At 33.6% G+C, this 57,671-nt stretch carries 58 protein-coding genes and 3 pseudogenes (2 of these 61 running past the window's edge); 37 read left to right on the top strand and 24 right to left on the bottom strand.

Annotated features, from left to right (window positions below):
- Positions 1-765, bottom strand: partial view of an FAD-dependent monooxygenase gene (locus tag SB717_RS00890; protein WP_074684438.1) — the start only. 861 nt of this gene lie to the left of the window's left edge; the window shows 765 of its 1,626 coding nt (coding positions 1-765); it begins with the start codon at positions 763-765; its stop codon lies beyond the left edge, outside the window.
- A 951-nt stretch (positions 766-1,716) separates the two neighbouring features.
- Complete coding sequence (locus tag SB717_RS00885; RefSeq protein WP_098622272.1) at positions 1,717-1,995, bottom strand: hypothetical protein; 279 nt, start codon at positions 1,993-1,995, stop codon at positions 1,717-1,719.
- An 854-nt stretch (positions 1,996-2,849) separates the two neighbouring features.
- On the opposite strand from SB717_RS00885, the gene SB717_RS00880 reads away from it, so the two are divergent.
- Complete coding sequence (locus SB717_RS00880; RefSeq protein ID WP_098622273.1) at positions 2,850-3,323, top strand: hypothetical protein; 474 nt, start codon at positions 2,850-2,852, stop codon at positions 3,321-3,323.
- A 411-nt stretch (positions 3,324-3,734) separates the two neighbouring features.
- Here the strand turns inward: SB717_RS00880 and SB717_RS00875 are convergent, their stop codons facing one another.
- Together SB717_RS00875 and SB717_RS00870 are read right to left on the bottom strand one after the other, a co-directional pair.
- A complete protein-coding gene (locus tag SB717_RS00875; protein WP_410903003.1) occupies positions 3,735-4,379 on the bottom strand; it encodes a DUF7010 family protein in 645 nt (214 codons plus the stop codon).
- Between the two features lie 481 nt (positions 4,380-4,860).
- A complete protein-coding gene (locus SB717_RS00870; protein WP_410903002.1) occupies positions 4,861-5,754 on the bottom strand; it encodes a sigma-70 family RNA polymerase sigma factor in 894 nt (297 codons plus the stop codon).
- 774 nt (positions 5,755-6,528) lie between these two features.
- Here SB717_RS00870 and SB717_RS00865 point away from each other — a divergent pair.
- Positions 6,529-7,278: a formylglycine-generating enzyme family protein gene (locus tag SB717_RS00865; protein WP_410903001.1), complete on the top strand. Its 750-nt coding sequence runs from the start codon at positions 6,529-6,531 to the stop codon at positions 7,276-7,278.
- Positions 7,279-7,341: 63 nt separating this feature from the next.
- On the opposite strand, the gene SB717_RS00860 is transcribed toward SB717_RS00865, so the two are convergent.
- Together SB717_RS00860 and SB717_RS00855 are read right to left on the bottom strand one after the other, a co-directional pair.
- Positions 7,342-7,614, bottom strand: a complete 273-nt coding sequence (locus tag SB717_RS00860) for a hypothetical protein (RefSeq protein WP_410903000.1) — start codon at positions 7,612-7,614, stop codon at positions 7,342-7,344.
- Between the two features lie 44 nt (positions 7,615-7,658).
- A complete protein-coding gene (locus tag SB717_RS00855) occupies positions 7,659-8,060 on the bottom strand; it encodes a DUF1878 domain-containing protein (protein WP_098622275.1) in 402 nt (133 codons plus the stop codon).
- A gap of 1,301 nt (positions 8,061-9,361) precedes the next feature.
- Here SB717_RS00855 and SB717_RS00850 point away from each other — a divergent pair.
- The 6 genes and pseudogenes from SB717_RS00850 to SB717_RS00825 form a co-directional block, all read left to right on the top strand.
- Positions 9,362-10,543, top strand: coding sequence for an MFS transporter (locus SB717_RS00850; protein WP_098622276.1), 1,182 nt, complete (start codon positions 9,362-9,364; stop codon positions 10,541-10,543).
- A gap of 50 nt (positions 10,544-10,593) precedes the next feature.
- A complete protein-coding gene (aroE, locus tag SB717_RS00845) occupies positions 10,594-11,496 on the top strand; it encodes a shikimate dehydrogenase (protein ID WP_410902998.1) in 903 nt (300 codons plus the stop codon).
- Positions 11,497-11,552: 56 nt separating this feature from the next.
- Positions 11,553-11,996: a type II 3-dehydroquinate dehydratase gene (gene aroQ, locus SB717_RS00840; protein ID WP_410902997.1), complete on the top strand. Its 444-nt coding sequence runs from the start codon at positions 11,553-11,555 to the stop codon at positions 11,994-11,996.
- Positions 11,997-12,303: 307 nt separating this feature from the next.
- A complete protein-coding gene (locus SB717_RS00835; RefSeq protein WP_410902996.1) occupies positions 12,304-13,500 on the top strand; it encodes an MFS transporter in 1,197 nt (398 codons plus the stop codon).
- Between the two features lie 424 nt (positions 13,501-13,924).
- Positions 13,925-14,269, top strand: a pseudogene (locus tag SB717_RS00830) (DDE-type integrase/transposase/recombinase); the annotation flags it as partial.
- A 64-nt stretch (positions 14,270-14,333) separates the two neighbouring features.
- Positions 14,334-14,597, top strand: a pseudogene (locus tag SB717_RS00825) (shikimate kinase); the annotation flags it as partial.
- On the opposite strand, the gene SB717_RS00820 reads toward SB717_RS00825, so the two are convergent.
- The gene (locus tag SB717_RS00820; RefSeq protein ID WP_410902995.1) at positions 14,594-15,625 is read right to left on the bottom strand and encodes a LacI family DNA-binding transcriptional regulator; all 1,032 of its coding nucleotides are present in this window, start codon (positions 15,623-15,625) and stop codon (positions 14,594-14,596) included. The pseudogene SB717_RS00825 and the gene SB717_RS00820 sit on opposite strands and share 4 nt — an antisense overlap.
- 334 nt (positions 15,626-15,959) lie before the next feature.
- Complete coding sequence (locus SB717_RS00815; protein ID WP_144646429.1) at positions 15,960-16,322, bottom strand: hypothetical protein; 363 nt, start codon at positions 16,320-16,322, stop codon at positions 15,960-15,962.
- Positions 16,323-16,627: 305 nt separating this feature from the next.
- On the opposite strand from SB717_RS00815, the gene SB717_RS00810 reads away from it, so the two are divergent.
- From SB717_RS00810 to SB717_RS00775, 8 genes are all read left to right on the top strand, one after another.
- Positions 16,628-17,107, top strand: a complete 480-nt coding sequence (locus tag SB717_RS00810; RefSeq protein ID WP_410902994.1) for a DMT family transporter — start codon at positions 16,628-16,630, stop codon at positions 17,105-17,107.
- Positions 17,107-17,556, top strand: a complete 450-nt coding sequence (locus SB717_RS00805) for a DMT family transporter (RefSeq protein WP_410902993.1) — start codon at positions 17,107-17,109, stop codon at positions 17,554-17,556. The genes SB717_RS00810 and SB717_RS00805 overlap by 1 nt, the downstream gene beginning before the upstream one ends.
- Positions 17,557-17,606: 50 nt before the next feature.
- Positions 17,607-18,167 (top strand): cysteine dioxygenase, encoded by a 561-nt coding sequence (locus SB717_RS00800; protein ID WP_410902992.1) that lies wholly within the window; start codon positions 17,607-17,609, stop codon positions 18,165-18,167.
- Positions 18,168-18,809: 642 nt separating this feature from the next.
- Positions 18,810-19,160, top strand: a complete 351-nt coding sequence (locus SB717_RS00795; RefSeq protein WP_074683073.1) for a hypothetical protein — start codon at positions 18,810-18,812, stop codon at positions 19,158-19,160.
- Positions 19,161-19,482: 322 nt separating this feature from the next.
- The gene (locus tag SB717_RS00790) at positions 19,483-20,367 is read left to right on the top strand and encodes a carbon-nitrogen hydrolase family protein (RefSeq protein WP_098622299.1); all 885 of its coding nucleotides are present in this window, start codon (positions 19,483-19,485) and stop codon (positions 20,365-20,367) included.
- Positions 20,368-20,379: 12 nt separating this feature from the next.
- A complete protein-coding gene (locus tag SB717_RS00785; protein WP_410902991.1) occupies positions 20,380-21,045 on the top strand; it encodes a GNAT family N-acetyltransferase in 666 nt (221 codons plus the stop codon).
- 288 nt (positions 21,046-21,333) lie between these two features.
- Positions 21,334-21,591 carry a hypothetical protein gene (locus SB717_RS00780; RefSeq protein ID WP_074683070.1) on the top strand — a complete coding sequence of 86 codons (258 nt, stop codon included), beginning with the start codon at positions 21,334-21,336 and terminating at the stop codon, positions 21,589-21,591.
- Positions 21,592-21,806: 215 nt separating this feature from the next.
- A complete protein-coding gene (locus tag SB717_RS00775) occupies positions 21,807-22,595 on the top strand; it encodes a MerR family transcriptional regulator (protein WP_410902990.1) in 789 nt (262 codons plus the stop codon).
- 374 nt (positions 22,596-22,969) lie between these two features.
- Here SB717_RS00775 and SB717_RS00770 read toward each other — a convergent pair whose 3' ends face one another.
- Positions 22,970-23,131: a gamma-type small acid-soluble spore protein gene (locus SB717_RS00770; protein ID WP_074683068.1), complete on the bottom strand. Its 162-nt coding sequence runs from the start codon at positions 23,129-23,131 to the stop codon at positions 22,970-22,972.
- 869 nt (positions 23,132-24,000) lie between these two features.
- Between SB717_RS00770 and SB717_RS00765 the strand changes: the two genes are divergently transcribed.
- The gene (locus tag SB717_RS00765) at positions 24,001-24,837 is read left to right on the top strand and encodes an STAS domain-containing protein (RefSeq protein WP_098622303.1); all 837 of its coding nucleotides are present in this window, start codon (positions 24,001-24,003) and stop codon (positions 24,835-24,837) included.
- Between the two features lie 298 nt (positions 24,838-25,135).
- On the opposite strand, the gene SB717_RS00760 is transcribed toward SB717_RS00765, so the two are convergent.
- Together SB717_RS00760 and SB717_RS00755 are read right to left on the bottom strand one after the other, a co-directional pair.
- Positions 25,136-25,969: an STAS domain-containing protein gene (locus SB717_RS00760; RefSeq protein ID WP_410902989.1), complete on the bottom strand. Its 834-nt coding sequence runs from the start codon at positions 25,967-25,969 to the stop codon at positions 25,136-25,138.
- Between the two features lie 357 nt (positions 25,970-26,326).
- Complete coding sequence (locus SB717_RS00755; RefSeq protein WP_410902988.1) at positions 26,327-26,821, bottom strand: hypothetical protein; 495 nt, start codon at positions 26,819-26,821, stop codon at positions 26,327-26,329.
- 1,165 nt (positions 26,822-27,986) lie between these two features.
- On the opposite strand from SB717_RS00755, the gene sigH reads away from it, so the two are divergent.
- Complete coding sequence (sigH, locus tag SB717_RS00750) at positions 27,987-28,634, top strand: RNA polymerase sporulation sigma factor SigH (protein WP_074683064.1); 648 nt, start codon at positions 27,987-27,989, stop codon at positions 28,632-28,634.
- A gap of 264 nt (positions 28,635-28,898) precedes the next feature.
- Positions 28,899-29,285 (top strand): VOC family protein, encoded by a 387-nt coding sequence (locus tag SB717_RS00745; RefSeq protein ID WP_074683063.1) that lies wholly within the window; start codon positions 28,899-28,901, stop codon positions 29,283-29,285.
- 291 nt (positions 29,286-29,576) lie between these two features.
- On the opposite strand, the gene SB717_RS00740 is transcribed toward SB717_RS00745, so the two are convergent.
- From SB717_RS00740 to SB717_RS00730, 3 genes are all read right to left on the bottom strand, one after another.
- On the bottom strand, positions 29,577-29,822 hold the full coding sequence (locus SB717_RS00740; RefSeq protein WP_074683062.1) for a hypothetical protein: 246 nt from the start codon (positions 29,820-29,822) through the stop codon (positions 29,577-29,579).
- Positions 29,823-29,896: 74 nt separating this feature from the next.
- Positions 29,897-30,121: a hypothetical protein gene (locus tag SB717_RS00735; protein WP_074683061.1), complete on the bottom strand. Its 225-nt coding sequence runs from the start codon at positions 30,119-30,121 to the stop codon at positions 29,897-29,899.
- Between the two features lie 487 nt (positions 30,122-30,608).
- Positions 30,609-31,121: a Ger(x)C family spore germination C-terminal domain-containing protein gene (locus SB717_RS00730; RefSeq protein ID WP_410902987.1), complete on the bottom strand. Its 513-nt coding sequence runs from the start codon at positions 31,119-31,121 to the stop codon at positions 30,609-30,611.
- A 145-nt stretch (positions 31,122-31,266) separates the two neighbouring features.
- Between SB717_RS00730 and SB717_RS00725 the strand changes: the two genes are divergently transcribed.
- The gene (locus tag SB717_RS00725; protein ID WP_098622315.1) at positions 31,267-31,770 is read left to right on the top strand and encodes a DinB family protein; all 504 of its coding nucleotides are present in this window, start codon (positions 31,267-31,269) and stop codon (positions 31,768-31,770) included.
- 96 nt (positions 31,771-31,866) lie between these two features.
- Here SB717_RS00725 and SB717_RS00720 read toward each other — a convergent pair whose 3' ends face one another.
- On the bottom strand, positions 31,867-32,403 hold the full coding sequence (locus tag SB717_RS00720) for a GNAT family N-acetyltransferase (RefSeq protein WP_410902986.1): 537 nt from the start codon (positions 32,401-32,403) through the stop codon (positions 31,867-31,869).
- Between the two features lie 264 nt (positions 32,404-32,667).
- Between SB717_RS00720 and SB717_RS00715 the strand changes: the two genes are divergently transcribed.
- The 9 genes from SB717_RS00715 (at position 32,668) to SB717_RS00675 (ending at position 39,477) form a co-directional block, all read left to right on the top strand.
- Positions 32,668-32,973, top strand: coding sequence for a hypothetical protein (locus tag SB717_RS00715; RefSeq protein ID WP_098622317.1), 306 nt, complete (start codon positions 32,668-32,670; stop codon positions 32,971-32,973).
- 211 nt (positions 32,974-33,184) lie between these two features.
- Positions 33,185-33,415 carry a DUF3923 family protein gene (locus tag SB717_RS00710; RefSeq protein WP_410902985.1) on the top strand — a complete coding sequence of 77 codons (231 nt, stop codon included), beginning with the start codon at positions 33,185-33,187 and terminating at the stop codon, positions 33,413-33,415.
- Positions 33,416-33,455: 40 nt separating this feature from the next.
- Entirely contained in the window at positions 33,456-33,656 is a 201-nt protein-coding gene (locus tag SB717_RS00705; protein WP_074683055.1) for a hypothetical protein, read from the top strand.
- Between the two features lie 532 nt (positions 33,657-34,188).
- A complete protein-coding gene (locus SB717_RS00700; RefSeq protein ID WP_410902984.1) occupies positions 34,189-35,370 on the top strand; it encodes an Alp7A family actin-like protein in 1,182 nt (393 codons plus the stop codon).
- 17 nt (positions 35,371-35,387) lie between these two features.
- Positions 35,388-35,765, top strand: a complete 378-nt coding sequence (locus SB717_RS00695) for a hypothetical protein (protein WP_074683053.1) — start codon at positions 35,388-35,390, stop codon at positions 35,763-35,765.
- Between the two features lie 498 nt (positions 35,766-36,263).
- On the top strand, positions 36,264-36,839 hold the full coding sequence (locus SB717_RS00690; RefSeq protein WP_410902983.1) for a hypothetical protein: 576 nt from the start codon (positions 36,264-36,266) through the stop codon (positions 36,837-36,839).
- A gap of 391 nt (positions 36,840-37,230) precedes the next feature.
- Positions 37,231-38,154: a LysR family transcriptional regulator gene (locus tag SB717_RS00685; RefSeq protein ID WP_410903431.1), complete on the top strand. Its 924-nt coding sequence runs from the start codon at positions 37,231-37,233 to the stop codon at positions 38,152-38,154.
- 165 nt (positions 38,155-38,319) lie between these two features.
- On the top strand, positions 38,320-39,009 hold the full coding sequence (locus SB717_RS00680; protein ID WP_081350991.1) for an alpha/beta fold hydrolase: 690 nt from the start codon (positions 38,320-38,322) through the stop codon (positions 39,007-39,009).
- 237 nt (positions 39,010-39,246) lie between these two features.
- Complete coding sequence (locus SB717_RS00675) at positions 39,247-39,477, top strand: hypothetical protein (RefSeq protein ID WP_410902982.1); 231 nt, start codon at positions 39,247-39,249, stop codon at positions 39,475-39,477.
- A 164-nt stretch (positions 39,478-39,641) separates the two neighbouring features.
- Here SB717_RS00675 and SB717_RS00670 read toward each other — a convergent pair whose 3' ends face one another.
- Both SB717_RS00670 and mle read right to left on the bottom strand, forming a co-directional pair.
- On the bottom strand, positions 39,642-40,229 hold the full coding sequence (locus SB717_RS00670) for a DUF4825 domain-containing protein (RefSeq protein WP_410902981.1): 588 nt from the start codon (positions 40,227-40,229) through the stop codon (positions 39,642-39,644).
- 234 nt (positions 40,230-40,463) lie between these two features.
- A complete protein-coding gene (gene mle, locus SB717_RS00665) occupies positions 40,464-41,303 on the bottom strand; it encodes an alpha/beta fold macrolide esterase (protein ID WP_098622325.1) in 840 nt (279 codons plus the stop codon).
- A gap of 434 nt (positions 41,304-41,737) precedes the next feature.
- Between mle and SB717_RS00660 the strand changes: the two genes are divergently transcribed.
- From SB717_RS00660 to SB717_RS00650, 3 genes and pseudogenes are all read left to right on the top strand, one after another.
- The gene (locus tag SB717_RS00660) at positions 41,738-42,514 is read left to right on the top strand and encodes an SDR family oxidoreductase (RefSeq protein ID WP_328108139.1); all 777 of its coding nucleotides are present in this window, start codon (positions 41,738-41,740) and stop codon (positions 42,512-42,514) included.
- 282 nt (positions 42,515-42,796) lie between these two features.
- A pseudogene (locus tag SB717_RS00655) lies at positions 42,797-42,907 on the top strand (aminoglycoside phosphotransferase family protein); the annotation flags it as partial.
- Between the two features lie 708 nt (positions 42,908-43,615).
- Positions 43,616-43,849 (top strand): hypothetical protein, encoded by a 234-nt coding sequence (locus SB717_RS00650; RefSeq protein WP_410902980.1) that lies wholly within the window; start codon positions 43,616-43,618, stop codon positions 43,847-43,849.
- A 219-nt stretch (positions 43,850-44,068) separates the two neighbouring features.
- Here the strand turns inward: SB717_RS00650 and SB717_RS00645 are convergent, their stop codons facing one another.
- The 3 genes from SB717_RS00645 to SB717_RS00635 form a co-directional block, all read right to left on the bottom strand.
- Entirely contained in the window at positions 44,069-44,956 is an 888-nt protein-coding gene (locus SB717_RS00645; RefSeq protein ID WP_410902979.1) for a sensor histidine kinase, read from the bottom strand.
- Positions 44,957-45,373: 417 nt separating this feature from the next.
- Positions 45,374-46,093, bottom strand: coding sequence for a response regulator transcription factor (locus SB717_RS00640; RefSeq protein WP_410902978.1), 720 nt, complete (start codon positions 46,091-46,093; stop codon positions 45,374-45,376).
- A gap of 93 nt (positions 46,094-46,186) precedes the next feature.
- Entirely contained in the window at positions 46,187-47,479 is a 1,293-nt protein-coding gene (locus SB717_RS00635; RefSeq protein ID WP_410902977.1) for a VTT domain-containing protein, read from the bottom strand.
- A 473-nt stretch (positions 47,480-47,952) separates the two neighbouring features.
- On the opposite strand from SB717_RS00635, the gene SB717_RS00630 reads away from it, so the two are divergent.
- From SB717_RS00630 to SB717_RS00615, 4 genes are all read left to right on the top strand, one after another.
- Complete coding sequence (locus SB717_RS00630; protein WP_410902976.1) at positions 47,953-49,155, top strand: MGDG synthase family glycosyltransferase; 1,203 nt, start codon at positions 47,953-47,955, stop codon at positions 49,153-49,155.
- 1 nt (position 49,156) lies between these two features.
- Entirely contained in the window at positions 49,157-49,855 is a 699-nt protein-coding gene (locus SB717_RS00625; RefSeq protein ID WP_410902975.1) for a polysaccharide deacetylase family protein, read from the top strand.
- Between the two features lie 308 nt (positions 49,856-50,163).
- Entirely contained in the window at positions 50,164-50,286 is a 123-nt protein-coding gene (locus SB717_RS00620; RefSeq protein ID WP_312036221.1) for a hypothetical protein, read from the top strand.
- Between the two features lie 690 nt (positions 50,287-50,976).
- Positions 50,977-51,144: a hypothetical protein gene (locus tag SB717_RS00615; RefSeq protein ID WP_312036220.1), complete on the top strand. Its 168-nt coding sequence runs from the start codon at positions 50,977-50,979 to the stop codon at positions 51,142-51,144.
- A gap of 256 nt (positions 51,145-51,400) precedes the next feature.
- Here the strand turns inward: SB717_RS00615 and SB717_RS00610 are convergent, their stop codons facing one another.
- Both SB717_RS00610 and cax read right to left on the bottom strand, forming a co-directional pair.
- On the bottom strand, positions 51,401-51,658 hold the full coding sequence (locus tag SB717_RS00610) for a hypothetical protein (RefSeq protein WP_410902974.1): 258 nt from the start codon (positions 51,656-51,658) through the stop codon (positions 51,401-51,403).
- 396 nt (positions 51,659-52,054) lie between these two features.
- A complete protein-coding gene (gene cax, locus SB717_RS00605; protein WP_074683039.1) occupies positions 52,055-53,098 on the bottom strand; it encodes a calcium/proton exchanger in 1,044 nt (347 codons plus the stop codon).
- 439 nt (positions 53,099-53,537) lie between these two features.
- Here cax and SB717_RS00600 point away from each other — a divergent pair, with 439 nt between their 5' ends.
- Complete coding sequence (locus SB717_RS00600; protein WP_410902973.1) at positions 53,538-55,034, top strand: class I adenylate-forming enzyme family protein; 1,497 nt, start codon at positions 53,538-53,540, stop codon at positions 55,032-55,034.
- Positions 55,035-55,106: 72 nt separating this feature from the next.
- Here the strand turns inward: SB717_RS00600 and SB717_RS00595 are convergent, their stop codons facing one another.
- A complete protein-coding gene (locus SB717_RS00595) occupies positions 55,107-55,328 on the bottom strand; it encodes a hypothetical protein (protein ID WP_074683037.1) in 222 nt (73 codons plus the stop codon).
- Positions 55,329-55,560: 232 nt separating this feature from the next.
- Positions 55,561-57,671, bottom strand: partial view of an MMPL family transporter gene (locus SB717_RS00590; RefSeq protein ID WP_410902972.1) — the 3' portion only. The gene runs 112 nt beyond the window's last position; 2,111 of the gene's 2,223 nt are visible here — the last part of the coding sequence; its start codon lies beyond the right edge, outside the window — the gene reads right to left on this strand; it ends in the stop codon at positions 55,561-55,563.

Here is a 57,671-nt window from a genome sequence, read left to right as displayed (position 1 = left end):
GGGATTATAGGCCACGTGGTAAATCCATTCATCGCAATTGTTAACGGTGATGAGCGCACCAAATACTTCTGGATTTAGAATTTGAATCCAGCCAAACTGGCTAGCTTTTAGAAAGCGACTTAGATCAGCCTGAAAATAGATGTTAATGTAATGTCCGCCGATGACTCCTCTTCCTGTAGTTGGAATTTTTGTATGTTGACGAATTGTGCTTTTAGCACCATCTGCCGCAACTAAATAATCACTTCGAATCTTTTCTTTCTTTCCTGTCTCTCGATTTATTATAGTGGCTGTTACTCCTAAATCGTCTTGGTGATACTCTATAAGTTCGGTATTATAGCGTATATGCCCTTTTCCCTCTTTAGTAGCTTGCAGAAGGATAGGTTCTAGTTCGATTTGATAGCATGATGCTGGCTTTGAAGGGCTCACCTTTTCAAAATTTTCTATTCTCTCTTTCTCAAGAGCTTTTTGGGAGTTCTCCGCCGTTTCTAATTTCTCAGGGTCTATGCTTTTGATTGTCTCTACAGCAATCCTTCCGCGAATATTATCTAATGGTTCGCTAGCAGTACGGATAGCTGCCTCCAATCCAAGTTGTCGAAATAGTTCCATCGTACGAAACGTAATCCCTCCGGCTTTTGGATGGATAGCTGTACCAGTGTGTTTTTCAATGAGTAAATAATCAACGTTATGACGTGCCAAAAAGAGAGCAGAGGTAAGTCCACTAAGACCGCCACCTACTATTAAAACAGGAACATGTTTGTGTATCATAGAAATTTTCCTTTCAATTTTAAATGTACCCATGGGCCTTACTGAATTCAATAATCAAACTATAATATAAAAAAAAATGAAATTGTAGACTGTTTTTAGGTTATGTTTTATAATGATAATAGAGTACGCACCAAATAAGGGGCGTTTTTTTTTGCTATAACTTCTTAAAAGAACACTTACCAACATTAATGGAAATAAGAGATACTTCCTCACTTTATACATGTATTCCATTCTGTATTATCTTACTGTCTGTGTTCGTATATTTTATACATGTTAAGTTCTCATAACGAATTTTATCGGTATGAAATAGAAAAGACACCTTTTAGTTTCAATATCTAGTAACCGTTTTCATTTTCTGCTTTCTCAAAATGATTTGATAGGTTATAATAAATATCTACAAAAATATTAAATGATATGTAAGTAACAAGCAATTACACCCTTAATATTTAGCTAAAAGAAAAACCCACCTCTGACAAATCAGGTGGGTTTTTCTTTTTTAGATGTATATGATACACATCCTCAGTCAACATAAAACCAATTACCGTAATCAAAAAAAGACGTTCAATTAAGACGTCTTTTTTGTTGGATATAAGAAATTATCCAACTAGTAACAAAAGTAACAGGAAAGATAAGGAGAATACGAATAGTACTTCCTTGAAGCCATTCTATATCAAACAAATCTGCAATAATAAAGATTATTAAAATAACAATTAAACTGGAAATTACTCTGGTTATATAGGTTTTCAAATTAAATTCTCCTAATAAAGTTTGTCTTAATAATTATATCACCGTTTCTTTACTGATTTACATAAAATTAGATATGAGTATCGTATACAAAGTTAGTTAACGTAATCCACATTCTCGGAAAAAATATAAGGATAAATAATATGACAATATGAGTTTTTTTTAACTCTCAGTTGGAGCCATTTTGCAAAAGTACAATGAGTTTTTTTACACTTGTTGACTTTTTCTCTTAAAAACGGAGAGAAACAAAAAGTAAATAACAAGGCCCGCAGTAAAGGCTGACAATGCACCAAACACTGTTCCTTCTGAAACAAAATGATTTCCCTCTACTTGAATATTAAATAATTCCTGGCCGAAGACTATTGGTTTTGAAGTCACTTGAGTGTAATCAAAGATTACGAAAATAATGGATAACAAGAAAAGTGTACAAAAGTAAAAAAGTAAAAAACGAATACCATTTGAAAAATACTTTAAAAGTATTTGCATAAAACCACGCTCCTTTTTCCTTATAATTACATTTTACCATATTAGAAAGTGAGAGAAATCAATGAATACCATATACAAAGCCAGTTAACATAATGCTTTTTACTGGAAAATAAGTGTCAGTATGTGTCGAACGGGTAATATAAAAGAAATAACATCAGGAGGGGAGGACATGCTGGATAATTATGAACGGTATCTATTCTATAGAGAGATGAAAGGTTTAATTGCAGATTACAATAGGTGTAAAGATTTAGCTATTAAAAATGAATTATATCATCAGATAGTACTTCTCAAAAAAGCACTTAAATATAAACGAAATAAGATCTTGAGATAAAATAGGCTATCTATTTATTAGGGAAAACGGTTTATCTCTCAAATTAAATTGTTTTTCTCTTTTTTTATGTAAATAGACTTTTAATCTTTAAAATGAAATAAAGAAATAATAAATATGGGAATAAAAAACTCTACCTAAGGTACCTAGCCAGATGGCAATTGACTTCTTTTTAGTTTATATAAAAGATATTGGGAAATTGATCACATGAATGTTAGTATTAGAGGAAACATTCATGTGATCATTTATTTAACCTCATCACTACGTGGTGAAATTTTATTAAAAGTTTCTCCTAACCGAGGGGAACACTCTTACATAAGAAAAGGCAGACTTAGTTTCTTTCCTTAGAGCCGTAAAGCCAAGTAAATCTTTTAATAAAGAAATGATTTTTCATATAAATATTGTGAATGTTAATTTTTTGCAGAATTGATCGGTAGATTGCTGAGTTGATTATAGGGAATGATGTTCCCTTTTTAGTTTGTTATAATAAAGTTATATATAATACGGAGGGACAGAGGATTTAAATATGATACTTATTAAAAATAGGGAAGAAGTAATAAGAGAAGCAAAGTATCAACTTCACCTGACTATGGATGATTATCAAACTAAAATTATCTCTATTTTTGATAAACAACGTATTCTTGTGAATCAACGAATTAGATTGATGATTCTATTATCGGATATAAAAGAACAGGCTGTATTAATTGGAAAACACTCTGCAGCCAAAGGGAGATTAGAATATGAAGGACAGGATCAACTAATTACAGAAGTTGTAGATGAAGTTCCTTTCCAATACAGTAGAGAGACAGTAACCGATTTGGAAAATAACATACAAATTAGTAAAGGCGAAATTGAAGGGCTAGCAAAAGAGTGCGGATTAGATACTGAAGAAACAATCAACCTCAAGGCTCTTTTACTTAATTTAAAAGTATCTAGTTACATAAACGGGCATTATGAAATGTATGTAAAAGATAACACTTTATCTTGCAAAAGAACCTAGAATGTTAGGATAAAAAGGGGCTCTAGATTCATGTATATCCTATACAATTCTAGTTACCATAATGGATTTTCTAGGAAACGAAATATATTTTATAAAAAATATTTATATTTCATGTTTCATTTTTGATCAAAAGGGTAAAGTATAATGATGGATTGGAATTTTACAAGAGACAGTCTTTTTAGATCTGTTTCTTTTTTTTATATAAGATTATAAAACGAATAATAAATAGCAACATGAGCAAACTACTCCAGAAGTCTTTTAAGACTTCACTCACACCTTATTTTCATCTATCAGTAGAAAAAACCTACCTCTTTTGACTGGGAAGAGGTAGGTTTTTTCTGCTTTTTTAGATGACTACGATATATACACCCTTAGTTAACATAATGTAGTTTGCCGGTAGCAAAAAGCACATTATAATCGTGTAGATACCTTACTATTTTCATCTCTATGCTGGGCCATGCTAAGTAGCCTAAATCCTTTAAGGCAAACGATTACTCCAGTTACCCATAATATTAAAGCTGATCCAAAACCTACCGATACCCACCATGCCATAATTTGATAATCATTTATTATTATTTTCACAGGAAAGGTTAGCATTACAATAGTTGCAAGTAAGCACAGAAGTGTCCCCGTAACATAATAAATTGGAACCTGAAACAGGGATGCTAGAGGAAAAAAATGAGCACCGACAATAAGAGCCATAACAGGAACAAACAAATTTAAGTGATTAGTAGATACGCAAATAAAAGCAGCAATAGCAATCAAGAGACCTTCTAAACTAAAAAAAATACCGAACCATCTATTCTTTTTTCTCCAACGATCTCTATCCTCTTTAATTACTTCATTAGATAATTGACTAGAACTCTTTATTAATGCAAATGCACTGATAAATAATACGACTCCAATCAATAAAGATAGGGTGATAAATACAGGGAATTCCCACCCTTGCATTCCTCTAATTCCAATTCCTGCCCAAAGAGTACCGAAAAATGCCATGAAGATAACTCCAGAAGCTGTACCACGCACAGCAGCTCTAGGAATAGTAGCTTGAGACAAATATTATAACCTCCTTTTTTATTTCCATCTAAGTCGTCCTATACTTATAATTTATAAACCAATTGTATAACTTATTCTATTGAAACTATCTATAATGAATAAAAATTTGTTTATTGAGCAAACTACTCAGGATGCAATAGAGCATCAGCGTAACATCTATATTTCAACGACTAGGGAAACTACTGTGCAGGAGCAGTAGTTTTTCCCTTTTTTATGTTGTATAGAATATACAAAGTTAGTTAACGTAATTACTCTTGCAGGAACTAAAAAGCCCTTTTATCAAGGGCTCTTTGCATCTTATAAATTACGATTTCCTGAATAGTCATAAAATAACGGATTTGTAGAGAAAAATTTGTTTATTAAAAAATGAAATGACAAATATCTTTTTAAATTCATGCAGAAAAATTCTTTTTGCTTGTAAGATTTATTTTAATATCGAATGAATATATCTATTGTTTAAAATAAGTAAAGGATACAGCCTTTAAGTGGTCAATTTCTTTTTTCGCAATCGGTTTAACCTTCGTTGAACCCCATACCTTGATCGTCCTATAAGTTGACCGATTTCTTGTTGAGTACGACCTTCCTCGTAGAACATATACCATAGACGAGCATCTTCTTCTTCCGTCCACTGTTTTTTTTCATATTTTGGACGATTATAATAATCATATTTCCGTTGTTTCCTTACCCAATCCGGCTCTGGCAAAAGAGTATTTGTAGGTATTTTAGAAAAATTAAGGAGCTTTTTATTCTGCTCAGCCCATTTCCAAAAGGCTGATACTTCAATTCCTACAAATTTTCGTGTTTTTGCCCTCGTGATTTTATGAGGCAATTCCTTTTTTTGAATCCATTTATAGATAGTATGAACATCAATTTGAAGACAACTTGCTAGTTCATATACTGTCATATTTCCGGTATGGGCTTTTGCTCCATATAAACCTAAGCGATTTAATCTAGACTCTAACGCTGGTATACTTCGCTGCAGTTGTATAGATATGTGTTTAAGAGATTTGGATCCATAATGCTTTAGTAGGTATTTATCCTCTTGTTCCGTCCATCTACGCAGTGTTTCTCGTCGTGTTAGTTTTAATATTTTAATACGAGTAGCAATAGAAGAAGGACTCCTACCTAAATGATTTCCTATTTCCCTATTATTCATGATAGCAATGTTTTCATTTAAGAAAGTATCTTGCTCTGTTGTCCATTTTTTATGTAAGCAATTCTCCTCATTACGAAGGTTTAATCGTATAATCCGTTTATTAACGGATTCTTTGCTACGGTTTAAGTATTCACCCATTCCTTGGAACGTCATCTGTCCATAATGTTTTTTAAGGAATGAATCCTCCTCTATGGTCCATAGCTTTTGATTTTTACTCAATGTTATCTGCCTCCAGTGCGTGCAGAAATCTTAAAGTGAAGAAGACAGTAAAAAGGACGTTAGTAATCTGTACTAACGCCTTTAAGGATATTTATATTTATGGATTAGTAGTGCTTTTATTTGTGGTTACCTAGATTAGTTATAGAATACCGTATTATAGGTATGTATATAATATATCATATTTTCACATGGACAAATAAATATAAATTTCTATTTATAAAGCTATAAAGTACTTAGGTATTACTTTTCAAGAATACATCATATGTTTAAGTAGAAATGAAAGTGTATTGAAGGGAGTTATAACGTTATGCATCGGATAAAATTTATGATTAAACAATTCCTAAAAGAGCCTTTGTGGTTTAAAATACTAATTTCTGCAACATTACTTATTTCAATTGTTTTTAGCAGTTCATTTTTTTCTAATAATGCTTATTTTCAAAGCTGCTCTAAAATAGCTGCGGCAATCTTTTTTTGTGCATATGCTATTAAATTTAGGAGGAATCTTGTAACCTCTGTCATCTTATTTACTTCAACAGTTATATGTATTTTCCTATCCATTCAGGCAATATATAAGTAATTAACGTAAGGTTAGTTCAATAATCTAATATATAATAAACGCTCTGAGCTTTTATACCTAGAACTTTCATTAAGCCAATTAAAATTCACTTGATATACATCTGAAAAATATGAAAATATGTAATGGGTTAAAGGATGTTAGCTTTTATCTAAAAACTAGAGTCTATAAAAACGCTAATTTAAGGCTAGGAGAGGAAAATGTTAGCTAACTTAAATGACTACTTAAAAGATTTAATGGTGTATACCCCTGAAGGAGAAGTCCGTCTACGAGATTTTCGAAACGAGCAAAAATGGATTAGTTCAAATTATAAATTTGGAATGCCAGGTGTTAGAAAAAATCTAAAAGAAGTTATTTGGAACGTTGAAATCAAGCCATTTTATCTTGCAAAATACACCGTAACAGAAGAACTTTATACAACTATTACAGGGGGAAAATTTTCAACAACGACTGAGGCTAGAAAACCGGTTATTAATGTTTCATGGCTAGATGCTGTGAATTTTTGTGATTTACTGTCTGTTACGCTGGGTTATGACAAGTTTTATGATTTTGATAATAAAAGTAAATCCGTTATATGCAAGTATAATACGAATGGTTTTCGTTTACCGACAGATGCAGAATGGCAATATGCATGTAAAGCAAACTCAAAAGGGTATCGGTATGGTGAAATAGATGAAATTGCTTGGTATAAAGATAATTCTAACGAACGATTGCATGAGGTTGGTGAGAAAAAGCCTAATGAATGGGGATTGTATGATATGATCGGGAATACTTGGGAGTGGTGTTGGGACTTATACGATGAAGAGGTATTTAGTAATTATAGAATAATTCGGGGAGGAAGTTGGGCGGAAGAAGAACGTGGATGCGGAGCTACTTGTCGTCGCAAAAGTATGCCGGATTTTTATATAGATGATATCGGATTTAGAATTGCCAGATCAATCGTTCAATAAATCATAAAATTTGAATTGGTATCCATTATTCGCATTAAGGAATCCATTTTCATGGTTCATTAGTTAACATAATGGACGTTCTAGACACCAAGAAGAGCATCTAATTATAGATGATAGATGCTCTTCTGTTTTCTTTTTATCCATTGGTTTTATAACCAAGCTTATAATTATTGCTAATAATCCTAAAACCCCAAAGATAAAATGGAGAATATAAAAGTCATTATCTCTAATATATCTGATAACAAATTGACCACCAAATATCAGAAAAAACAACAGTCCAAAGTGTAATGCTGGATTCTTCATAATCCAACTTTTATTACTAACATCCATTTCCAACCCTCACTCTCCTTATATGCACATAAGCACTTTTCATGATTTTTTCATTCTTCTTTTAAGAGATTTAAGAGAAAATCGCAAACTTCATTTTGGATAGACTGTTTCCTTAGACTAGACAATAAATACTCTAATTCGAATTCCTGATAAAAAACCTTTGTAATATACAATTTAAATTCCTCTAGAGTGGGTTGTTCTGAGTTGTATACTTTATCTAAAGGGAGGTTAAATTGAGAGAGCAAATGATCATCCTGATTTAATATTGAAATTTCCTCATCCTTTAATCGGTGGTTAAATGCATGGAGTACTTTTAATAAGACGTTTACTTGGTCCTCTTCAAATTCATGGTCAATAGCGAAAATAAAAAAGAGATGTTCATCAGCATTAATCATGTGCTTCATAAGGTTCATTTGATATTTTAGTAACTTTACCTCTTTCACTATATCCAATGTGGTCACATCTTGCTTCAAAAAATCATTGCGGTACATAATGTAAATTTTACCATAAATCGAGGTTTCGTGGTATGGATACGATATACACCCTTAGTTACCATAATCAATATTTCCGGAACCACGTACAAAAAGAAACCTTGTCGCAGAACAGAGCCTGACCCCTGTTTTGACACAAGGTTCAGGCCAAATGATGATGCTTTTTATTTTATTAAGAGTGTTAAGACTAAATGGAATTTGTAAAAAAATTATTAAAAGTATAACATATTTTTTTACAAAATAAGGTACCTTTAAGATGTATCTTTCTTTGCAGTATGATGTGTAATATCTTTCCTCTAAAGAAATAAATGAAGAGAAATCCTCGAATTTATTTAAGGACTTTTTAGTAAACAGGTTAGGGTTCTTATGTTGTATGCAAATTTGGACTTGCCATAAATTTATTTTAACAAATAAAATAAATATTAATCCGGTAAAATATATAATAATTAAACATTTTTAATTAAATGTTATTGTTGAATATTAGCTTTAGAATGCTAAATCAAAGGATTCAAGAATAAATATTTGAATGTTGAAATGTTAAAATAGCTTATGAATCAAGGATTAAAAGATTTTGTCACAGACTTGACACATTTTATTTTCAGGAGTATATTTGTCTCGTCGGTATATTGTTATACTAAATTGAATCGCTTACAAATTACCAGACTGATAATAATTAAGTGTTATTAAAAATATATTATTATACTGAAGTTATTCATTTATAAAACGTCAAATTTATAATTCTTAATAATTCCTAAAATTAGATCGATCTAAAAACGTTAAAAATATCATTTTCTTTACATTTAAAATTAGATCGATCTAATAATTTATTTAATATTTATATATTTGTCTGAGAGAATAAGTTCTAATAAATTTTTAGTATAACAATACACTCTCGTTTAAATATTAACTTGTGTCATGCAACCTACAGTGTAAATGAATTTTAAAAATTTGTTAAAAAGAAAGCGTTTCAATTAATGGTAAACTGCTTAAAAAAATTCAGTTAGAAAACTATGTGTTTTTTAATCAATCTAATCTCTGCAGCAAAAACTCCATATAAAAGATATTAGCCAGGAGTGATGTCTTTGGTTTGAGATATTCTAATTATTAATTTTATTATCTTAAGATTTTTAGAATGTAAAATAATATTGGTTTTGAAAGAGGTGTTGCTTAAAAAAGTACTGATACTAGAGTAATTTGAAATATTTGAAAAACCAAAAATTAAAGCTTTTGTTTAAAAAGGTTTTGTATATAGGAGTGAAAACATGAAAAATTCTTACATCAAATCATCTTTCGGGATGTATATGAACTACTTAATGCTCGGTATGATTAACATTATTATTGCATCAAATATGGACAACTTATCAGAACGCTATGGTGTAACTATTGCAAAAATTAGTTTACTTGTATCAGCTATAGGAATTGGTAAATTAATTGCTCTATTCTTTGTCGGTCGTCTTTCAGATGGTTGGGGTCGTAAACCAGTAATCATTACTGCCAATTTTCTTTATTTATTATTTCTAGTAGGAATACCGACAACAACAAGTTATGTACTTGCTTTTGTCTTTGCGATTTCAGCAGGTATTGCTAACTCATTACTTGATTCAGGAACATATCCAGCATTAACAGAATCGTTTCCGACAAAAGCGAGTTCTGCTTCTGTGTTAGTAAAAGCATCCGTATCGATTGGGGCAACATTACTACCATTTATAATGGCAATCTTAGTCGCAAACCATATCTTCTGGGGCTGGACATTCTTTGGAATGGGCGCATTATATCTATTAACTGGAATTTATTTGATTTTTATGCCATTTCCAAACCACAAATTAGTTTCAACGAAAGGAGGCGATGTAAGCCAAGCAGACTTTAAAGAACAGCCAAAGTTTCTTGGCGAAGGCTTAGCCATTATCCTAATGGGCTTTACTTCAACAGCATTATTCGTTGTGTGGCAAACATGGTTACCCCAATTAGGAACAAAACTTATAGGACTCGAATCTAATCAAGCAATACAATTGCTATCTTATTTCAGTATAGGTGCTCTTGTATCTGTACTTTTACTGGCAATTATGTTGGATAAATTTATTTCACCTATTATGATCGCAATCATCTATCCAATTGGTGCCTTCTTATCCATGCTGACATTATTCATGGTGGAATCGTACAGTTTTGTAATAGTAAGCACATTCTTAATGGGATTATTCACATCAGGTATTTTCCAACTAGCTCTAAGTATTATGATGAAGCTTTTCCCTGCAAGTAAAGCGACAGCATCTTCGTATGTAAATATCGCTGCGAGTTCAGCTTTTATTCTTGTACCCATTATTACGAGTGGTTTAGTAAGCTCACTTGGAATTTCAATGACATTAATCTTCGACATGATTATCGCAGTAATTAGTGTCATACTTGCCGTATTTGTATTGACTAGACTAAAAAAGATTTTTGGCTAACGAAAAACAAATTTATCAAGTGAATATTTAATTTAAAGGAGATTTTTAACATGACACACACAGTACATGAAAAAAACATTGATGGAAAAACAAAATTAGTAGGACTGCTTGCAACACCCATTGGACACAGTCTTTCACCACGAATGCACAATCTTGGTTATACATTAGCAGGGTTAAACTATGCATACCTTGCATTTGAGGTAGGGAATAATGAATTAGAAAAAGCAGTTAATGGTTTTAAAGCTGCAGGGGTAGCAGGATTTAATGTATCCATGCCAAATAAAATGAAGGTATTAGAATACCTTGATGAGCTAGATGATTCAGCTAAATACACACGAGCAAGCAACACAGTAGTTAATCAAAATGGTGAATTAATTGGTTATAATACAGATGGCCTCGGATACGTAAAAAATTTAATCGACCACGATGTGAAACTTGAAGGTCAAAAAGTAACACTGGTTGGCTCAGGTGGTGCTGCAACACCAATCGCTATTCAGTTAACGCAATCTGGAATTCGAGAAATCAGTATTTTCGCTCGTAATGATGAGTACTTTGCTCAAGCAGAAGAAAACGTCAATTATATTAATAATGAAATGAAGGAATTCGGTGTTAAAGCCAACATTTTTCCGTTAGAAGATAAAGAAGCTTTCCGACGTGAGGTAGCAGAAAGTGCTATCTTGGCTAATGGGACAAGTCTTGGAATGAAACCATTAGATCACTTAAGTATTATAGATGACACTTTAGATGTATTACGTAAAGATTTAGTTGTAACAGATGTAGTGTACAATCCTCAAAAGACAAAATTATTAGCTCAAGCAGAAGAAGCAGGTGCTAAAACAATTAATGGTTTAGGAATGATGTTATGGCAAGGTGCTTTAGCATTTAAATTATTCACAGGCGTTGATATGCCAATGAAGCAAGTTAAAGAAATTTTATTTGCAGACAACAAATAATAAAAGAAAAAAATTTATAATATTTAAATATAAAAAAACTGATTGGAGAGGCAGTCATGACTAAAATTTTAATGTTACATGGTGTAAATCATAATATGTTCGGTAAACGTGACCCTAAACAATACGGTACGATTACCTTAGACGAAATCAATAATAATATTGCGCAGTTAGCAGAAGAGTTAAAGGTTGAGGTAGAAACATTCCAAACAAATCATGAAGGTGAAATGGTTGAAAAAATTCATGAAGCTTTCTTATCAAAAGTAGATGGTGTTGTACTCAATGCAGGAGCTTGGACACATTATAGTTATGCAATTCGTGATGCCTTAGCGATTTTAACAGTACCAGTTATAGAAATTCATATGTCCAATATTCATTCACGTGAGGCTTTCCGTCATAAATCTGTGTTCGCAGAAATTGCGACTGGGCAAATTTCGGGATTCGGCGAGGAAAGTTACTTACTAGGTATTCGAGCAGCAGTAGCAGCAAGTTCTAATAAATAATTCTAATCAATATAAAATGAGAACGCCTGATAGTTACATTATGGTGTAAAAAATTATCTAATGGACACATAGAAATTTCATTTTGAAGTAAGATGTAATTTTAAGTGAATTATTAGAGATTCCATTTTATTTTTGACAACTTCATCTAATGGTGAAGTTGTCATTTTTAGTATGTCTATAGCTTTCTACAAAACATTGGAGTTCATCAATAATTTTGTGTAAATAGAAACCTTCTCTTCTTATAGACCTTATTAGTTATTCTGCTTTAAGCACCATTAGAAAGTTTTTTATGCAGGAGTGAGAAAAAATGAAGAATCCTTATATAAAAACAACATTAGGAATGTATGTGAATTACTTTTTGTTAGGAATGGTTAATATCATTTTATCTGCGAATATGCCTTTCTTAACCAAACAATTAGATACAGATAGTACAGGTATTAGTTATATTATCTCAGCGTTAGGTATTGGAAGGGTCTTCACCTATGCTATTTGCGGATTTTTATCAGATAAATTTGGAAGAAAACCTCCGGTAGTAATTTCGACTGTTATGATGGCAATATTCTTAATAGGGATACCGTTGTCTCCCAACTTCCAAATTGCCTTTGCTTTTGCCATCCTTGCAGGAATGGCTAATTCAGCTATGGATGAGGGTACGTATCCTGCTCTTATGGAGATATTCCCCAAAAGTTCAGGTTCCAAAAATGTTTTGGTTAAAGCTTTCCTATCTTTAGGTTCATTCATTCTACCTTTAATTATTTTCTTTTGTTTAGAACATGGAATATCTTATGGATTTTCATTTTTCATTCCTGCTGCCCTATATCTTGTCAACATGCTCTTTCTATTTACAGCGCCATTTCCTAATCATCGGGATATAAGTATGATTCAAGAAACAGAAAAAGATAATAAATCTCCAATTATCCCTAAGTTTTGGAAAGAAGGGATAGCTCTTATTATTATAGGGTTTACATCAAACGGATTATATTCTCTTCCGCAAATATGGCTACCTACTTATGGTCAAGAGATTTTAAACATGACTGATGCTAATTCAGTAAAATTGCTTAGTTACTATAGTATTGGTGGGCTGGTTTCAGTTTTATTATTGGCAGGATTATTAAAGAAATTTATAAGACCGGTGACTATCCTTTTGTTGTATCCAATTATTACATTATTTTCACTTTTAGTGTTATTAACTGTAAATTCTCAAGCAATTGGTATAGTAAATTCGTTTTTATTAGGTTTCTCAACTGCAGGAGTATACCAATTAACTTTGACCGTGATGGCAGAATTATTTTGGAAAAATAAAGGTACTATAACAGGAGTCGTATCTACCGCGGGTGGTTTGTCAGCTATCTTTATTCCTACTTTTACGGGTTTAATTAAAAGTCACACTACTATTTTGCACATATTTGTATTTGATCTAATAATTACTTTAATCGGTATAATATCGGCAGTTGTCGTATGCTACAGATATGGAAAGTTAATGAAAAATAAAGCTGTGAAATAGGGGAGCTTAAGAAAACAAACTATGACAACCTAAAATCTGTACTGATAAGGAGTCAAGATGCATAGTACTTTTATCAATATCAATTTGACAGTCATCATTCCAATATTTTATCTTTTTAAAAGAAATCAAAAAGAGAGAGATTATCATGAAAAATTGAGTAGGTGGCTAGTGACAAATTTTTATAGGTTCTGCATGAGATATGATGAACAGCTATTTTTCTACTTAACGGAATGATTTTTATGACAAAATAATGCAACCCGTGATAAACGCATCTAAATCCGCAAATTATTCAAAAGATCTTTTTATGCGAAGTATACAAATTTACAACATTTCATGAAATGGCTGGCTCTACGTCAGTAAGCAAATTCCCTTGATTTTTATCCAAGGAATCAAGAAGAAACAAGTTGCCAAGTGCTTTTAGAATAAAGCCTTGGCTTTTTCGCACGTTTCTACACCTCGTGCGATTACAGTAGATAAAAATCCTGCCTATCCCATTGCTATTCAAGAGCTAAGAGGAGAAAAAAGGATGCCTCAAGGCACCAAAGTAAGACAAAGTAAATATCTAAATAACATTGTGGAGCAGGATCATAGGTTTATTAAGAAGCGCCTGTCTACAATGTTAGGCCTAAAATCGTTTCGTACAGCAAAAGTCATTATTTCTGGAATAGAGGTCATGCATATGATAAAAAAGAAACAGGTTTATCAGGAGGTGAAGTCTGTCCCAAATCAAGTCAGGTTCATTCACCAACTATTTGGAATAGCTTCATAAAATTGAATACCAATAGGACACTATACACCCCTTTCAAGCAAATACAATCTTTGCACCAGAACCCTTTTTAGACCTTTCATGGGATTCATGGAAAGAGCGCATCAGCCTAATTATTGATAGTCGCCCTGTTTTACAAGGACGAAGTCTAGAGGGTATTGAAGAATTATTTTATACGCGCCAAGCAATTTATTCCAACCACCACTCCAAAGTAGAAACTGACAATTTGGATATTGAAGAAGTAGCAAATTACATTGTTAATTCCTTAAAGATGGCTTGGGATATCTATGAACCGTCTAAATCGTCTACAAAAAAAGAAGCAGTTAATTAACTGCTTCTTTTTTTTGTAGACGATTCTCGAACAACTAACTGAGGCGTTAAAATAATTCGCTGATGATGTTCTTTTTTATCAACAATTTGGTTATGAAGACATCTTGCAGCATCTTTTCCTATTTGTCTTGCAAAAGAAGAGACGGTTGTTAGAGTAGGGTGGCACACAGATGATTCCATGACATTGTCAAACCCCACTACCGCTATATCTTCTCCCGGAACTATCCCTTTCTCTTTTAAGCCTTGCATAACACCAAACGCCACTAGGTCGCTAAAACAAAAAACTGCTGTTGGAGGCTCAGAAATGTCCAATACTTGATGAGCAGCTTCTACACCTCCGCTTCTTGTAGGACCGCTAGGAATAATAAGGTCTTCATCTATAGAAATCCCTGCGTTCTTTAGCGCCAAACGGTAACCTTCCATTCTGTCTTTCCACGTTGTAGAACCAGTTGTTCCTCCTAAAAATGCGATTCTTTTGTGTCCCTGTTCTAGTAAGTGTTGGACCGCTTTTTGAACACCTAAGTTATAATCTACCCCCACATAATCTGACTCCACTTCAGGCAATTCCCGTACTGCTAGCACTGAAGGAACATCTAAATGCTGAATTTTTCTTATCGTATCTTCCGATGTACCCGCTACAGGACATAAAATAATGCCTCCTACCCGATGCTCTAGCATTGTAGAAAGCAACTGATCCTGTCGATTATCCGAATCAAACGTCGTACCTAAAAACACCGTATATCCGTCTTTCTCAAGCTCCTCGTGCACTCCAATTAACAATTCTGTAAAAAACGTATTAGATATGTCCGTAATAATAACTCCGATTGTTGATGAAGTTTGAGACCTTAAATTTGCAGCAATACGATCATATACATATCCTAGCTCTTTCATCGAAGCTAGAACCTTTTTCCTTGTTTTTCCAGAAACACTTGGACTATTTCGTACAATAAGCGAAGCGGTAGCTCGAGATACTCCCGCGTGTTCCGCCACTTCTTGTAAGGTTACACGTTTACGTTTACTTTGTTTCAATTTATTCCACCAACCCTTTATAACGCACGTTTTATAATTATTTTACAATTATCTAAAATAAAAGAAAAGCTTCATTCTTTCACGATGTTTCCTGACAAGGCCCAGTAATAAAAAAGACGCAGCCTCACGCTACGTTTGAAGATTATATTGACCAATGGGAATGTTGAAGTAAATATATATATTATAAAGAGAAAAATATACGTTAACTCTATAATGTTAAGTAAATGGTAAAATACTTTTGTTATAATAGGTTTTAAATTTACATAACTTGTAGAAAAAGCCCATATTTTATACCTAAACTAGCATTGGAAATATTCGTTAATCAAGTTTAATTTTAGTTCACAAAGATATTCATTTGTCTATTTTGCATATTTATTCTAACACTATCATCCCACATAAGCAGAATCTGTTTTAGCTCAGCCGTTTCAATTAAACAATATGCCTTTTGATTTTCTTCCGCATACTCATTCACAATTTTTGTTACATCATATTTAATTTCTATAGTACAGGCATTTCCAGTTAATTCTTCATAAGAAGATTGCATTGAAAGTACTTTATCAATTAAACCTAACCATAATTTCGATCCATCTTCTTGAACATCACTTAGTAATAAATCCATAACTAAAAAAATTTCATCGGGCACATTTATCATAAGTATTCCTTGGTTATCTTCATAGATTTGGACATTATATTTCATTGCTGCTTCCTTTCTTTTGATATTACTGGAGAAGCATATAAACTATTCTTGTGTATCATAACTTAATATCCGCCACTTTCTTTAGAATTCAGCTTATGTATTACTATAAACCCCCTCAATTAGTTTTTCTATAGTTCACATTTATAGGTCCTCTAGAGAAGGTTAAAAGAGAATTATAAATATGCAGAATGCTAGAGTTTCCAACATTTTTTTTAAGATTGAAATGAATTTTTTCATTTTCTTTTAGAAAAGGCATATGTTAGTTAATAGAAGATACCTTTATTGTTGAAAGGAAAATTGAGCCTATGATTGCGTCAAAGGTTAAATTTGCTGCCTCGTTATATGCACTAATGTCTATTAGTTTTTGGGGGATCTCCTTTGTCTCTACCAAAGCTGTCTTAGATAAGCTCGATCCATATACACTCCTTGTTCTTCGTTTTGGAATTGGGGCACTTTTTTTATTGGTGTTATTAGCGCTAAAGCGATATCCATTAAGAATTTCACTTAAGTATATTCCTCATCTGATTGTGTTAGGTATACTTGGGGTGTTCGTTCACCAAGTGATTCAGGCAACAGCACTTCTCACAATAAATGCTTCTGCAGCAGGGTGGATTATTTCGTTTTCTCCTGTATTTACAGTCATTCTCTCAGTATTCTTTTTGCATGAAAAGATGACCGTATTAAAAGCATCAGGGATGATTGTAGCCATCATTGGAGTTCTACTGGTGACTACTTCTAACAATCAACAGTCCTTCAGCTCCCAATCAGTGTTGGTTACCTGTTAATGATTCTAAGTACGTTAAATTGGGCCATCTATTCTGTCCTATTAAAAAGGTTACATATTCAACTTCCCTCTCTTGTTATTACATTTTATATGTGTTTAATAGGATTTACTCTAACGACTCCCTTTCTCATAAGAAATAGAGGGTGGGAGAAGATGCCCTTTTTAACAAGCGTAGAGTGGGCTCATTTATTATTTCTAGGTGTATTCGTTTCAGGTGTTGCCTATTGGTACTGGGCAAAGGCGTTAGAGGTTTTAGAGGCGTCTCAAGTATCTGTGTTTCTTTATTTGGAACCAGTAGCAACATTGGTAACAGCTATTCTATTGTTACAGGAAAAGATTATTCCCGTAAGCATATTAGGAGGTATCATAATTATAATGGGAGTTATTTTAGTTAATGGGAGACTACTAACTTTTTTAGAGTCCTTGCCATGGAGGAACAAAAATTTGTAACTATATTAAAACTACCAAATTTGCTCTACTCCCGAGGAGGTAATGTTCGTATGAGCTTAAGTGAACAGGTAAAGCTTATTTTAGATAAATTAAATTCTCCCACCAAATTGGAAATGAGAGAAGCCCTTTTGGCGTTAGATATAAATCTTGATGAGTTAAGGCCACTATTGCAGTCGGCAGAAGATAAGCCATATTACAGAAAGCTTCTCTACCAAAATGACGAAGTAGAATTACTTGTTATGAATTGGTCGGGAATAGAGTGTGCTCCTCACGATCACGGTCATTCATATGGATGGATCCAAGTGGTGAATGGCACAGCTATAAATACCGTTTATGAAGTGAAAGAAAGGCAAATGCCGGAAGAGCTGTTTTCCCAGTACCAGGGGGAAGGAAGAGTTTTTTTTGCTCCTAAGAAAGGGGTGCATAAGATGAATAGTGCAGAAGGTACGAGTCTCGTCACTCTTCACCTCTACTCTCCACCAATTAAAGAGATGATGGTTTATGATTTAAAGACATGCGCTGCTTGCATTGTATCGGATGATTGTGGAGCATGGTGGCCAGAACATCTTCATCAAAAGGTAAGAGAGATTCAATTAAAGAAGAGAGAATGATGTCTGTTGACACTTTATCAGAATACCTTGATAAAGTGTACTAAAAATAAGAGTGATTTCACCTTAAAATACCATATTAAAAAGCAGAAAACCAACCTGTGAGTCCTAAAGGTTGGTTTTTCCGTTCCAAAAATTTCGGGTAGAAAGCTAATGAGCTTCTTAAGTAGTTTGTTCAAAGAACACATTAGCTATGCAATCTTTAGATAACAAATTTGTAACTTTCTATTCTAATTTATCAATGTTTTTCCAAAACTCTTTCGCCACTACTTGGTAACCTTTAAGGTTAATGTACTAGTAATTAACAAACCAAATATTTTCTTCTTTATTGATTTCATTATTAAATTCCCCCTTTTCATAAAAGACATTATACCTATTTTAAGAAGTTATTATTGTCGGAATATGTCTTAAAAAAGAAATAAATAACATAATAATAGTATTATATACTCTATTTAACTTTGAAATATAGAGAATAAAGTAAAATAAACTAAAAAAAGTCTTATTTAATTCAAGAATATGGATATAAATACTAAAATATACTCTAATAACGATAGTTTAAACCTATATTTGTAACTTTTTTTAGTAATTCACTAGGTTATAATACACCTTTTGTGTAAACTAGTTAAAAAGACCAAGGAAAGAAAAATGTGGGAATCAATAATGGAATACAAGTGGCTTATTCTTATTCTTTCAGAAACAATTTCGTGGATTGGAACTTTTTATGCAGCATATGCAAGGTATTGGATAAATTCATCCATACATTTTAAGATTGCAGGATCGATTATTTTGATAGTAGATTACATACCGCAAACTATTTTAGCTGTGTTTAATTATCTTGAAAAATCTAAGATAGATATATTCACCTTTTCAACAATATTATTGCTTATCCTCGTACTTATATTCGGGAAAAAAATAGACAATAAGTTAAAAGAATACGTGACAAAACAAAAAGAAAAAGGCATAAAAAATTTGTATCAGTTAATCTATAAAAAGTAATACAATACTCATGGCGATAGCAAGTTATTAAATTTACATAGTGTAAGTTATAGAAGGACTCTACTCCATTTTATATATGAAAAAGAGCTTTGATACAGTTAGTTGAAGTTTTTGTATCAGAACCTCAAAATTCGATAAATTTTTCACAAGTTTACTCACCTTTTTCTACCATAAATATTTAACATCTATACATTATACTTTTCATGCTATATGATTCAAAAGTATACACTTGTGGAGGTTTATATTTAATTAATAATCGAAATATAAATTATCAGTTTAACAAGAAAAAATGTCATATGAATGTAAAAGAAAGGAGCAACCTATGAAACTAAGAGTCTCGGCAGTTCAATATCATCTTCATACAATACAATCTTTTGAGGAATTTGCTTATCAAGTAGAACATTATGTGAAAACAGCAGAGGAATTTGGGACAGAATTTATTATGTTTCCTGAATTTTTCACTACACAACTTATGTCTATTGGAGATTATCAAGGAAATGCTTTAACAATTCACGATTTACCTGATTTTACTGAGCAGTATCGCTCATTGTTCATAAATCTAGCTATCAAATCAAACACGCACATTATTGCAGGTACTCATGTTGTTCGGAAAGGCAGCAAATTATATAATGTAGCCCACTTATTTTATCCAGATGGAAGAGTGGCGGAACAGGCAAAGCTTCATATGACTCCAACGGAGTTAGAGGAATGGAATATGACCCCTGGTGAAAATCTACAGGTGTTTGAGACAAGCAAAGGTACTATTGCAATGTTAACGTGTTATGACATTGAATTCCCTGAGATTGTTCGCATGGCAAAGGCGAAAGGTGCAGATGTTATTTTCTGTCCTTCCTGTACCGATGACCGACACGGATTTCATCGCGTTCGATATACAAGCCATGCAAGAGCTATCGAAAATCAAGTATACGTAGTAAACTCCGGTACAGTTGGTTCCCTACCTACTGTTGATTTCATGCGAGCTAATTTTGGTCAAGCTGCAGTTATAACACCTAACGATATACCGTTTCCTCCTCAAGGTCTCTTGGTAGAAGGAGAAATTAATCAAGATATGATTGTGACTACTGATTTGAATTTAGAACTGTTACACCAGGTTCGTGAAAGTGGATCTGTTACTACATGGAGAGACCGCAGAACAGATCTTTATCCAGATTGGGAAACTAAAGAAGAGATTCCTACACGTGTATGAGGAGGCATGACTGTGTATCGTAAAGAGTTTTTTGTTTTTGAACAAGGCCGCCCTGTTTCGGCATTAATCAGAAATTATGAACGAAAGGACTTTCCCGAGTTAATCCGTATCCAGCAAGAGTGTTTCCCTCCACCATTTCCCTCTGAATTATGGTGGAATAGAGAACAACTAGATAATCATGTTTCTCTCTTTCCTGAAGGAGCTTTATGTGTGGAAGTAAATGGAGAAATTGCTGGATCAATGACTGGACTGCTTATTGATTTCCATCTAGATAGTCCTGATCATACATGGGAAGAAGTTACGAGTAACGGATATATTACAAATCATAATCCTAATGGAAATACATTGTATGTTGTAGATATTAGCATAAGCCCTTCTTTTCGAAAACTAGGCTTAGGTAAGTGGTTAATGTCTGCTATGTATGATCTAGTTATTTACAAAGGGCTTAAACGTTTATTAGGTGGCGGAAGAATGCCTGGTTACTATAAATATGCGCATAAGATGACACCTGAAGAATATATAGCATCCCTTTTAGACTGCCAGTTAAAAGACCCAGTTATTACATTTCTACTTCATTGCGGTCGAACGCCAGTTAGAGCAGTAGCAAACTATTTAGAAGATAAAGAATCCTGTAATTACGGTACACTGATGCAATGGAAAAATCCATTTCATCAGTAATATTCCAAAAACTAGCTAGTTTAATATGTAATATAATCTCATCTAATAACTAGCGTAGAAGTTTTTTCTTTAAAATTTATCAATTAATACAACTAATGTTTCCTTTAGAAGGAATCTCGAGATTTAATCTTCGAAAAGAGCTTTTAGAAGATACCAAAAATAAGAATCCCTTAATGATAAGGGCTTTTTATTTTTGTCTTCCTATAATATGAATTATGGTAACTAGATTTGTAGATTATAAATATGAGATAATACAGTAGATTTTATAGATAAAGGAGATAAATTTAGATGACAAAAGCGATAAACCTTTGGTCATTCGTTTTCTTATTGCTAAGTGTCTGTCTAACTTTCATAACTTTTGCTCATCCATCATTATTAAGATTAAATTTTTATGTAGCAATTGTTGTATTTTTAGTTGGTATTATAGGCTTCTTTGGAGTTCATAATTTCAAATCAGCTGTGAGAAGTGTTTTAACCACTATACTTAGTGCCGTATTAATTGTACTTACTGGATGGATTATCTTTGTTGAAAATCTTTTCTCATAATTAGTATGTGACTTAGAAATATAAAGAATAGCAAAAAAGCCTTTATTATCAGTATAAAGGCTTTTTTGCTACCTAGAAATACGTTTTATGTTAACTAAGTTTATTCTTATATACAAAACTCAAATTTTTAAAATTAACGCTTGAACCTCCAGTTACGTTAGGTATTATGATGAAATTAATTAGATTAATAATAGATTGTAAGGAGGTTATATAAGTTGTGTAATGATTTTAGTTTCTCAATTGGTAAATTTTCTAAAAAAACCGGCGTTTCAATAAGAACACTGCATTATTACGACGAAATAGGGCTACTTAAAGCTCAAAAAGACCTTAATTCCGGTCATCGACTATATGGAGAGGAACATATAGTAAAATTTCAAAAAATCGTAGCATTAAAATTCTTAGGTTATAACCTAGAAGAAATAGGATTAATGCTGACGAATACAAGTCTCAACTTAAACTTACAGGATACTTTAATTCAACAGCAAAAAGCATTTGAGAAGAAAAAGGAGCATTTAGATAAGGTACTGAAGGCAATTAATCAGACGGTTTCATTGTTAGATAGTCAAGAGGATGCTCCAAGTGAAATATTAATTAGTTTGATTAACAACATTCAAAATGAACAAGATCAACGTACATGGCTTGAACATTTCACGTCTAAAGAAATTGCAGATAAGATTTACAATAAATCTGATGAGAAGAATTTATCCTTAAGTAAAGAATTCATTAATTTAGCGAGAGAAGTGAAAAGGTTGGTTGGAAGGCCAGTTCATGATCCAGAAGTACGAGAGTTGGCCAATAAACATCTGCAGGCATCTCTTAAATATGTTGGTGAAGAAGCTATGCATGCTTTTGGAAAATTAGAGGACGAGGAAATAGAAGATTTTCAAAGTATGATGGCATCACCTTATACAGAGAAAGAAGAAAAATGGTTAGACCAAGTGATAGAATATTATATGGTTCAAAACGGAATGTATAATCCCAATCAACATCATAATGGTAAATGATTTCTTTTAAGCTAACTTAATAGCCAAGATAGTTAAAGAAACCTATAGAAAATTCTATAAGTTTCTTCTGTTACCTAGAAGGCACATTATATGGACTATCTTTCCATATAATATACATTCAAAAAATAGAAAAAACTACCAGTTCATCCGGCACCAGTAGTTTTTTTCGTGACATAATTAGAAGTTAGTTGTGATGATTTTATACATCTTGAGTAGTTTGTTCAAAAGAGCAAAAAATATTCATTTCTAAAAACAGAAAAATCACTGGCTTTTCTGTCCTCGTAAGGAATAGAGAATGATCTTATGAAGCCTCATGGCGTCTCATGTAGTTTGCTCAAAACTTTTCTTTATTATTGCCCAGAGTTTTGATTTTTTTAAGCTTCTGCCTGAGCGTTTTGTTGCTTTACTGCTTGTACATCTGTTTCACTAGCGAATTCTGTTCCAAATTTGTTAGATGCAGATGCAGCATTTTGTTGTTTTACTTTTGCAGCGTTTGTTCCTGCAGAAGTTTTGTTTGATTGTTGGTTATTAGTCATTACAATCACCTCCATAAAAATTAATGTTCGCGAAGGGAGCATAACTATTTTAAAAAGCTTTTAAGGAGTAATTGATCACTAATAATTTTCATTATGTAGCGTCGTTAGTTTATATAAAGAGAAGAAAATTATTCATATATCTAATATATGATGATGAAGCTCCAACAAAAAAAGCCCTTGAAATAGATTTCAAGGACCTAATATATGAGGTGAGAAATCTCATATAAGATAATTATCTTATATGGAATAAGGTATTTACACATAAAAAAATGTATATAATCTTTATTACTGTAATATGGTTTATATAATTTACAGTTTTATAAGGTTGAGGAATAATTTACCCCTTTAAGATATATATGAAATATATGTTTTTTGAGGTAAAATAAAAAAGAATCTTACTGAGAAGAGAACAGTGTCAAGGAGGATAAGAAATATTTACAACTAAGTAGTAAAGCGTGATATAAAATGCGATTTTACAATCCTAGATCAGGGGTGAATCCTTTACTCTATAAAGGATTCACTCCTCATTAATCATTTATAAAGTTATATCCTTATTGCTTAAGAGAAAGTTGACGTGTTGAAGGAAAAATAAACTCAGACTATCTTTGATGGGCTATCTGAACAGCTATCGTCTAGTTAAAATAACCTTAATTAAACTTTTCTCATGTAAAAAAAGCTCATAATTATAGATATATCGAGGTTTAAAGATTTATTATAAAAAATTTGTTGGTTTTTACCTAAAAATATATCTATAGGGGATAGTACAAAGAATGAGGACCTTTCTTTATATACAAAAAATGAAAACAAAAGTAGACAAAAATTCATTTAAAGAAACTATAACCTAGAACCGAATAAGGGGTGTATTTAAAATGGATATTATTTACAACAAAAGAGAAAAAATGACCGATTTTATTAAAGACAACAAACAGAACTTCCAGGATAAGCTCTTATCAGAGGCGGTTAATGTGGCTTCTAAGATTAATGACATTTTAGAAACTGGAAATATTGATCTTTTGAAAAATGCTCAAAAGCTATCTCTATATGTCGTAGAGCAAAAAGAGGAAGAGCTCATTGCTTTCGCTCAACAAGAAGGGATAGCTTGGGCAGAGCACGCCTTAACTCTTGCCTTCAAATTAGAATGGGTACAGGCCATTAGGCGAACAGTATGGCATTTTCTCTATCAATATGATCAAATAAATAACCAATTTAATAGCCGTGAAGAATTCTATGCCTTAGAGAAGCGAATTAATGATAGGATTGATCAATTTCTTAACACTTTTCTCATTAGTTATTCCAAGTATAAAGATGAATTAATTGCCTCCCAAAGGGACTTAGTCGAAAATCTATCGGTGCCCATTATACCACTTAGCCAATCTGTAGCTGTATTACCGTTGATCGGCATGATTGACCTCAATCGTATTCAAACGATTGAGGAGAAAGTATTGATAGGCATCTCAGATTTAAAGATTCAAACATTAATTATGGACCTGTCTGGAATTGCCAACATGGAGATGCATGTCATTGACCATTTTCAAAAAATATTAACCGGCATTTCGATGATGGGAAGTAAAGCTATTCTCACAGGTTTACGTGCTGACTTGGTGCGAACAATGATTCACTCAGGAATCTCTTTTGAGGATAAGGCAGAAGCAAAAGGAACGTTACAGCAAACTTTAAAAGAATACTTAGAACAGAACCGATTATAGAAAGAATAGAGAATTTTTTTCTACACGTGGAAATGCAGATAAGTTTGTAAAAATAAATTCGTACTCAAAAATTAAATAAGGTCTATTCTATCTTAGCAACGATTACTTAGATAACCCTAGAGTTATTTTGCTGTATTACTGATAAAATTTATGTTAATTACGAGTGGATATTTATATATAAATTAAAAGAGAAGAAACCTACTGCTCCTGTACAGTAGGTTTCTTCTCTTTAGAATAGAAAATTTGGTGTGATGCCTCACGGCGTCTTTAATAGTTTGTTCATTATTTAAGGAGATATTTACATTAAAGATTCTATAAATGAATTCGTATATTGAACAGCTTGATGTAAGCTAGAAAAACTTTTGATTTCCTCAATCTTTATTCCTAAGCTCACCATGGTTTGAGCAATTTCTGGACGTATCCCACTGATTACGACTTCAATTCCTAATAACTGTAGCCTAGCTATCACTTTAAAAAGTTGATTTGCTACCATGGTATCAATAATGGGCACAGCTGATAGGTCAATAATAAGCCATTTTAGCTTGTACTGACTTCCTTTTTCTAAAGCACTCTCCATCAAATATTGTGCCCGTTTGGTATCTAAATCACCAACTAAAGGGAGGATGCCTATTTCTTCTGTCATACGAACCACAGGAACAGATAGTTCATCAATCGCATATTGCGCATAATTTATTTTCTCGGTGTAATCCTTTACGTAGGATTTACTTACAAATTGGATAGCATTATCTACAATAGTATTAAAGTGAGAAATGACTCGATAAAAAGCATCAAGAGAAAAATCATTGTTCTTTGCTTCTTCTTTTATTATTTCCCCGATTACATCTCGATAATAGCTAATCTCCTGTAAAGCTAGGTTTAATGGAAGTCCGCGACTAACTAATAAATTAGCCATATTGTTCCCCCAATGTTGTATGACTTCATTTGCTGCCTCTTTTTCCATCAAAAGAGAATCGGCATAAGTGGTAAGGAGTTCAATACGAAAAGTTGTTAATTCGGTATAGATATTATGAGACTCTGCAAGATCTTCTCTTTTATTCTCAGCTAGCTCTTCTTTTCGTTGTAAAACGATTTCTCTGATAGCATGTAATTCTTCTTGTTGTATATATTGCAAAGGTTTTCCTCCTTTTATCTAAAAAAGTAAAAGTCCTCTAATAGATGAGGATTAGAGGACTAAACATGGTAAAAAGTATATTGATATTGATGAAATGGTAAGTTACTTATATTCTTTATTTAGTTGTATAGTACATCTAAATTATATCATAAATTCTCTATAACATCTTTCTTTTCGATAAACCACAATATAGTAACTAAAAATATATGGGGTATAAAGCATAAACATAGAAAAGGTACTGCTTCTGTACAGTATTTTTTCTGTTACATATATATCTTATATTTGAGCACTCATATCTCACCACACCTCAATCAGTTTCACTTATATACAAAGCTTTATTCTTTTTATCCTGACATTCTAGGTTCTTTTTCCAGATAATGTATTATCTTTTACATACATTTCATAGTGCCCATTTATGTAACTAGATACTTTTAAATTAAGTAAAAGAGCTTTAAGGTTAATGGTTTCTTCAATATCTAATTCGCACTCTTTTGCTAGCTCTTCGATTTCTCTCTTACTAATTTGGATGTTATTTTCTAGATCGGTTACTGTCTCTTTGCTGTACTGAAAAGGAACTTCATCTATAACTTCTGCAATTAATTGATCCTGTTCGTCATATTCTAATTTCCCTTTGGCTGCAGAATGCTTTCCAATCAATACAGCCTGCTCTTTTATATCCGACAGGAGAATCATTAATCTAATTCGTTGATTCATTAGAATACGTTGATTATCAAAAATAGAGATAATTTTGGTTTGATAATCATCCATAGTTAGGTGAAGTTGATATTTTGCTTCTCTTATTACCTCTTCACTGTTTTTAATAAGTATCATATTAAATCCTCTGCCCCTCATATTATATATACCTTCATTATAACAAACTAAAAAGGGGACCATCATTTCCTATAATCAAACCAGCGATCCATCCATTAATTTCATGAATAATTAACATTCACAATATTTTCATTAAAAATCCTTTCTTTCTTAAAAGAATAAGTTGGATTTATACCTTTACGAAAATACGAAAAGAAACTAAGTCTACCTATTCTTATACAAAGATTTTCCCCTCAGTTAGGAGAAACTCTGGAGAAAACTTCTATATGTAGTAACAAGGTACTATAGTATTCAAAAAATAGTGACTGAATCAAAATGTTTCCTCTATTAAAAACTTGTATACAATTAATTCCCCATACACCTTTTATATAAACTAGAAACAAGTTAAATATCATCTTGACGACTAGGCATATTATAGAAGATAGTTTATCCATATTTATTATTTTCTTATTTCGTTTGAAAGGTTAAAAGTCTATTTATATAAAAAAGAGAAAAACAATTTGATTTGAGAGATAAATCGTTTTTCTCAATAATAGATAGCCTATATCATCTCGAGACTTTATTTCGTTTATATTTAAGCGCTTTTTTTAGAAGGATTATCTGATGATATAATTCATTTTTAATGTCTAAATCTTTACACTTATTATAATCTGCGATGAGAACTTTAACCTCCCTATGGAATAGGGAACTTTCATAGTTATCCAGCATGTCCTCCTCTCCTGATGTTATTTCTTTTATATTACCCATTCGACACATACTGACACTTATTTTTCAATAAATCTCATTATGTGAACTCTACATTTTTAACTACTGTTATGACATTGCCTATTTCATTTATAACTTCGAAAATGTTATTTAATGTTATAAACAATTAATAAATTAACAATTCCTCCCTTATATTAGAGAAGGATTTTTATTTATCTTATACATCATTGTAAAGGACAAAAGATTAGATTTTTAAAAGAATCACCAAGGTTCGACAACATTTTTATCTCTAGCTTCTTATACTTTAGAGGGATGGAGAAATAATAACCAAAAATCAAAGGAATATAGAAAAGCGCCAGGCTATAATAGGCGTTTTTTGTCTTACAAAACTTTTTTACTGACTAAGATATTCTTAAAAGAATTAGGCTTGCTATTCCAAGAATACTTTTAAAATTCACCTAAGATTAGCGGAGGGATATAAGTGAGTACAATTATCGAAACTGAATTAATAGAAAATTACGATAGATATAACGATGAAGATCTGATCAACCTAATTCATTATGGGAACGAAGAGGCATTAAACTTTTTAATTAAAAAATATCGGGGGAACGTTCAAGCGAAGACATCAACCTATTTTTTAAGAGGGGCCGATAAAGAAGATCTTGTTCAAGAAGGAATGGTTGGTCTATATAAGGCCATTCGTAATTTTAAAGGTGATAAAATGTCATCTTTTAAAACATTTGCCGAGCTCTGTATTAAGAGACAGATGTTCACCGCGGTTAAAGCAGCTGCTCGTCAAAAACATGGACCTCTAAATGCCTATGTTTCCCTATACAAGCCTTTATCTAATCAAGAATCAGCTTATATGATTCTAGATATGATAGCCGAAAAAAATACAACAAATCCAGAATTATTACTTATCAATCAAGAAGAATTCGAAGAAAAGAAACAAAAAATAGCCGAATTACTTAGTAAATTAGAGCAAAGAGTATGGGCTTTATATACAAACGACTATTCATATATAGAAATTTCCAAAGCATTAAGTATGTCTGAAAAGTCTATTGATAATGCTATTCAACGAATAAAAAGAAAAGTGGGACGGTATCTAAAGGTAGAAAAAGTAATCTAAACTACTTTCCTTAATGAAAGAACTAAGTTTATCGTATACAAAAAGAATCCTTTGCCCATGTAGGCAGAGGATTTTCAAATTTACTGGAATAGGGGGAATACGTTATTAGTCTGGCCAGGTTTGTAGATTCATATACAGATAACTTTAAAATTAACTATCTATAATTTCTATTAGGTTAACTAAAAACGGGCAGAGTACAAGGATGAGAAAACACGAAGGTCTTTTGATAAATAAAGAGAACTATATCATGGGGAGGGGATTGAATTGAAGCTGCTACAAATCAGACTATTAGTTAAGGATTTTAAAAAGAGCGTTGAATTCTATAAAGATTTATTAGGAATTCCAATAAGTTGGTGTGAGGAAGAAATGGAGTATGCACTTTTCAATAACGGGGAAACGAAAATCGAGCTTTTATCTCAAAAGGCCATGTCAGAAGTAATTGGAAAGGAAAATAAGTCTTTAGATGGAGAATCCCCATCAAATTTTTTACTTCAATTTGAAGTAGAAGACGTTGATAAGACCTATGCTCATTTAAGAGGAAATGGGATTGAATTTGTTACTGAACCACATGATCGTAAAGAGTGGCGATCCCGTATTGCACATTTTCGGGATCCAGATAAGAATCTTATTGAAATATATAAAATGCTGTAATTAATCAGGAAATTTTCATACCTATAATAGCTCTGTTCCGATTTATTCGAACGGAGTTATTTGGGCTATTACCGATAAACTACATTATGTTGACTATCTTTCCATATAATATACAGTAAAAAAATAGAAAAAAACTACTGCTCTTGTACAGTAGTTCTCCTAGTCGTTGAAATATAGATGTTATGTTGATAATGCACTATTGCATCTTAAGTAGTTTGCTCAAAATACTGGACTTCATCCATAAACTATATAAATGAAAAATCTCGACATTTTACCATGTCGAGATTTTTATTAGGCGACGATTTCTATATAGTCTCTTTTTACATCATCCCATTGGAACCTTCCTTCTTCTACAACAAGATGAGCCTCAGGATCCCAAGGGAAATATTGTTTAGCCATATCTAAACGTAAATGTTCAATACTCGCTGGAGGAAGCTCCCTGTCTCGTTTATTTAGTCCGATAAAATAAATACCACCTTGCGCTAATACATCTGGATGTAAGTAAACAAAAACCGGCTGTAGTTCTGTTTTTTCCATTCTTACCACTCCTTTCAAGTACTTTTTAATAACTTAGTGTAATAATCAATTAAAATATCTACTTTTTCATGCTATTAATTTCTCTTATATTTATTTTGAGTGGAGGATTCATTTTTAGTTTTCTTCTTATTTCTTTCATCTTGCTTTTCTATCTTTAACTCTTCAGTTGGTATTGGATCAACTGTCTCTTCAGTTTTAAATTGATCAAATAGAGTTTTATTCTCCGTAGGATATTGCTCAGCATGATCCCTTCTTTTGGTCTCTTGAGGATGGGGGGATTTCTTTCTGGACTCTGTCATTTTAATACCTCCCTGTTCCGACCATATAAATCCATATACATCTCCTCCTATAGGTGAAATAGTTTATTTACTTTTATCCTAACGAGGATGATCTCAAACCTATGCTTATGGAATTTTCGATTCGATTATAAAGATAAATAAAATGAGAGAGGAGACCTTAAACAAAAAAAAATACCATGATTAATTGGTTTTTGCAAAAAAACATTTGAGTTTGAATTAGATATAATTACGAGATAATCTACAAGTTAAATTGAACGATCTGCTAAGATTCTTTAGACACTATGTAGCTACTTCGGTAAGTTTGCCTGTCTAATCGAAAAATAACAAAGAACCCTTACTGCAGTAAGAGATCGGTAGATGATTACGTAATATGTTTTCCTTTTTGACTTCTGGTATGAATATGAATAAGCCTCCTATTTAAGAGGCTTATTATCAAAAGAACGAATTCAACTCAGTGTTACATCGTTATTCTCTCAATTTTGTTAATTTATTTAACAATGCCATACCGGACAATCTCTACCTCTACTTTGGATTTAAACTTTACGTTTTTAAAATAGCTTGCTTTATCCTTTTTCAACCAGGATCCATGATGAAAAGCAATTAGTCGCCTTCCGATGCCAAACGCATCACAATTAGCTACTTGCAATTTGTGGATTACTTCTCCTGCTTCACTAGTGAAGCTTTTTGAGAGTTCTTCATTTAGTTGATTAAGTTTCTTAGGTACGTTTCCTATAGGGAATTCTTCTACTGCTAAATCTAAGCGTAGGTTTAGATTTACAGAAACGTCTCCATCATTATTTACTGAAACATCTAGTTTACGTCTCATATTATCAACATTCAGAGAAATAAAATTTGTCATCTTGGACTTATTATCGTTTATGTTTTTTGTAAAACGCGCATATTTTCCTCTCTTATTATTTAGTAAAAGAAAAAGTGTGGATTCTTCTCGAGATAGAGTTCCTGCTAATTTTCTGTCATTAAATAATGCTAGGCCTTCCACATCAATAGCCGTACCATTATGGCCTATTTTTAATAAAGGAAGAACAATGTCTTCACCTGGATCAAGTATCTCTGAACAACTGGTTTTTTCTATGATATTATTTAAGTGTTAATTTAGATTAGATTTATATTGGGAGGTCTTTTACATGTATAATACCATTTCAGATTTTATCAAAGAATGGAACAGCGAAGCCATGCTAACTCAAAAAGTTTTGGATAGCTTAACAGATGATTCGTTGAAACAACAAGTTTACCCTGAAGGACGTACGTTAGGAAGGATTGCTTGGCATTTTACAACAAATATTCCAGATTATCTAACTGAATTTGGACTGAGCATAGATAGAATAGAAAGTACAGCAAGCGTTCCATCTTCAGCACAGGAAATCGCTATAACCTTTAAAAATGTAAGTTCTCATGCTGCTAAAATTATCGAACAGCAATGGACAGATGAATCTTTAGAACATACGCAAGAAGCGTTCGGAAGAACCCAATCAAATGCCACAATCTTAATGGGACTAATCAAGCATATTGTTCATCACCGAGGTCAGATTACCATTCTTATGCGTCAAGCAGGTCTAAAACCTGCTGGAGTTTATGGACCTCCAAAAGAAGATTGGGTTCATTTAGGTGTGAAAAACCCACCGCTTTAATAATATCAGGCAAATAAAAAAAGGCTGTCCGTAGAAAATACTATAAAATTATTTTCCAGGCAGCCTTTACGTAAAATCTAATTAATCAGTTAGTGCTTACTCTGAAAAAGCTTTTGAGTAATGTACAACACCTTGCACATTTTTTAGAGATCCTTCTGTTAACTCTATGGCCATAAAAAATTCTTCAGGCACGTCAAATGGAGCACATATATTCCATGAGCTAGCTGGTTTAAATCCAAACTTAGGATAGTAATCTTTGTGCCCTAAAACAATTACTGAATGATAACCAAGCTCTTTTGCGCGTTTTAACGCAGCGTGTATTAGTTGGCTCCCAGATCCTTGTTTTTGATACTGAGGCGCAACTGAAACTGGAGCAAGTGCTAGAGAAACGGTAGCGTTATCACCATCTATAATTGTTATTTTAGATAGAAGAATATGGCCTATAATATCTGCTGCATTCTGATTTAATGCGACTAGTGAAAGTTCGGGAATAAATTCATCTGACTTTCTAATTCGTTTCACAAGTAAATGTTCTTTCTTATCGCTGTATTCTTCATTTAAAAAGGCGCTTTTCACAACTTTTTCAGTTTTATTATATTCTTCAGTGAGTTCTTGTTTAATTAAGATATCCATTTATAGTCTCCTATCAACTTGCTAAATTACCGCGTTTTATACTCCATAAATGGGGCTTCCTTTATGCACACATTCATTAAGGCAGCTTACTCACCCATCTCTAAGCATAAGCTTAACAAACAAAAATCTCCAAAATTATTATGTATATATTTTACATTGTTGTATTTTGTGAATCCACCTTTAATACATAATATTCGTTTGTTGTTTATGGTAAAATGTACTTCATATGTTAAATTAAAGTATAAAAAGAAGGTGTAATGTCTGATGTTGAAATTATTATTTATAAGTCTAGTAAGCTGTTTAATCATTTACATTGGGCAACTTGTATGGAAAAAAGGTAATACTAATTTTATCGCTGGATATGGAAAGATATTTACACCTAAGGATGAAAAGCAGCTCGCTAAAGGAATTGGACTTATTATTATGTTGTTTGGCTTTGAAACTATAATATTTCCCATTCTTTCTTTATTTTTTGAAGGGCTTGGCTTTTATTATGGATTGCTGGTTGTATTAAACTTCTTCGCTGTATTTGGACTTATGATAAAGGATCAGGTGCAGGGAAAACCTTAAGGAGGAGAAAAAGATTAATATAAATATTCGGCCTATGATTGGTTTAATCAGCACTATTGTCCTGTGTTTTCATGGAATAAGAGGTTTATTCATACATGAAACAATACCGTTTTCTTCTTATCTCTTTGCCGTAGGTGGAGCTATTTCTACTATTGCTCTTATCTGGGAATTAAAAAAGAAAGATGCAGCTTAAATTGGAAGGAGTGACGATGTGAAAAGGCGATGGATTTCCTGGTGGATAGCTAATATAATTCGGATCATACTTTTCGTCGTAGGCACAGTTGTTGTCTGGACAAGAGAAGTGGATGGAGCGGGTGTTACCCAAACACCTGAGCTAAAATTGTTCGCATTTATAGTGTTGCTAATCGCATTTATTTTCCCTTTGATTATTCAAGTTATATGGCTAATTATTAATTTTAAAGCAAGTAAGCATGTACTATAGAAAATAGGAATGATGTTATGAAATAGAAAGGGTGATATGTATGCAAAGAAAAAAGTGCTCTAAATGTGATTCAGCTCTAACCAAAGCCCGTATTCAATCATCACCTGGTACAGTAGGTGTAAATAAAACACCGAGCAGCGTATTAAATAATAATTACGATTACAGTGAATTAATACCTTATGTTTGTTCAAGCTGCGGTTATGTGGATTTTTATGTGGAGGAGCCTGGAAAGTTTGTTTAATAGAACTTTTAGGATTTTTCATTTTCGAATACATTACGATACGTCACTGAACTTGGTATATAACCTAATGTCAATTTTAGTTATGTGATCTAATACTACCAAACAATATTTTAAGTCTCTTGACGAATATAAGTATTATCTTGACACATTCCGCTTTCCCACCAGGAGTATTTGTCTTACCCTTCAATCAACTGCTAGAAAGACCTAAACAAATGAAGTCCGCGTTTACCTTAATAAAAAAACAAACTACTAATCGAAAATCTTGATCAATAGTTCGTTTTTCACTTCATCTAAAATACTTTTGTCTCAACCTCTTTTTTCACCAGAATCTCTACTTCCGACTTTCTTATTCCCGAAAAAAACTTTCCTGACACTGTTTTTTCTGACCTCGAAATAAGTTCAACTAGATAAAAAAATGTTGATATGTGTAAGTTTTTGATGATAAATCAGTTGAACTGAAGGATTGAAAATCTACCTTTTCTTTTGTATAATAAGTTCAACAGAAGTTCAACTAAAAAAGAGGTGTATAGAGATGAAAATTTCACGTTTTAATAAAGACTGTGGGAACTCAGTCGATATGAATATCATAGATGGATATCTATTTGATTTCCAAACCAACGTAGTAGAACTCCAAAAAGAAGCTGCTGATTCATTCTTTACAGATGCTGTTACAGCACCAGAGGAATTTAAAAAGCGTATCTTACTATCTACAATCATTGGAGAAGAAGAAAAAGAACGTTATTTCTTAGTGGGTGACAGTGCCGCCAGCCAACAATTAGCAAACAATCACATCAATCGTTTACATAATAAAATTACAAGTCATATTCCATACGTAACATTTTTAGCTGCCGTTGCATATTACCATGCGTTACATACAAAAGATCAAAAGGACAACATCATTGAGATCGACTATTTTTCTACAATGTTACCAATCTGGTTACTAAAAAAAGAAAGTACTTTCGGAGAAGCGCAAAAGGCTATGGCAGATCGCTTTGTAGGTGATCACACGTTTTATATCCATACCCCAGGATTTGAAAAAGAATTAAAAGTATCTGTGAAAGAAAGTGTTTGTTTAAAAGAAGGTGAAATTGCACGTTTTGCGTTAAAGAAAGACCTAACCCTTCAAAACCGTGAAGATGCTAATGAATATGTGGAATGTGAAACCGTAATGATCGATATCGGTGGAGGATCCATTGATGTTGTAATCTTACCTGAAGGGCTGAAGGCTGCGAACAGTCGTGAATCGTTCCAAAGTATCGAGGGTATTCCCTATTTAGCACATATCGATAAGTTACGAAAAGAGAAATTCCCAGAGTTGTTTACCGATTTACGCGCTTTCGATCAATTTATTTTAGATAACTACAGTAAACAAAAGTTTGAACTGAAAAATGAAAACACAGGCCAATCCATTGATTTAACAGCTCAAATCAAATCTTCTCTAAGAGATTATGTAGAGATCTTACTAGCTAAGTTAAATGATGTGGCTCCGCCGCCAGCGAATAAATTACGTAAATACGTATATTGTGGGGGTGTCGCTCCTACACTAGAAATAGCTATTATGAATAGCATGCGTGAAAAAATTGGCGAAGAACGCACAGAGAAATATCATAAAGTGCCTGAGGATAGTCGTCACTTGAATTTATTCGGCTTAGAAATCCGAAGCATGGGGTACCTTCAAAAGAAACAAGCCGAGAAGAAAGCCGTTAAATCCTAACAGCGTAGGTGATAACCATGTCAGAGCGTCAGAACGCCTTTACAATTAAAACTAATCAGTTGAGTGATGAAGTCTATGATATACTTGCAAAATATGCAAAGTCTCGAAAATTAGGGGATTATATTTCATCTTTAATTGTTCGTGACCTTCATCGTTCATCTTCTAATCAAGTAGAACTAGGACACAGAACAGAAGAACTTCTTGAACATATCAATTCCGAACTACGGGAATTAAAGAAATTAGCTCAGTCCAACGGGTTTGTGAGTAAACAAGGGGAGATAGAAGAGAAACCTTCAGAAAGCCACCAAACCTTCAAAGAAGGTAAGATTGCAGATCTAGAGCAATTATCTGGGTCACTAGATGATGATGATTTAGAGGAATATAGTGATTTTTAATTAAAAAACTACTAGTATGTGGGACGAGACTGTCCCACATACTAGTAGTTTTTTTTGTTTTCAATATGTCTATTAGTTTTTGATGCATTATCATATGTACAAAAAACATGTTCAAACTAAAAAAATAATGAGAAGGAACAGTTTATTTATGGACAATAAATCAGTACAAGTACTTTTATTTATTCTAAATCTTCTTTGTCTCAAGAACGTTAAGAATTAGGTATTCTAAATACTATATTGAAGCGTAATCACACCATGAAGTGATAGATAGAAGGAATCAGCACAGTCATGGGATACTAATAACAAACATGACGTGGGAATAGGTATGGGGATATTGTTTGAGCTAAGGCATAGTTATGAACATAAAAACACCAAGCGAGCGTAAAACATCTTGGTGTTTTTATTTGTACCCTAAATAAAAGTTTATAAATATAAAATATAGAAAATTAGTTAACATATGTTTATTGTTGTGGGATAAAAAATGTTTGGAGGAGAAATATGAAAAAGTTCTATCTTGGTTTGTTTGTTATTTGTTTGGTGTTTATCATTTCCGCTTGTTCAAAAACGGAATATGTAAACAATGTTGAGTACTTAAAATTACAAAAAGCAGAGGTAACGTTAACAGATGATAAAAAAATCGTTGGGGAAATGATAGTACCTGATAAAAAGAATAAAAGTAAAAGTATCGTTCCAACGGAGTTACACTATACATTCACGATGGAAAATAAGTCTAATAATATTATGGCTCTCTCTGATTTTGCTAAAACAAACATTCGCATAGAACCAGATAAGGAGTTAGTATCAGCTGTAAAAGAAGCAATTGGTTCAAATATTTATAATATGGATGACAATAAGTTAGGTATCGGTATGAGTATAGGAGAAATTCCATCTAAAGGAACAAGTAAATTTACTCTTAGTTATACCTTAGGAGCAAAGGAAAAAAATAATGAACTACCTCTTTTACCAACTGAAGAAAAACTAAAAAGGCTACAAGCTAATGCGTTAAAGGGTATACTCATTATCTCCCAAGATGAAAAGGATATTGCAAAGTTTAGGTTAGATTCAAGCCAATAAACATAATTATAAGTTTAAATAGGTTAATAGCTCGCTAACTCTGTATATCGTCAGCGTTAGCGAGCTATTGTTTTTATATTTATACGCTTGTATGTGGATTTGCTTTTCCCAAAAATAAAATTGATTAGCCTTACTTATTTGGTTACGATAAGCGCTCGAATAATTTCATTCCAATAGTATTTGAAGTTTTTGTCACTTGTATTTTTTTGCAATAGAACGGTTGGTTCCTTTGTATCCTCTTTTTTGATAGACATTATGATTTCCCCTTATCTCTTTATATTTAGTATGTTGTGGTTTGATTTACCATATTTTATAATGAAATTAGCAATCATTAAAGATGAACATTACGATTGAATCAATCGAAATATCCGATTATACAGAGGTGAGGAAAATCGAAATAAAACAACTGATTACATTTAAAACAGCTGCAGAAAATTTAAATTTTACATATACAGCTAAAATTTTGAACTTTGCTCAATCAAGCGTTACCGCTCAAATAAAAGCTCTTGAGAATGAACTTGAAACTCCTTTATTTGAACGTCTCGGAAAGCGCTTGGTTTTAACAGAGGCAGGTCGAGAATTTAAAAGGTACGCCGATAAAATGATTCAATTGACTAAGGAAGCAAAAAACGCTGTAAGTGGAGTGGAAGAGCCTGCGGGTACACTCATTATTGGATCTTCTGAAAGCCAGTGTACATATAGGTTACCTCCAATATTAAAAGAGTTTAAGGATCAATTTCCAAAGGTGAAAACGATTTTTAAGCCCACTTACTCTCAAGCACAAACAAGAGCGCAGCTACTAGACGGCACTCTTGATATCGCCTTTACAATGGAGCCTATCCAGCATCATGATGCAAATCTACATACACAATGTCTTGTTGCAGAAGACTTAAAAATTATTGCTTCTCCTCAGCATCCTTTAGCTGATAAAACGGATATCTACTTAGAAGAGCTTGAAAATGAGACTCTTTTGTATACTGAGTCGGGGTGTTCATACCGGGTAGTATTGGAAAACTTGTTTCGCGAGGCGGGTATTTGTACATCAACTAAATTTGAATTTGCAAGCGTGGAAGCTATTAAGCAATGCGTCATGCTAGATTTAGGTATTGCGATATTGCCCGAAGTAGTAGTAAAAGGAGAGCTTGAGAAAGGCATGTTAAAAGAATTGGCTTGTACTAAAATTGATACGACTCTTTATACACAAATGTTTTGGCATAAAGATAAATTTATGTCTCTTCCTTTACAATCTTTTATTCAATTGGCTTGCAGTACTTTTGGTTTAAATTATATAGGTATCGAAAGTAAAAAACTCTAGGTGCATTATGCTGACTAAAGAATCACACAGGATACATAAAATAATCTAATATCTTTCCTAATAAGATAAGAAGTGAAGGAAATCTTCATTCCTTCGCTAATATATAGATGAACCTTAATAAACTAGATTTTAATTGGTGAAATCTGAGTTAGGAGTTGATCTAATTTGAAAATGCGAGTAAATCAAATTGAACTAAATGGTTTAACATTTCAATATCGAGAGGCAGGCGAAGCTTCGGCACCCGCTATTATTGCACTTCACGCTTTGGGAATGAGTGCAGAGTCTTGGGATGAAGTAGCAGCTGTATTAGGAGAGGAATATCGATTTTTAGCTTTAGATCAGCGAGGACACGGTGGAAGTGAAAGAACCAGTACTTATACGTTTGAACTTATGTGTGATGACTTACTTCAGTTCGTAAATGCGATGAATTTGGAGCGCTTTACGTTGATTGGGCATTCTATGGGCGGTACGGTGTCCTATCTTTTTTCGGAAACATTTCCAGAAAGGGTAGATCAATTGATTGTTGAAGACACTCCTCCACCTTTTACAGGAGAAAAGTTCGAAACTCCTGCCAAACCGCCTGGTCCTTTACCGTTTGACTGGGAGGTTGTACCTTCAATTCTTCAACAGTTAAACAATCCCAATCCTAAATGGTGGGAAAGTCTTACAGAGATAATTGCACCTACTCTCATCATAGGAGGAGGCTCCAGCCATATTCCTCAAGATAAATTGCAAGAAGTTTCTAAGCGCATTCCAAATTGTAAATTAGTAACGATAGAAGGGGCTGGACATGAGGTGCATACAGGAAACTTATCCGCTTTTTTAACTGCTGTGAAAAGCTTCCTTGCTTTGTGACTTTCTGGAGCTTTTATTTAATTTGAAAGATTGGTTAAGTAAATAACATGGTTAAAATTATTAAACTTTTACAGAAAGGGAGACTATACGTTAGTCTCCCTTTTAATCTATGGATATGTTAATATATAGATTATATGTAATAAAATATCTTTTATGAAAGATAAATAAATGCCTTTTAATAGTAGTAGTGAATGCTATAAATCATTAAATGAGCATGTTTGAAAGGAAGAGATTTTCTTGTTGAAATTTATAGAAAAAGGTTTTTTCTACGGCCTTATTTTAGGAGGATCATTAGGTTTCTTTGTGATTCCATATAAAGAAGTTGAATCAGTCGGTGATGGTGTAACAGAAACAACCTATTTAAACCTTATTGATTTTATTATTCATCTAATTCGCTTTAGTGTAGCTATGGCTGTAGTGGGAGCGGTAATAGGTTTCTTTCTTTATAGAAAAAAGAGTTTGGAGTGATTCACCCAAGTTTTTTCCGGCTGGTGATTGGAGGGCAAGGCAAAGACTCCCGCGGAAAGCGAAGCCTTGCACGGAAATCAACTGCGGTGTCACAAGCGGTTCACCTCACGTATACTAGTTGTTCACCTTTAGATTGGATTCATTTCGTTATGTCTCAACACCTTTTATTCTTTTACTATAGGAACATTCTTAAAAAATTGTTCTCGAATAGCTGCCGATTTAACTGTTTTATTTATCTTTTCTTTATTATGATCTATAAATTGCTGTGCTTTTTCTTTATCAAATAATTTATTACTATCCGGTAAAGTTTTAATGTTGTCGGAAATAAACTGTTCCATTTCTTTTCTAGATACTGAGAATTTTTGATTGTCTACTTTAAAACTGTAACCTTGAGCATTAGGCACTAATATTGTTAAATAAATAGCATTGTAAAGAAAGTTTTTCTCCAATGTATTCTTATTGTCAAACCAATACTTTAACATTTCGTCTTCTGATAAAGAGCCCTCTTTAGTACCATAAATTATTTTTGGTGTTTTATTATGTAAATTAATTTCTTTAAACGTTTCTCCTCCGGGCAATGCTCTTACGATAGCTACTACGTTAGAATTATCTCCAACATAAGTTCCGCTGTGGTCTTTAAGCTCTTTTACATCAACAGTGTTAATACTCGTGACTTCTTCTTGTGAAGAACAGCCGGTTATACCTACAAGGATTAATAAGATTAAACAAAAAAGCACCTTAAAATAGTTCATAAAAACCTCCATTTTATTACTTAAATACCCTTATGTGGATTTTTTTCAGGAATTATCAGTGTATCGTAAATATGATGTTTTGAAAAGATGCAGGTACTTTTGTACAAAACACCCTTTGCTATAGGAGACATTTTGTATACTGTAAGTAGAAGGAAGGAACTTTGAAACATAAAAAGACCCCAAAGCGATTTCTTAAAAAATCGCTTTGAAGTCTTCATATCTCATGTTTTACTTTTAGGAGCTAATCTCTACAATTGATTCGATAATTTGTTCCCAGTCTTCACTATGGACTTCATGTCCTGTACCCTCAAGAGCTATTAATTTAGCATGAGCAATAGCTTTTGCAAGAGCAAGTCCATGTTCGTATGGGAGTGCTGGATCTTCTGTCCCATGAATGATCAGTGTAGGTATACTAATTTCACTTGATCTGTCATAATATTGGCCTCCTCCTTGAAGCAAAGCATGGTTAAATCGACTCGGCAGCTGTTTGGCACGGGCGGCTTCTCTTTCTGCTAGCTTATACATTCTTTCCTCTTCATAAGGTTTTGTTCCACTTAAAGTTTCCCATCCACCTGCAAGGTAGTGAACGATTGCCTCTTGATTTGACCAGTCTATGGAAGTGCTTTTTGTATGATAATCAAGTATACGCTGGTCCATTGGAGGCAATTTTTCCGCCTCCGTTCCAAATACACTTGATGCAATTAAAGTAAGAGAATCTATGCGATCCGGATATCTAAGAGCAAGAATCTGACCTATCATCCCGCCCAATGACATTCCAACAATATGAGCTTTTTCTATAGAATAAGCATCTAAAACGCCAATTGCGTCATCAGCCATATCCGTTATCGTATAGTTAGAGGTACCGGGTGGATAAGTGGTAGATCGCCCTAAATCACGATGGTCGTAACGAATAACAAATCTCTCCCTTTCGGCAAGACGAAGACAGAAGTTTTCATCCCACCAATCTAACGAAGACATTGCTCCCATTATTAGTAGTACAGCCGGGTTGTTAGGGTTTCCAAAACTTTCTGTACAAATTTCCACTTTGTTAATTTTCAGTATCTGTTCATTCATTCGTATACCTCCTTTTAAATGTTAGAGAAATGAAAAGCAGCCCCTTATTCAGTTCTCTAAAATGAGGTTATTTCCTTTTGAAATTTTATTTAGGGAATCGATTATTCTGCCTATCTCTTTATCAAAGAGTGAAATATACCTAAAACTAAGGGGAGGGGACGAGCATAAACTTGTTAGAGACCGAGAGTTTACTACCTGTAATAAGTTCTATATTGACTAGAATAGAGCAGGAAAGTTGAAGGCACGTATGGAAGACTAATCATGTGAGGTAAAACGAGAATGAATGATTAATATGGAGAAAATACCTTTTAAACTTTACTTACATTTTTTCATTTATTACAACTTAATAGATTAATATACATATACAGGATTGCTGAATACATGTGCTATTGGTGAGCATACCTTTGTTCAGCGTTCCCATGAGGAGATGCTTTATGAAGCGGTTAATAAATAAAATTGCGATTGTTACTGGTGCTAGCCGGGCAAAAGGTATTGGTACTGAAATATGCAGGGAGTTAGCTAAAGAAGGAGCGGATATTTTTTTCACTCATTGGTCAAATTATGATCGTTTAATGAATTATTGTAATGAGGATGATTTTAATTGGTCAAAGCACCTGATTGAGGAGATTCGCAGTCTAGGCGTACGATGTGAATCGATGGAATTGGATTTATCACAGCCCGGTGCACCAAGAAAACTGCTTAATACAGTTCAAACCAAACTGGGTTCTCCATCAATCCTTGTAAATAATGCAACACATTCTATGGACGTGGATTTTCGTTCAATAGATGCTGATGTTCTCGACGCTCATTATAGCGTGAATGTTAGAGGAACATGCCTTTTAACTGTTGAGTTTGCACGTCTAATCGAAGGCAAGCATGGCGGGCGAATTATTAATATGGTATCAGGTCAAGATAAGTCACCTGAGCCTGGAAATTTGGCTTATGTTACAACAAAAGGGGCTGTTTCTACATTTACTAAATCAGTTGCTATTGAATTAGCACCTCTTAAAATTACTGTTAACGCTGTGGATCCTGGACCGACTAATACTGGATGGATGAGCAGTAAGTTGAAGGAAGATTTACTGCCGAAATTCCCAATGGGCCGGCTTGGTGAGCCCCGGGATGCCGCAAAATTAGTTATCTTTTTAGCAAGTGAAGAAGCAGAATGGATTACCGGGCAAATTATCCACTCTGATGGAGGATTTTGGTGATTTAACATAGTAGTAGTCTTCCATTTTTTTAGAGGATTTTTGTATGAAACAAGCAGTTAAAAGGATCTTCGAATGAAGATTCTTTTTTATAATGTAACGTAACATGACTATAACCGATTTTCTACACCTTATCAGTCAGTCCCCAGATTGTTGCTAGGCTATAAAAGAAAAAGTACGAGCTTTTCTAAATCAGTAGTAAAATAAGGTATTTCATTTATGATGAATGCTTTATCATTTTCACTTATTGCCGACAAATAGGATATGTTCAGGGGGAATGTTTATATGCCAAGCTTTGAGGACGAAGAAGTGCTAACAGGAGGGAATGTCTCTAACGTTTATCGCTCGGGAGATACTGTACGACGAGAATTGAAATCAGATAGCCATAAATTTCATATATGTAAATGATGGTTGTTATTCTTGATAGGGGAGCACTTGTTATGCGAATTATTAATATTAGAGAACAGGTAGAGTACAAAGATCAAGCTATTGAATATATTCAGAGTAAGTGGGCGAGTAAAGAGAATTTAAGACTTTATGAAGACTGTATTATACATAGCTTAAAGACAAATAATTGTATTTAATAGATTAACTATTAATTTTTATTTGAAATGTTTTTAACTGTTTGAACTAGTGAATAGCGGGTATAAGTTGATTATACAAGCGTAGTGCCCCCCAGGAACATGCATGTATATTTCTTTTTCTTACTTACCCTGTTTGAATCCTCTTTTTATGGAGGGTTCTTTTTTGCGTCTAAAAGATATAACTTTTTAAATTATATATCAAGCACTTTAATCATGTATGTATTTTATACTCAACAAATCAATGCAACAACAGCATTATAAGATGAAAGAGATTCAGTGTTTATGTAAGTTGCAGCAACAAAAAAATCGTTATGGCACTAAGAGCCAGCTTTTATATGTGCTCTAGAAAGAGGCATTATGTTGAGTAGAAATGAATGTAAGAGAAATTGCAGAAATGCTAAGGGCAAGTATGTCTAAATTTTCATTTATAAAATATTTTTTGTGCTTTTACGCGCTTTGTTTATGCCAATTTTCGTTTTTTCATAGTATGTACTATAAATGTGTATAGGGAGGTGAAGTTATGCCAGGACGTCGTAGTGGAGAGCGTCGTACATCTCAATCTCGCTCTATAGTAGATAATTTTCGAAGAGGAGATAAAATTCAAGTTTTTTCTGCTGGAAGACAGCTTGATGGAAATGGTACGTTTATTCGAGCAGAAGGCGGATTTTTAGTATGGGAAGATAATTCAGGTAATAGAAATATGACTAGTTTAGAAAGTATCAGCGTTCACAGATTAAGAAAACGCAACTGCTAATAAGTTGGACAGGCTCTGATTTTATATAAATGAAAAAACACCTTCAAGCTGATAACTAGGTATGGAGGACCGAGCAATCACTTGGAGGTGTTTTTTTTTCATGAAAAATTGGTGATTTCGTTTCGAATGTACGCATTAGGTAGCATTTTTAGAGATAAAATATTTATAATTGCTGCCTCGCTAGTGGTACATGAGCCAATTTATATAAAAGCGACTTACTCAGTTCGTAAGGGGAAAAGTAACTTTAATCTCTGTTCCAATATGTTCTTTACTTTCTATCTCAATTTCTCCTTTATGGAGGTTCACAATATTTTTAGCAATAGCTAATCCTAGTCCGCTTCCTCCCGAATCCCGTTTGCGGGCTTTGTCTACTCGATAAAACCTTTCAAAAACATGAGATTGTTCTTCTTGCGGTATGCCGATGCCATAATCTTTTATTCGAAGAATTCCCATATGCTGATTACTTTCTAAAAAGACCTCAATGACATCGGTACTATACTTTATGGCATTATCTAAAAAGATAATGATTACTTGTTTTAGCTTCAATTCATCTCCCTTGATGAAAATGGAGTGGGAATTTTTATGCAGGATAATAGGTCGGTCATAAACTTGCATGAACTGAGTTACAAGGGCTGTACTGAGAGAGACAAGATCAACTGATTTTATGTCAACAGGTTTGGAATCCTCTAATTCAGCTAAACTTAACAGTGTTTTGGTCAAATTTTTCATTCTATTTGTTTCTAAATAAATAGCCTCAATTGCTTCTTTTGCTATTTTTTCATCTTGTGTTCCATGCCTTCTAAGAATTGTAATAAAGCTGCTAATAACAGTCACAGGCGTTTTTAACTCATGCGAAGCATCGGAAACAAACTGCCTTTGTTTATCTGAGTTTTCCTTCAGTTTACTAATCATCCGGTTAAATGTAGCGGCCATTTTATACACTTCATCTTTTGTTTCAGTTTGTATACTAATCTTTTTTAACGTTCCACTTTGTTCAATATCCTCCATTGTGGAAATCATTGATACAATAGGCTTCATAATAATAGTCGATAACCATCTGCCGGCTAGAAAAGAAAGAAGAACAGAAATAACGGTAACAGTCCCCATTATGGATAAAATAATGTCTTTACGACTTTCTAGTCCAGGTAATCTCTCACTTATTTCTAACGTACCTATGACTTTTTGATTTTGACGAATCGGTACGTGAACGACTAAATTTTGATGTTCTTGAAAAGATCTAAGTTCAAAGTTCTTTTCTGAACAAGAACTTTGTCGTTAGTGACTTGATTAATAGTTGTAGAGTTCGGCCCCACGATTCGAATAAAAGAGTGACTAGGCATGTAAGAGTTTAAAAGGTTTTTGTCGAGTGTTAAGGATTCGGAAATGTGGTGTTTTTTCAACATTTCATTCGCATTTTTGAAGACTAAATGTGCTTCCATATTAACGGTCGTTTTCATAAATAAAAAAAATACAATCGTATTTACAATGAGCAAGCTGACTAACAGAGAAACTGTAATAAACAAGTTAACCTTGGTAGTAATTTTCATATGGTTCCTTTCTTATCACATATCCTACTCCTCTGACGGTGTGAATCAAGGAAGAGGTAATATCTTCTTCTATTTTCTTTCTCAAATGTCCAATATACACATCTACTACGTTTGTTTCTCCTTCATAATCATAGCCCCAAACGGTCAAAAGGATATTTTCTCTGCTTAATACGATATTTTGATTTTTTAGTAAATAAACAAGCAAATCATATTCTTTCGGCGTTAATATAATCGTTTTGTTTTTTCTTATTACTTCTCTGCTCTCTAGATTTACAGATAAATCTTCTATTGATAAATGAACATCTTTTTTGTCAGTAACTTCTTGAATGATAGCTCTATGACGAAGACTATTGCGTACCCTAGCTAACACCTCTTCTATTTCAAAGGGCTTGGTGATGTAATCATTTGCTCCATGATCTAGTCCCATCACTTTATCTAGCGTAGTGTCACGGGCTGTCAAAAGAATAACAGGGAGGTAGACGTTCTTTTTTCTAATTCTTCGAAGGACTTCGATACCGCTAAGTTCTGGAAGCATGACGTCTAATAAAACTAAATCAATACTATTATGTAAAGCAGCTTCAAGGCCGCTTTTTCCTTCGTGCTCTACGAATACTTGGTATCCTTCATGCTCAAGCTCAATTTGAAGAGCTCTCGCAATCATTTCTTCATCTTCAACGATTAAAATACAGTTTTGCATGCAGGTTCTCCTTTCTCATCGTTCAAAATATAATAAACTTCATTTGGACAAGGGAAGTTCCTGTTTAGTTAGACCTTCCTTTTTAGTGAACCACTATAGATTAATACCTTTCATAAGACGGAAGGTTTCAAGAAGTAAAACGTTTAACCCTAGCCATACTCCTCCAAATACATATCCTGCTGCAATATCGCTGGGATATTGTATGCTGAGATACAAACGACTAATCGCAATAAGCAACAACATAAGAATGGCTGCTATTGGTGCTAATGTAGGAACCCATAATCTTTTAGAGTGTCGAACCAGCATAAACACAGCAAACCCATAAATAACAAAAGCCATTAAAGACTGCTCGCTTGGAAAGGTGTATGAAAGGTGTTCTATTAACGACTTTCTAATAGGGGAGAAATGATGGAAAATTCGTCTCAGACTTTCTTCGTACAGCTCTCCGCCGCCTGCAACAACTATCAGAGATAATAATTCAATTTTTTTATCTCTGCCTTTCCATAAAATCCATACAAGTGTAAAGAAAATCAATGCTATCAGAACTTGCCTAGATCCCAGCATGAAAAATACCCACATTGGTACATTCCAATCTTTATTAAAAAGGGCTGTTATTAATAAACTCGTTATTTTGTTAAAATCTCCAAACTCGTTTGCGATAAAGTCTTGCGTCATTCCAACCATAAGCAGAATAAACCCTAATGTAACCAATGCTGTAAATATGAAAACAAGACCTGCCCGTTTCCGCGTATGAAATACGTTTACTATCCACTTGAGGGAATTAATTGCTATCTTTTTAATCGTTACTTTGAACTTTTTATAAATGTAAATAGCTGCGAACAAACTTACAGCTACAATCATCCCAATGACAAAATACTTCTTAATAGAATGGTGAAACTGTTCCCACTGAGGCCCTAATAACTTTCCTAAAGTAATAAATGTGGTGACCCAAAGAAATGATCCACTATAGGCATACAGTGCATACGTACGAAAGGGAAGGCGAGTAATTCCTGAAAAATATCCTGTAATATGTCTAATAACTGGGAGGAAATAAGCAATAATCAACAGCTTGTTTCCATGTACACTAAACCATTTTGACATTCTTTCAATTCGGTCTGGCCCCATATGAAGGGTTTTTCCGTATTTATCAAAAAAAGGAGTCCCTAACTTATAGCCTACCCCGTAGGCTATGGTCATTCCAACCATACTCCCCGTACCAGCTACCAAGATACTTCCCACCCAGCTTAAATGTCCTTGAAAAGCAAGAACCCCAGCGTAGCCCATAAGCAGTTCGCCTGGAAGAGGGAGCGCAAGAAGTTCCAGCATTAATGCTAGAAACAGTACGACATATCCGTATTGATTTATATAAGATGTGATAAAATCCATGGTTTGTCCTTCTTTCATAGTATGTATTTACCTAAAGCACAGTTAGTGACTTAAATTTTATTGAAAATAGGAGAAGTGAAAAGATTAATTTCACCTTTGTTTTTTTAATGTAGCACTATTTATAAAAAAAACTGGATTTTTCATTGATTTTTAATGTTATTTTTAGCCTATTTTTAATTACAAAACGTAGACTGAAAATGTGCTATTTGAAAGCTCAACTTAAGACTGTATATTATTTCTAATAAATAGTGTAAGAAATTCCTAAACAATCTATGTAACGAAAAAGAAGAAAAGATGCACCACAAAAATTGATTAAAAAGGCTAAATACCCGATATTAATTTTTTTATCATGTTTACTCTTTTATCAGTAGAGTAATTCTTTACTTGCATAAACAAAAGAACAAAAAGATGTGGTGAATAGTTCAAATTTCATCATATGACAGAAGAATAAAAACTATAAGGAGGGAAAAGTCATGAACAATCGTGAAAAAGATAAATACCTCATTCTTTCCGCTACGTTTGGAGAGGGGCATAAACAAGTGGCAAATGCGATAAGCGAGGCAGTAAATGAGATGGTTGCTGATGCCGAGCCTATTACCATGGATATCATGGAGTGGATTCATCCCAACCTCTATCCAATCAGCCACTATATTTATAAAAAAAGCATTAAGAAGTTTCCTCAAGTGTACAGCTTTTTGTATAAAAAAACTCGTGTAAAAAATTCGTTTTCCGTTAAGCTAAATTCGATCTTTTTGTCGGGCATGCAAACTGTGCTTAAAATCATACAGGAAATAAAGCCGAAAGTAGTGGTTAGTACCTATCCATTTGCCGCCGGGATTATATCGAGATTAAAAGAGCAAGGGTTAATTGATATTCCAGCCGTAACCATCATTACAGATTATACGGATCATTCTTATTGGATTCATCCCTCTACAGATCAATATGTAGTAGGATCTGCTCAATTACGCGACCAATTGATTAGGTTAGGTGTAGAAAAAGATAAAATTAAAAACACTGGAATACCTGTGCGGAAAAGATTTGTGGATGTTCTTCCAAAGGATCTTCTCTTAGATAAATATATGATTAATCCAAATATGTTCACCCTGCTCATCATGGGAGGGGGAGACGGATTTTTTGGGAAAGGACTTTCAACCTTTAAGGCCTTAGAGTCCATCTCTACACCGATTCAACTTTTTATAGTATGCGGTAAAAACAAGAAGTTAAAAACACAATTAGAATGGGAATTAAAAGACTCCAAGCATGACGTGAGAATTTTGGGATACTGTGAAAGTATTGAAGAATTAATGGTTATTTCAGATTTAATGATCAGCAAACCGGGGGGAGTAACAACCTCTGAGGCAATGGCGATGAGTTTGCCAATACTACTTTATCATTCATTACCAGGACAAGAAGAAGACAATGCAGAGTATTTATGTCGTTCGGGATTCGCACTGTCTGCACAGTCAGAAAAAGAGTTGATTGCGCAAATTGAAAATCTTGTCCGCGATTCAGCATCTTTAAGATGGATGAAACAAAGGATGAAAAAATATCAAACCAAAACATCATCCACGGAAGCTATCCATGTCATTGTCGAAGCAGCAAGATGCGGCTCATTACGTAACGTAACAGATAGTAGAACGATACAAAAGCAAAAGGAGATAGAGGTGAGTATATGATATGGAGTTCATGATTTTTGTTATTATTTTTTTAATTTTATTATACACTGTTATTCCGTATTTCCTATCACGTGGTCTAGGAGTGAACGTAGTTAAAACAGGAAGGGATTTATCCAAAATTGCTTTTACATTTGATGATGGTCCCAATCCTATTTATACCCCCATACTTCTTGATTTACTGAAGAAAAATGAGGTGAAGGCAACCTTTTTTGTGGTCGGTACTAAAGCAGAAAAGTACCCTGAACTGATTCAGCGAATGCATAATGAAGGTCACTTAATCGGAATTCATAATTACGTACATCAATCCAACTGGTTTATGCCGCCTTGGAAAGTTCGAAAAGGACTGAAGGATACAGCCAAGGTGATTGAAGCTATCACAGAAGTCGAACCTATTTATTATCGCCCACCTTGGGGAATGCTCAACCTTTTCGATTTTATGAGAAGAGGTAAATATAAGATTATTCTATGGTCAATCATGGCGGAAGATTGGCGAACCTCTGGCGGAAGCGAAAAGATTAAACAACGTCTAGCAAACATAAAAGGCGGAGACGTCATTTTGCTACACGACTGCGGAGATACGCTCGGGGCGGAATCTGACGCTCCAAGAAATACAATTAATGCGTTAAGAGATGTATTAAAAACAGTACAAACAAAAGGATTCACTTGTGTCCGTGTTGATGAATTGGTAGAGAAGCTATAGGTAGTAAGACAACTATCTTTATTAAATGAAAACTTGCGAATGACATTTTAATTCTCGTCATTACAATAACTAAACATCTTATCTGTTATAAGAAAAGAACCTCTATTTTAAAGAGGTTCTTTTTTATGGTCAGTAAAAATATATGGTAATATAATCATATATTGGTTATATTTATAATTTCGTGATTTTTAAAATCTATGTTGAATCAGCAGTCAATTTAAATGACATCTATGAAAGTAGGGTAGTTCTTGAAAAAAGTTATTTTGAAATTCTTAGTATATTTTTTCATTTTCTTTGGAGGAAACTTAATGATTAATATTCTGTTCACCTCTAATTTTGATCTTTTAACAGCATTTTCAACCGCTTTTGGAGTTTCCTTTGGGATTGCTTTCTTTGAGTATTATACATATAAAAAAGGCAAGGAAGCGTAAAATGCTGTGTTTTTGAGCCAATACATAAAAGATTTTATTAGAAACTTAAATATCATAGTATTAAATTATAAAAATTTTGAGGTTTAAGATGGGAAATATGTTGAATTACATTTATTTTTTTATTGCCATTTTAGTTGGCGTGTACTTTTTTATTACTAATAAACACTCTAGAAAGCCACTATTCATGTTGTTACTATCGATGCTTTTATTTTATAGCAGCGCGTATTTCTTTTACTATAAGACTTATCCAATTAACTTACTCAGTACATCATCCATACTTGTGTTTTGGTGGATCATTCTTTTATTACTAAGAGAGATTTATTCTAGAGAAGAAAATATTTTCTGGAATCTTTGTTTAATCTATGTAGCGCTATACCACTCTTTACATTATGTTTTTGATTCATTGGCTCAAAAGAACTTTTTGTATGGATTTATCTTTTATGTTTATACAAATGCAGGATTACTTCTGCTTGGCTTGTACTATTTCTTAAGAGTCTATAAAAACAGAACCGTGCATTAGAATGAACAAAGCTCCTTAAAGATCATTTTGCGTTAAATTTTTATAACAGAGTGCTTTGTAGAAGATTAATTATTTTTCATCATTTAATAAATATTATTAAATCTCATGGACGCCTTGTATATTTTTATATTATTTACCGCAATTTAAAAGAAAAAGGTGAGGCTGATATAATGGCTAAAATAATTCCATCCTTGAGGGACGCAAGGTTAAATAAAAAAGGGAATTTTAAAGAAAAAGTAAAGGTTGACGTTAGTAAAGATGTAATTAAATCTGAATATATGATTTTAACTGTTAAATGGAATGACCGATCAGAAGATATTATTTTAAAAGTTAAATAATTTGATAGAAAAAGCACCTCATACTCAGCTAAAATATTCCCTCAGTTCTTTATCCTTACTATTCGTTAAAATGTAATATTATATATCTGGAACTTTATTTTGTAGTTTAGATTAATATAGTAGCAGTTTTTTGAAAAAATCCTTGGCTCACATAATTTCTATTTAATTCCTTAAAAATTGAATGCCCCCCGCAATCCTTCTGAGTAGGGGGCACTATAAGAACATTTTTAAAAATCTGATAGAAGATTATTAATGCTCATTTTCGTCTATTTCGTCTTATTTTCACGTAAGTAGTCGGTGATGTACCAATTACGTTCTCACAGGAGTCTAATGCTTTCACTTGAAAATAGGGACCAACTGTCTCAGCATAAATATCTGTTTCAAATCCAGTACGAGGGGCAGTAAATACCACTACTGCTAATTTAAAAGGTGTTGGTCCCGCCAGTACCTGCCAAGCGACTGTTTCTGTTGAACCATTCCATGATGCGTAAACTATAGCTTGACCGTCACGCAATAAGTCTACCGTTATGCTAGGCGAGTAAAGTGGTAGACCTACCCACTTATTTTTAAATGCTCGATACGAAAGATTCTGATTTTAGCAGTTCGAGGGAAGTATAAAACGAAAAGTAGCAGTGACGACTTTATAAATGAAAATAAAACTGCAAATGGAAGGGAAGAGGAAAAGATAGAAAATTTTCTAGATGAAAAAATATTAATACGGAAGGATCTTGGACGAAAAAGTTAAAAACAATTTAATAAATAGAAGTGTTTAGTATACTTTAAATACTTCTATTTAGACAAAACACACGTAAAAAACGAGCTCTTGCTTATGAAGGGCTCGTTTATACATCATTGATGTAGCAAGACTTTGATTATGTTTAAAAACTTTCGCTTTGTTTCGATAGTAATTTTATAAAAGGTAAAAACTGAAGCCTATTGCAATGTAAGTCCCAACAAGTAAAACACCTTCGAACCAGTTGGAATCACCATCATTCACAACGGTCACCGTCATGAGAGCTGCAAGGATCATCGCAATCATTTCCGCTGTATTAAACACAAGAGGCAAGAAATCGTACAAGTATGAGAACAGAACGAGTATAGGAGCAACAAACATGGCCGTTTGGACGGTTGAACCAATGGAAATCTCCACCATTACGTCCATTCTATTATTGTAGGCCATTGCAATTGCTGACACGTACTCTGCAGCACTTCCCACTATGGCCACAACAATAATTCCAATAAAAACGTGACTCCAGCCTAAGGCATCACCTACTGGCTCAATGGTGCCAACAAGTTTTTCACTAATATAAGCTAGTACAATTGTGGCCAGTCCAAGCACAACGATTGCTTTCTTTTTTCCCCATTCTGGTTCCTCTCCATTTTCTTCTTCGTTTCCAGTGAAAATCCCTTTATGTGTGACAAGCTTAAAAAGAAGAGCAAGCAGGTAAATGGTCAGCATCACAATAGCAAAAGAAGTGGATAGAACCTGCATATCTTTATCATCCAAGCGTTTTGCAAAGATAAATGGCAATACAAAAGTTACGATAATAGCAAACATTAAGAGAGAGGTATTATGTCGTGTTTTAAACACACTAAATTTTTGCTTTTTAAACCGAATTCCTCCAACAATCATGGATATTCCACTGGCAAAAAGAAGATTAACAAGAACCGCTCCCGTAATTGAGGAAATGACGATTGTATTTAATCCTTTACTTAATGCAAAAAATGAAATAATAATTTCCGCAGCGTTGCCAAACGTAGCATTAAGTAATCCGCCTGCTGTTGGACCTACTACAACGCTAAGGCTTTCAGTAGAACGTCTGATGTAATTAGCCAAACTAATTAATGTCACACAATAAATAAAGAACATGAAAATATAATTCCAATTAAAAATGCTGCCAATAATTGAAAGAGGTACACCAATAATCATAAAAATGAAAAAGACTTTATTCATATTTTCCTCCATGGTCATTTATAGATCCTATAGCAAGAAGAGAAGCTCTATATTATCTTAGCGTTTTTATTAATATAACTCTTAAGACTTTTGTTATTCACGTGGAGAGTGCAACTAGCAATTAACTTCACGCATAGAAAGGGAACATATGTAATAGCTGATGCAAAGGGGGCTAAGTTAAAAAATAAAAGAGTCGTAAAAGATAAAGCGCTGTGAACCCCTCAACATAAGCTGTAAAGTATATTGAATTGCCTGCTCTGAATAACCAATATGTCTCTTTTACATGCTAAAAAGATATGAATTTTTCAAACTTCAATAATTAACGTTTGCGTTAACGTTAATTAAGGGTAATGTAGTTTATAGATTTAAAAATAATTAGAATAAAGCACCATTTAAATATGATTCAAACTGGTCATTATCATTAAAGGAGAGAGCTATCATGTATACACTTGGAGAACTATTAGAGCAAAGGGCTACACAATCTGCTGAAAAAGAGGCTTTAATTTGGAGTACATCTTTCTATACATTCAAAGAATATAATGAACGTGTCAATCAACTCGCCCATTACCTGTTAAGCCATAATGTTAAAAAAGGGGATCGAATTGCAATTCTTTGTCAAAACAATCATCCGTTTCCTACCATTCTGCTAGCTGCATTAAGAATTGGAGCCGTAGCGGTTCCTATTAGCTGGCAGCTGACGAAGTATGAAATTATCGATATTTTAGACAGTGCACAACCTAAAGTTATTTTCTACGACCAAAAATTTCATGAGGTTATTCCTTTTGATTCTGGACTATTAAATGACGTTATTACTTTACAAGTAGGAAGAAAAAATAGTGTGGAGACAACTGAAGAATATAATGAAATTTTTTCTGCGTATTCTATACTAAATCCAAATATAAAGGTCTCTCAAGATGACATAGCTATGCTTCTTTTTACTTCTGGAACAACTGGCAACGCAAAAGGCTGTATGATTGAGCATGGTCAGGTGTATTCTTATATACAACCATCGAGTCAACGAATAGACTATGAAGAAGATGGGCGATTTCTTGCCTCGCATCCTTTTTATCATATGAGTTCTATTAATAATATTTTGAAGTCTGTTTCCAACGGAATGGGGTTATTTCTGTTGTCAGATCCTACACCCGAAATCATTTGGGAAACGATTGAAACTCATGAGATTACGATGATGCTAGCGTTTCCTTCTATGTATATGCAAATGCTTGAAATAGTAAAAAATGCAGATTCAAAGAGCTCTTCACTAAAGGTTGCTATTGCAGGAGGAGCAAAAGTTCCTGCTTATCTTATTAAGGAGTATGAAAAGTTAGGCATTAGAATGATCCAAGGGTATGGAAGTACAGAAGCATGGACAGTGAGTGTATGGACACCGGATATGGGAAATGAAAAAATTGAATCGGCGGGTAAGCCTCTTTCCGGTGTAGAAGTAAAGATTATTGATCCTGAGTCAGGACAAGAAGTAAAAACAGGGGAAGTTGGAGAAATTATTATAAAAAGCCCCTATTGTTTTAAAGGCTATTGGCATAATCAAGAGGCGACTGACAAAGTGCTACGAGACGGTTGGTTCTATATGGGGGACGCTGGAAAGATAGATCAAGACGGCTTTTTATATATTATGGGACGCTATAAAGATGTTATCGTATATGGCGGTGATAATATCTATCCCGATCAAGTCGAAGAAATCATTGAGCAAATGGATACTGTTATAGAAGCTGCTGTAGTAGGAGTAGAAGACCCAGTTTATGGAGAAAAACCTAGAGCGTATGTGGTAAAAGATTCTCATTCTTCTTTAACAAAAGAAGATATCTTAAAATATTGCAGAGATCGTCTAGCAAGCTACAAAGTTCCAGAAGTTTATTTTATTGATAAACTTCCTAAAAATCAGCTCGGTAAAGTGTTAAAAAGAGAACTAAAATGAAGATAGTTAAAAGCGTGGGCTGAATGCAGCCCACGCTTTTAGGATGGAAAATTATATATTTAAAGCAAAATGTTAAATAGAAAGTCCTTTTATATCAGGATAACAAACACGAAGTGTATTCTCATACTCAGATTCGTAGCCTGTAAATATCACCTTTTTTTCTTTATTATCATATTGAAATCCGAAATTTTTTAAATCCTTTCTTAATACATCTTCACTAATTTTAATGGAAGAAGCAATATCTTCATAAGTATCACCATTATTTAGCTTTTGAATAATCTCACCAATCAACAAGTTACGACCTCCAGTAGTATATCTGTCTTAAGTAATACTTTATCCTGAATAGCTGCTTTTATGAGATACAGGTAAAGGTTAACACTTCAAATGAATTTTATATTAAAAAAAGTGGAGAAAGCTGTATGTTTTCTCTAGTGCATTATTCTTCTTGTCCTTTATCATAAAAATCAATTAGTCATGAATAGAAGCCATATAGTAAATCAACTATAAAACATCTTGATTTTAATAGTTACTGCTCTTTTTCTGGTACTATTTCAACTTTACCTGGCCAAAAAGCAAATCTTCCTAAAACCGTAGTAATCGCAGGTACAAGGAATGGTCGCACAATAAATGTATCTAACAGAACGCCTAAAGCCGTGATAATTCCGAACTGAACGAGAACTTGAATCGGCAGTGTTGCTAGAACCGCGAAGGTAGCAGCTAAAATGATTCCAGCTGATGTGATCACACCGCTTGTTTCGCTTACGCCTTCTTTAATTGCTTGCTTTAACGGCATATGCTTCTTTTTCTGCCAGATGCTTGAGATCATAAAGATATTATAATCCTCACCAAGCGCCACTAAGAATACAAACGCGTATAAAGGAATCGCTCCTTGAATAGCATCTGCCCCCATGCTGTTGTGAATGATGAGCCAGCCTAACCCTAAAGCTGCACTGTAAGACAAGATGACCGTTCCAACCAAGTAAAGCATAGCTACAATAGAACGTAGGTAAGCCAATAGCAGGAGCGATATAAAAATAATAATTAATGGGACAATGATAATGTCGTCTTTATCACTCGTGGTCATTGTGTCATACTGTGTTGCTGTTTGACCACCGATCCATACTTTGGATTTGACTGCGGAAACTCCGGACTGTGACAGTGCCTTTTCAGCTGCATCTCTCAAATCTGGAATAGCTTTCATTGCTTCTATACTATATGGATTCACATTAAACGTAACGTCATATACTTTTAGATCCTCATTATTTGTACCACTTTGAGGTGCAGAAACAGTACTAATAAGGTCATTTTTCTTTAATGCTTTTTCAAGGTCAACCGATTTTCCTTCCGTATCAATGACTACTTGTGCTGGTGCTAGTTCACCAGGAGAGTAAGCATCAGAAATAATCGTAAATCCTTCACGAGAAGGCATATCTTCAGGAAAAGAAGACAATAAATCATATGTGTACTTGATTTGGCTAGAGTAAATGGATAAAGCTCCAAAAAAGACTAGACAAGCTACAATGATTGTCCATGGTTTCGTCGTAACCACATTACCAATCCAATTCCCGAAACGGTTTTTCGCTTTTCGGTCACGCACCGGTTTTCCTTTCTCTTTCGCCAATTCTTCTTCCATTTCAGGAGTGCGAGGGACGAAAGGATAAAAAGAACCTCTTCCCATAACCGAAAGCAGGGCGGGAATAAGTGTTAAACTTGCTAATCCCATAATTAGAATAGATAAGCTAAAAGGGATTGCAAAACGGTGGTAAGCACCGTATTTTGCTACAATCAAGGACAGAAGAGAGATGACAACTGTAAATCCACTCATAGCTATAGCACCTGAAGCACCTTTAAAGGCATTGATAAGGGCTTGTCTCTTATCTTTTACTTTACGAAGCTCATCACGATAATGAGAAATTAAAAATAAACAATAGTCTGTTCCTGCTCCAAATAACAAGACCGTCATAATGGATATGGACTGCGAGTCAACCGTAATCCATTCTTTATCTGCCAAAATACCGAGAATCGGACTCAGAACCCCATAGGCAAAACCCACACCGATTAAAGGAATAATCGCTAAAATTGGGGAACGATAAATGACAAGAAGTAAAATTAAGACTAATAAAACTGTCGCGATTAGTAAGGAAACGTCTGCTCCTTCAAATAGGCTGGTTGCATCTACTTGAATTCCTACAGGTCCGGTAACGCGCGTGCTTAGCTTATCTTTTGCATCGATATCTGTAGCAAAAGAATCATATGAAACCTGTTCTTTTACTTGTTTTTTAATCGTGTCTAGATTTTTTTCTAGTACATCCGTTTCAACGTTTTCTTTAAAGAAAATGGGCTGTACAAGCGTTGTACCGTCCTTCGAAATCATATTTTGTAAAGTTGCTAACGGTAATTTATGCAAAGGCGGAGTAGACGTTTGTTCTTCTAATGGCTTCTTTTCTAAATCTGCCGCCAGTTGCTGTATAGATTTTAAGTCATCGGTATTCAAACCTGAATCTTTATGCCATGTAAGCAGGGCAGGAACCCCTGATGAGTTAGGAAATTCTTTCTTTATGAGATTCTCAGCTTCTACGGAAGGTGAATTCTCACTTAAGTTTGGTGCGTTGTTCACTTCCGTTTTATTAACGGCAG

Source organism: Priestia sp. SIMBA_032, from assembly GCF_046535215.1.
GTDB lineage: Bacteria > Bacillota > Bacilli > Bacillales > Bacillaceae_H > Priestia > Priestia aryabhattai.
The sequence above is the reverse complement of the archived record's forward strand: the minus strand, read 5'-3'. Positions and strand labels throughout refer to the sequence as shown.

Excerpts from the sequence above, each read along its gene's own strand:
- SB717_RS00885 (WP_098622272.1), bottom strand. The coding sequence starts at position 1,995 with ATGCAAATACTTTTAAAGTATTTTTCAAATGGTATTCGTTTTTTACTT.
- SB717_RS00880 (WP_098622273.1), top strand. The coding sequence starts at position 2,850 with ATGATACTTATTAAAAATAGGGAAGAAGTAATAAGAGAAGCAAAGTAT.
- SB717_RS00865 (WP_410903001.1), top strand. The coding sequence starts at position 6,529 with ATGTTAGCTAACTTAAATGACTACTTAAAAGATTTAATGGTGTATACC.
- SB717_RS00850 (WP_098622276.1), top strand. The coding sequence starts at position 9,362 with ATGAAAAATTCTTACATCAAATCATCTTTCGGGATGTATATGAACTAC.
- aroE (WP_410902998.1), top strand. The coding sequence starts at position 10,594 with ATGACACACACAGTACATGAAAAAAACATTGATGGAAAAACAAAATTA.
- aroQ (WP_410902997.1), top strand. The coding sequence starts at position 11,553 with ATGACTAAAATTTTAATGTTACATGGTGTAAATCATAATATGTTCGGT.
- SB717_RS00835 (WP_410902996.1), top strand. The coding sequence starts at position 12,304 with ATGAAGAATCCTTATATAAAAACAACATTAGGAATGTATGTGAATTAC.
- SB717_RS00815 (WP_144646429.1), bottom strand. The coding sequence starts at position 16,322 with ATGAAATATAATGTCCAAATCTATGAAGATAACCAAGGAATACTTATG.
- SB717_RS00810 (WP_410902994.1), top strand. The coding sequence starts at position 16,628 with ATGATTGCGTCAAAGGTTAAATTTGCTGCCTCGTTATATGCACTAATG.
- SB717_RS00805 (WP_410902993.1), top strand. The coding sequence starts at position 17,107 with ATGATTCTAAGTACGTTAAATTGGGCCATCTATTCTGTCCTATTAAAA.
- SB717_RS00800 (WP_410902992.1), top strand. The coding sequence starts at position 17,607 with ATGAGCTTAAGTGAACAGGTAAAGCTTATTTTAGATAAATTAAATTCT.
- SB717_RS00795 (WP_074683073.1), top strand. The coding sequence starts at position 18,810 with ATGTGGGAATCAATAATGGAATACAAGTGGCTTATTCTTATTCTTTCA.
- SB717_RS00790 (WP_098622299.1), top strand. The coding sequence starts at position 19,483 with ATGAAACTAAGAGTCTCGGCAGTTCAATATCATCTTCATACAATACAA.
- SB717_RS00780 (WP_074683070.1), top strand. The coding sequence starts at position 21,334 with ATGACAAAAGCGATAAACCTTTGGTCATTCGTTTTCTTATTGCTAAGT.
- SB717_RS00770 (WP_074683068.1), bottom strand. The coding sequence starts at position 23,131 with ATGACTAATAACCAACAATCAAACAAAACTTCTGCAGGAACAAACGCT.
- SB717_RS00765 (WP_098622303.1), top strand. The coding sequence starts at position 24,001 with ATGGATATTATTTACAACAAAAGAGAAAAAATGACCGATTTTATTAAA.
- SB717_RS00755 (WP_410902988.1), bottom strand. The coding sequence starts at position 26,821 with ATGAGGGGCAGAGGATTTAATATGATACTTATTAAAAACAGTGAAGAG.
- SB717_RS00740 (WP_074683062.1), bottom strand. The coding sequence starts at position 29,822 with ATGGAAAAAACAGAACTACAGCCGGTTTTTGTTTACTTACATCCAGAT.
- SB717_RS00735 (WP_074683061.1), bottom strand. The coding sequence starts at position 30,121 with ATGACAGAGTCCAGAAAGAAATCCCCCCATCCTCAAGAGACCAAAAGA.
- SB717_RS00725 (WP_098622315.1), top strand. The coding sequence starts at position 31,267 with ATGTATAATACCATTTCAGATTTTATCAAAGAATGGAACAGCGAAGCC.
- SB717_RS00720 (WP_410902986.1), bottom strand. The coding sequence starts at position 32,403 with ATGGATATCTTAATTAAACAAGAACTCACTGAAGAATATAATAAAACT.
- SB717_RS00715 (WP_098622317.1), top strand. The coding sequence starts at position 32,668 with ATGTTGAAATTATTATTTATAAGTCTAGTAAGCTGTTTAATCATTTAC.
- SB717_RS00705 (WP_074683055.1), top strand. The coding sequence starts at position 33,456 with ATGCAAAGAAAAAAGTGCTCTAAATGTGATTCAGCTCTAACCAAAGCC.
- SB717_RS00700 (WP_410902984.1), top strand. The coding sequence starts at position 34,189 with ATGAAAATTTCACGTTTTAATAAAGACTGTGGGAACTCAGTCGATATG.
- SB717_RS00695 (WP_074683053.1), top strand. The coding sequence starts at position 35,388 with ATGTCAGAGCGTCAGAACGCCTTTACAATTAAAACTAATCAGTTGAGT.
- SB717_RS00690 (WP_410902983.1), top strand. The coding sequence starts at position 36,264 with ATGAAAAAGTTCTATCTTGGTTTGTTTGTTATTTGTTTGGTGTTTATC.
- SB717_RS00670 (WP_410902981.1), bottom strand. The coding sequence starts at position 40,229 with ATGAACTATTTTAAGGTGCTTTTTTGTTTAATCTTATTAATCCTTGTA.
- mle (WP_098622325.1), bottom strand. The coding sequence starts at position 41,303 with ATGAATGAACAGATACTGAAAATTAACAAAGTGGAAATTTGTACAGAA.
- SB717_RS00660 (WP_328108139.1), top strand. The coding sequence starts at position 41,738 with ATGAAGCGGTTAATAAATAAAATTGCGATTGTTACTGGTGCTAGCCGG.
- SB717_RS00650 (WP_410902980.1), top strand. The coding sequence starts at position 43,616 with ATGCCAGGACGTCGTAGTGGAGAGCGTCGTACATCTCAATCTCGCTCT.
- SB717_RS00645 (WP_410902979.1), bottom strand. The coding sequence starts at position 44,956 with ATGGGGACTGTTACCGTTATTTCTGTTCTTCTTTCTTTTCTAGCCGGC.
- SB717_RS00640 (WP_410902978.1), bottom strand. The coding sequence starts at position 46,093 with ATGCAAAACTGTATTTTAATCGTTGAAGATGAAGAAATGATTGCGAGA.
- SB717_RS00635 (WP_410902977.1), bottom strand. The coding sequence starts at position 47,479 with ATGGATTTTATCACATCTTATATAAATCAATACGGATATGTCGTACTG.
- SB717_RS00630 (WP_410902976.1), top strand. The coding sequence starts at position 47,953 with ATGAACAATCGTGAAAAAGATAAATACCTCATTCTTTCCGCTACGTTT.
- SB717_RS00625 (WP_410902975.1), top strand. The coding sequence starts at position 49,157 with ATGGAGTTCATGATTTTTGTTATTATTTTTTTAATTTTATTATACACT.
- SB717_RS00620 (WP_312036221.1), top strand. The coding sequence starts at position 50,164 with ATGATTAATATTCTGTTCACCTCTAATTTTGATCTTTTAACAGCATTT.
- SB717_RS00615 (WP_312036220.1), top strand. The coding sequence starts at position 50,977 with ATGGCTAAAATAATTCCATCCTTGAGGGACGCAAGGTTAAATAAAAAA.
- cax (WP_074683039.1), bottom strand. The coding sequence starts at position 53,098 with ATGAATAAAGTCTTTTTCATTTTTATGATTATTGGTGTACCTCTTTCA.
- SB717_RS00600 (WP_410902973.1), top strand. The coding sequence starts at position 53,538 with ATGTATACACTTGGAGAACTATTAGAGCAAAGGGCTACACAATCTGCT.